This is a genomic window from Shinella fusca (assembly GCF_014203155.1).
Lineage (GTDB): Bacteria > Pseudomonadota > Alphaproteobacteria > Rhizobiales > Rhizobiaceae > Shinella > Shinella fusca.
Window position 1 is genome coordinate 282,532 of sequence record NZ_JACHIK010000002.1, and the last position, 57,671, is coordinate 340,202.

The 57,671-nt window shown below is 65.9% G+C and carries 49 protein-coding genes (2 of these 49 only partly in view); 25 read left to right on the forward strand and 24 right to left on the reverse strand.

What is annotated here, in order from left to right:
• Positions 1-465 carry the 5' end (the start) of a helix-turn-helix domain-containing protein gene (locus HNQ66_RS03615; protein ID WP_184140934.1) on the reverse strand. Its footprint begins 585 nt before the window's first position, so 465 of the gene's 1,050 nt are visible here — the first part of the coding sequence; it begins with the start codon at positions 463-465; its stop codon lies beyond the left edge, outside the window.
• Between the two features lie 255 nt (positions 466-720).
• Here HNQ66_RS03615 and HNQ66_RS03620 point away from each other — a divergent pair, with 255 nt between their 5' ends.
• Positions 721-1,596: a hypothetical protein gene (locus HNQ66_RS03620; protein ID WP_184140936.1), complete on the forward strand. Its 876-nt coding sequence runs from the start codon at positions 721-723 to the stop codon at positions 1,594-1,596.
• Positions 1,597-1,754: 158 nt separating this feature from the next.
• Here HNQ66_RS03620 and HNQ66_RS03625 read toward each other — a convergent pair whose 3' ends face one another.
• On the reverse strand, positions 1,755-2,996 hold the full coding sequence (locus HNQ66_RS03625) for an AGE family epimerase/isomerase (RefSeq protein ID WP_184140938.1): 1,242 nt from the start codon (positions 2,994-2,996) through the stop codon (positions 1,755-1,757).
• Between the two features lie 377 nt (positions 2,997-3,373).
• On the opposite strand from HNQ66_RS03625, the gene HNQ66_RS03630 reads away from it, so the two are divergent.
• Complete coding sequence (locus HNQ66_RS03630) at positions 3,374-3,535, forward strand: hypothetical protein (RefSeq protein WP_184140940.1); 162 nt, start codon at positions 3,374-3,376, stop codon at positions 3,533-3,535.
• Positions 3,536-3,685: 150 nt separating this feature from the next.
• Here HNQ66_RS03630 and HNQ66_RS03635 read toward each other — a convergent pair whose 3' ends face one another.
• From HNQ66_RS03635 to HNQ66_RS03690, 12 genes are all read right to left on the reverse strand, one after another.
• Complete coding sequence (locus HNQ66_RS03635) at positions 3,686-4,489, reverse strand: hypothetical protein (protein ID WP_184140942.1); 804 nt, start codon at positions 4,487-4,489, stop codon at positions 3,686-3,688.
• Between the two features lie 203 nt (positions 4,490-4,692).
• Complete coding sequence (locus tag HNQ66_RS03640; protein ID WP_184140944.1) at positions 4,693-5,859, reverse strand: PP2C family protein-serine/threonine phosphatase; 1,167 nt, start codon at positions 5,857-5,859, stop codon at positions 4,693-4,695.
• An 85-nt stretch (positions 5,860-5,944) separates the two neighbouring features.
• Entirely contained in the window at positions 5,945-6,424 is a 480-nt protein-coding gene (gene tssE, locus HNQ66_RS03645) for a type VI secretion system baseplate subunit TssE (protein WP_184140946.1), read from the reverse strand.
• 9 nt (positions 6,425-6,433) lie between these two features.
• Entirely contained in the window at positions 6,434-7,963 is a 1,530-nt protein-coding gene (tssC, locus tag HNQ66_RS03650; RefSeq protein WP_184140954.1) for a type VI secretion system contractile sheath large subunit, read from the reverse strand.
• Positions 7,964-7,970: 7 nt separating this feature from the next.
• Entirely contained in the window at positions 7,971-9,464 is a 1,494-nt protein-coding gene (gene tssC, locus HNQ66_RS03655; protein ID WP_184140964.1) for a type VI secretion system contractile sheath large subunit, read from the reverse strand.
• Between the two features lie 4 nt (positions 9,465-9,468).
• Positions 9,469-9,972, reverse strand: coding sequence for a type VI secretion system contractile sheath small subunit (gene tssB, locus HNQ66_RS03660; protein ID WP_184140975.1), 504 nt, complete (start codon positions 9,970-9,972; stop codon positions 9,469-9,471).
• A gap of 42 nt (positions 9,973-10,014) precedes the next feature.
• The gene (tssA, locus tag HNQ66_RS03665; RefSeq protein ID WP_184140984.1) at positions 10,015-11,145 is read right to left on the reverse strand and encodes a type VI secretion system protein TssA; all 1,131 of its coding nucleotides are present in this window, start codon (positions 11,143-11,145) and stop codon (positions 10,015-10,017) included.
• Positions 11,146-11,317: 172 nt separating this feature from the next.
• Positions 11,318-11,935, reverse strand: a complete 618-nt coding sequence (locus tag HNQ66_RS03670) for a DUF6931 family protein (RefSeq protein ID WP_184140986.1) — start codon at positions 11,933-11,935, stop codon at positions 11,318-11,320.
• 49 nt (positions 11,936-11,984) lie between these two features.
• On the reverse strand, positions 11,985-14,021 hold the full coding sequence (locus HNQ66_RS03675; protein ID WP_184140988.1) for a type VI secretion system Vgr family protein: 2,037 nt from the start codon (positions 14,019-14,021) through the stop codon (positions 11,985-11,987).
• A gap of 120 nt (positions 14,022-14,141) precedes the next feature.
• On the reverse strand, positions 14,142-14,618 hold the full coding sequence (locus HNQ66_RS03680; RefSeq protein WP_184140990.1) for an Hcp family type VI secretion system effector: 477 nt from the start codon (positions 14,616-14,618) through the stop codon (positions 14,142-14,144).
• Positions 14,619-14,690: 72 nt separating this feature from the next.
• A complete protein-coding gene (gene tssH, locus HNQ66_RS03685; protein ID WP_343059433.1) occupies positions 14,691-17,396 on the reverse strand; it encodes a type VI secretion system ATPase TssH in 2,706 nt (901 codons plus the stop codon).
• Positions 17,397-17,542: 146 nt separating this feature from the next.
• Positions 17,543-17,905, reverse strand: a complete 363-nt coding sequence (locus HNQ66_RS03690) for an anti-sigma factor antagonist (RefSeq protein ID WP_184140994.1) — start codon at positions 17,903-17,905, stop codon at positions 17,543-17,545.
• 96 nt (positions 17,906-18,001) lie between these two features.
• Here HNQ66_RS03690 and HNQ66_RS23745 point away from each other — a divergent pair, with 96 nt between their 5' ends.
• The 13 genes from HNQ66_RS23745 to HNQ66_RS23500 all read left to right on the forward strand — a co-directional run bounded on the left by HNQ66_RS23745 (position 18,002) and on the right by HNQ66_RS23500 (position 35,336).
• Complete coding sequence (locus HNQ66_RS23745; RefSeq protein ID WP_184140996.1) at positions 18,002-19,018, forward strand: ATP-binding protein; 1,017 nt, start codon at positions 18,002-18,004, stop codon at positions 19,016-19,018.
• On the forward strand, positions 19,015-19,395 hold the full coding sequence (locus tag HNQ66_RS03700) for a PAAR domain-containing protein (protein ID WP_184140997.1): 381 nt from the start codon (positions 19,015-19,017) through the stop codon (positions 19,393-19,395). The genes HNQ66_RS23745 and HNQ66_RS03700 overlap by 4 nt, the downstream gene beginning before the upstream one ends.
• Before the next feature lies 1 nt (position 19,396).
• On the forward strand, positions 19,397-20,473 hold the full coding sequence (locus tag HNQ66_RS03705; protein WP_184141000.1) for a methyltransferase domain-containing protein: 1,077 nt from the start codon (positions 19,397-19,399) through the stop codon (positions 20,471-20,473).
• Between the two features lie 72 nt (positions 20,474-20,545).
• Positions 20,546-21,298, forward strand: a complete 753-nt coding sequence (locus HNQ66_RS03710) for an FHA domain-containing protein (RefSeq protein ID WP_184141002.1) — start codon at positions 20,546-20,548, stop codon at positions 21,296-21,298.
• An 8-nt stretch (positions 21,299-21,306) separates the two neighbouring features.
• Entirely contained in the window at positions 21,307-21,855 is a 549-nt protein-coding gene (tssJ, locus tag HNQ66_RS03715) for a type VI secretion system lipoprotein TssJ (RefSeq protein ID WP_281396970.1), read from the forward strand.
• Between the two features lie 71 nt (positions 21,856-21,926).
• Positions 21,927-23,258, forward strand: coding sequence for a type VI secretion system baseplate subunit TssK (gene tssK / locus HNQ66_RS03720; protein WP_184141013.1), 1,332 nt, complete (start codon positions 21,927-21,929; stop codon positions 23,256-23,258).
• 10 nt (positions 23,259-23,268) lie between these two features.
• Positions 23,269-24,738, forward strand: coding sequence for a type IVB secretion system protein IcmH/DotU (gene icmH, locus HNQ66_RS03725; protein ID WP_184141015.1), 1,470 nt, complete (start codon positions 23,269-23,271; stop codon positions 24,736-24,738).
• Entirely contained in the window at positions 24,735-26,525 is a 1,791-nt protein-coding gene (locus tag HNQ66_RS03730) for a type VI secretion protein IcmF/TssM N-terminal domain-containing protein (protein ID WP_184141017.1), read from the forward strand. The genes icmH and HNQ66_RS03730 overlap by 4 nt, the downstream gene beginning before the upstream one ends.
• Before the next feature lie 32 nt (positions 26,526-26,557).
• Entirely contained in the window at positions 26,558-30,037 is a 3,480-nt protein-coding gene (tssM, locus tag HNQ66_RS03735) for a type VI secretion system membrane subunit TssM (protein ID WP_184141019.1), read from the forward strand.
• Positions 30,038-30,139: 102 nt separating this feature from the next.
• The gene (gene tssF, locus HNQ66_RS03740) at positions 30,140-31,975 is read left to right on the forward strand and encodes a type VI secretion system baseplate subunit TssF (protein ID WP_184141022.1); all 1,836 of its coding nucleotides are present in this window, start codon (positions 30,140-30,142) and stop codon (positions 31,973-31,975) included.
• Positions 31,939-33,030 carry a type VI secretion system baseplate subunit TssG gene (gene tssG / locus HNQ66_RS03745; RefSeq protein ID WP_184141024.1) on the forward strand — a complete coding sequence of 364 codons (1,092 nt, stop codon included), beginning with the start codon at positions 31,939-31,941 and terminating at the stop codon, positions 33,028-33,030. The genes tssF and tssG overlap by 37 nt, the downstream gene beginning before the upstream one ends.
• 9 nt (positions 33,031-33,039) lie before the next feature.
• Complete coding sequence (locus HNQ66_RS03750; protein WP_184141026.1) at positions 33,040-34,578, forward strand: class I SAM-dependent methyltransferase; 1,539 nt, start codon at positions 33,040-33,042, stop codon at positions 34,576-34,578.
• A 2-nt stretch (positions 34,579-34,580) separates the two neighbouring features.
• A complete protein-coding gene (locus HNQ66_RS23500; RefSeq protein ID WP_184141028.1) occupies positions 34,581-35,336 on the forward strand; it encodes a protein kinase domain-containing protein in 756 nt (251 codons plus the stop codon).
• Between the two features lie 58 nt (positions 35,337-35,394).
• Here the strand turns inward: HNQ66_RS23500 and HNQ66_RS03760 are convergent, their stop codons facing one another.
• From HNQ66_RS03760 to HNQ66_RS03780, 5 genes are read right to left on the reverse strand one after another with little or no spacing between them, the layout of a single operon-like run.
• A complete protein-coding gene (locus HNQ66_RS03760; RefSeq protein WP_184141030.1) occupies positions 35,395-35,733 on the reverse strand; it encodes a slr1659 superfamily regulator in 339 nt (112 codons plus the stop codon).
• A 31-nt stretch (positions 35,734-35,764) separates the two neighbouring features.
• Positions 35,765-36,313 (reverse strand): slr1658 superfamily regulator, encoded by a 549-nt coding sequence (locus HNQ66_RS03765; protein ID WP_184141031.1) that lies wholly within the window; start codon positions 36,311-36,313, stop codon positions 35,765-35,767.
• 4 nt (positions 36,314-36,317) lie between these two features.
• Complete coding sequence (locus HNQ66_RS03770; protein WP_184141033.1) at positions 36,318-38,678, reverse strand: SpoIIE family protein phosphatase; 2,361 nt, start codon at positions 38,676-38,678, stop codon at positions 36,318-36,320.
• A complete protein-coding gene (locus tag HNQ66_RS03775) occupies positions 38,675-39,853 on the reverse strand; it encodes a class I SAM-dependent methyltransferase (protein WP_184141035.1) in 1,179 nt (392 codons plus the stop codon). Before HNQ66_RS03775 ends, HNQ66_RS03770 begins: the two co-directional genes overlap by 4 nt.
• Positions 39,850-40,368, reverse strand: a complete 519-nt coding sequence (locus tag HNQ66_RS03780; RefSeq protein ID WP_184141037.1) for a ubiquinone biosynthesis methyltransferase UbiE — start codon at positions 40,366-40,368, stop codon at positions 39,850-39,852. The genes HNQ66_RS03775 and HNQ66_RS03780 overlap by 4 nt, the downstream gene beginning before the upstream one ends.
• A gap of 186 nt (positions 40,369-40,554) precedes the next feature.
• Here HNQ66_RS03780 and HNQ66_RS03785 point away from each other — a divergent pair, with 186 nt between their 5' ends.
• The 5 genes from HNQ66_RS03785 (at position 40,555) to HNQ66_RS03805 (ending at position 45,759) form a co-directional block, all read left to right on the forward strand.
• Positions 40,555-41,481 (forward strand): PP2C family protein-serine/threonine phosphatase, encoded by a 927-nt coding sequence (locus HNQ66_RS03785; protein ID WP_184141039.1) that lies wholly within the window; start codon positions 40,555-40,557, stop codon positions 41,479-41,481.
• Positions 41,482-41,653: 172 nt separating this feature from the next.
• Positions 41,654-42,397, forward strand: a complete 744-nt coding sequence (locus HNQ66_RS03790; RefSeq protein WP_343059420.1) for a c-type heme family protein — start codon at positions 41,654-41,656, stop codon at positions 42,395-42,397.
• A gap of 11 nt (positions 42,398-42,408) precedes the next feature.
• Complete coding sequence (locus HNQ66_RS03795) at positions 42,409-45,111, forward strand: ATP-binding response regulator (protein WP_246434163.1); 2,703 nt, start codon at positions 42,409-42,411, stop codon at positions 45,109-45,111.
• Positions 45,112-45,115: 4 nt separating this feature from the next.
• Entirely contained in the window at positions 45,116-45,487 is a 372-nt protein-coding gene (locus HNQ66_RS03800; protein ID WP_184141043.1) for a response regulator, read from the forward strand.
• Positions 45,488-45,573: 86 nt separating this feature from the next.
• Complete coding sequence (locus tag HNQ66_RS03805) at positions 45,574-45,759, forward strand: hypothetical protein (RefSeq protein WP_184141045.1); 186 nt, start codon at positions 45,574-45,576, stop codon at positions 45,757-45,759.
• Between the two features lie 69 nt (positions 45,760-45,828).
• Here HNQ66_RS03805 and katG read toward each other — a convergent pair whose 3' ends face one another.
• Complete coding sequence (gene katG, locus HNQ66_RS03810) at positions 45,829-48,000, reverse strand: catalase/peroxidase HPI (RefSeq protein WP_184141047.1); 2,172 nt, start codon at positions 47,998-48,000, stop codon at positions 45,829-45,831.
• A gap of 167 nt (positions 48,001-48,167) precedes the next feature.
• Here katG and HNQ66_RS03815 point away from each other — a divergent pair, with 167 nt between their 5' ends.
• Positions 48,168-49,082, forward strand: coding sequence for a hydrogen peroxide-inducible genes activator (locus HNQ66_RS03815; protein WP_184141049.1), 915 nt, complete (start codon positions 48,168-48,170; stop codon positions 49,080-49,082).
• Between the two features lie 20 nt (positions 49,083-49,102).
• On the opposite strand, the gene HNQ66_RS03820 is transcribed toward HNQ66_RS03815, so the two are convergent.
• The 4 genes from HNQ66_RS03820 to HNQ66_RS03835 form a co-directional block, all read right to left on the reverse strand.
• Positions 49,103-49,795 carry a DUF899 domain-containing protein gene (locus tag HNQ66_RS03820; protein WP_184141051.1) on the reverse strand — a complete coding sequence of 231 codons (693 nt, stop codon included), beginning with the start codon at positions 49,793-49,795 and terminating at the stop codon, positions 49,103-49,105.
• Positions 49,796-49,797: 2 nt separating this feature from the next.
• Positions 49,798-50,049, reverse strand: coding sequence for a hypothetical protein (locus HNQ66_RS03825; RefSeq protein WP_184141053.1), 252 nt, complete (start codon positions 50,047-50,049; stop codon positions 49,798-49,800).
• Between the two features lie 143 nt (positions 50,050-50,192).
• The gene (locus tag HNQ66_RS03830) at positions 50,193-50,669 is read right to left on the reverse strand and encodes a hypothetical protein (protein ID WP_184141055.1); all 477 of its coding nucleotides are present in this window, start codon (positions 50,667-50,669) and stop codon (positions 50,193-50,195) included.
• Positions 50,670-50,944: 275 nt separating this feature from the next.
• Positions 50,945-51,907 (reverse strand): omptin family outer membrane protease, encoded by a 963-nt coding sequence (locus HNQ66_RS03835; protein WP_184141057.1) that lies wholly within the window; start codon positions 51,905-51,907, stop codon positions 50,945-50,947.
• A 323-nt stretch (positions 51,908-52,230) separates the two neighbouring features.
• On the opposite strand from HNQ66_RS03835, the gene HNQ66_RS03840 reads away from it, so the two are divergent.
• The 4 genes from HNQ66_RS03840 to HNQ66_RS03855 form a co-directional block, all read left to right on the forward strand.
• Positions 52,231-53,415, forward strand: coding sequence for a glycosyltransferase family 4 protein (locus tag HNQ66_RS03840; protein WP_184141059.1), 1,185 nt, complete (start codon positions 52,231-52,233; stop codon positions 53,413-53,415).
• A gap of 287 nt (positions 53,416-53,702) precedes the next feature.
• On the forward strand, positions 53,703-55,415 hold the full coding sequence (locus HNQ66_RS03845; RefSeq protein WP_184141061.1) for an alpha/beta fold hydrolase: 1,713 nt from the start codon (positions 53,703-53,705) through the stop codon (positions 55,413-55,415).
• A gap of 107 nt (positions 55,416-55,522) precedes the next feature.
• Entirely contained in the window at positions 55,523-56,677 is a 1,155-nt protein-coding gene (locus HNQ66_RS03850) for a glycosyltransferase (RefSeq protein ID WP_184141063.1), read from the forward strand.
• A protein-coding gene (locus HNQ66_RS03855; protein ID WP_184141065.1) for a GumC family protein crosses the window boundary here: on the forward strand, positions 56,595-57,671 show its 5' portion. 1,173 nt of this gene lie beyond the right edge of the window; 1,077 of the gene's 2,250 nt are visible here — the first part of the coding sequence; its start codon is at positions 56,595-56,597; its stop codon lies beyond the right edge, outside the window. The genes HNQ66_RS03850 and HNQ66_RS03855 overlap by 83 nt, the downstream gene beginning before the upstream one ends.

Consider the following 57,671-nt stretch of genomic DNA (forward strand, 5'->3'; position numbering starts at 1 on the left):
GCCATGCAGGGCATCGTTCTGCGCCTCCCTGCTGAAAAGCAGGTGGCGGGGCAGGACGAGCGTGAGGTTGCGGCAATGCGGCGTTTCCGCATGGAGCGGGCGCGAGAGATCGAAGAAGGAGACGTCGCCCGCCTCCACCAGCACCGTCTCGTTGCCGATGGTGCGCAGGTCGCTGCCTTCAAGCGTCACCTGCACGAAGATGAGGTCGAGCCCGCTGCGCGCGATGCGGCCGGGATCCCGCGAGAACGTATAGGTCGTGCCCACCATGTCGGCGGCGAAGAACAGCGCGGGACCCATGAAATAGGAGGAAAGGCGGGTGCGGAAGTCGGCGAGCCGCTCCGGCGTCTGCACCGTCGCGCGGAAGATCGGGTCGAGCGTTTCGGCAAAAAGCTGGCTCCGGCGCCTGCATTCGGGGCCGGCTTCCACGACGATGGCGTTCGAGGGCAACTTGTCTTCGGTGCTCATGGCGCTCGCGATGTTCGAAAGAGACACATGACCGATTCAAGGGGTGAAAAGGCCAGAAGTTCCCGGGCATCTGCCCGGCTGCCGGGCAGGTATGTCTTTGCACTCTGTATCATTCTTTTGACGCCTCGTCTCATATTGAGGCATCGGGCGCGCCTTGCGATTGACAGGCGAAGCCGGCTGCAACCCCATGGAAAATAATGGGTCCATTCGGATCCGCGGCGCGGCGGAAAGGCGCCGGATAGGGGCATGGCAGGCATGGATCAGGTTGCATTCGACGGCGGTTCGGTGGGGTTCCGGGTGTCGCCGGACGAATTTCTTCGCGCGCCGCAATTTGCGGCCGCGCGGGACGAGGTGATCGAAGGAAAGCTGTCGCTCTATGAAGGCAGCCACCTGTTCAACCGGCTGATCCTGGAAGAGGGCCGCCTGCTGTGTCATCTCGCAGCCCTGTCGCTCCATGCCGCGCAGGACATGGCAAAGCCCGCGACCTGGCTGACGCTGGGCCGCCTGCAGCGCGAGGTGACGGAGCTGGGGGTTGCAAGCCGCAACCGGGTGGAGGCGCAGGTCTCCTGTCTTCGCAGATACGGTTTCCTCACGCAGCAACCCCACGCCTCGGATCGCCGCGTCCGTCTCCTCGTGCCCAACGAGGCGCTGCTTGCACGCGATGCCGGTGTCCTGGGCGTGCTTTTGAACGGGCTTGCGCTTTTCGGCCTGTCGCCGCCCGCCGGGCAGCCGGGCGCGCCGGATGCGGCGCTGCACAGGGCGCTGCGGCGCGCGACGCTGCCGCGTCTTCCCGCCCTCAGCCGGCTGATCCGCCGCCATCTGCCGCTTGCGCCCTTCTTTGCCCATGACTGCGGCTACATGATCCTGCTGCTCCTCCTGCGCGGCGCCCGGCAGAACGGTGATGGTGGGATCGCGACGGGATACCAGTGGCTCGCCATGCAGACAGGCGTGTCGCGCACCCATGTCCGCCGCCTCCTGGAGGCCGCGAGGAGCGCGGGCCTGCTGACGATGGAAACGCGCGGCGGCCATGACATAAGGCTGGCGCCGGCGATGTGGCAGGCGGCGGACCGCTGGTTTGCCGACCAGTTCGCCTTCATGGACCTCCTGCTGCGCGAGGCGCTTGCCGCCTAGCCGGCGGCCGATCCTTGCCTGCCGCCAGCCGGTCCGTCTGGAACAGGAAGTCCGCCGGGAAATGCTTGAGGAGGAACGCCGCCGAGGCGGCGGCGATCCGGAAGGTCGGGATCTGGTCCGGTATGTCGATCATCCGCGCCGTGCCGCCCGGCCGGGCATCAGCGGACGCCGGACTCGACGATGCCCTTGGTCAGGCTTCCCGTCGCCGGATAGAGCGGGATCAGGCAGGCCTGAAGCGCATGGTAAAGGTCGCCCTTGCCGGCGAACAGGGTGTAGCTCGGGACAAGGTCTTCCGTCAGCTCTTCATGCCAGCCGCCGCGATCCTGATCGAGGAAATGGCGGGCGATGCCGTCCCAGATCCTGCGATACCACGTCTCATGGAAATCGTCCGGCAGGTGTTCGCACAGGAATGCGGCAGCGCCCGCGCCTTCGGCCATGGGCCACCAGAGCTTGTTGCGCTTGGCCGGTTCGTCGTTCCAGTCGAGCGTATAGAAGAAGCCGCCCTTCTCCTTGTCCCAGCCAAGTGCGATCGACTGTGCGAAGAGCGCCTTCGCCGCCTCCGGCATCCATGCGTGCCTGCCGCCGCCGAGCGCGTGGAGCTGAAGGATGAGGCGGGCCCATTCCAGCCAGTGGCCGGGCGTGGTGCCGGACGGGCGGAACATTTCGTTGCCCTGGTAGCCCTTGTCGAGCACCCAGTTCTCATCGAAATGCTCCGGCACGCGGAAGCCGTTTTCGCCGGCGCGACGGCGGATGATGAGATCGGCGATGCTGACGGCCTTGTCGAGATAGCCCTTCTCGCCGGTCGCCTCGTAGGCGGCCATCAGCGCCTCGGTGAGGTGCATGTTGGAGTTCTGCCCGCGGTAGCCCGGAACGGGCGTCCAGTCGGCTTCGAATTCCTCGGCGATGGCACCGTGCCTGTCGTCCCAGAAACGGGTTTCCAGCACGTCGGTGACGTCGGCGATCATGCGGTCGGCGTCCGGATGGCCCGCGACCTTGGCGCTGGAGGCGGCGAGCAGCACGAAGGCGTGGCCGTAGCCCTGCTTGCTGGCGTCGAGCAGGCCAGCATTGTCGAGCGACCAGTGGTAGCCGCCGCGCTCATGGTCGCGGTGCTTCTCCCAGAGATATTTCATGCCGTGGTCGACGATGTCGTCGGAGCCGGGGCGGCCGAGCAGGCTGCCGATGGAAAAGCAATGCACCATGCGCGCCGTGGAATGAATCCCGCGCACCGGATTGCCCGGATTGATCGGCCGGCCTTCGGCGTCCAGTTCATGGAAGCCGCCGAGCGGATTGAAGGTCCGGTTCTGGAAGAAATCGAAGAGGCGGTTTGCCTCCCGCCAGAGCCATTGGCGGTGATAGTCGCGCTTGCGCCAGGCCGTGCCGAGATGTCCCGTTGCGCCCATGTTGGGGGTCTCCTTTTGTAAGCGGTCCGCATTGCCTGCCCGATGGGGACCGGCCGGAGCGTGGGAAACGATGCCGTGGCGCGGGGATGCGCACGGCCCGCAACGCTCGCAATGACGGCTGGCCTCGGACGGGCGGGGAGGGGATTTATGGCCCAGAACGATCGGCCCCGCAACCCGCCGCACCCTGCGCGGCGGCATCCGCGTGCGGCGGGGGCCTTCATGGCGGGAAGTGTGAAAGGCCAATTCATCATTGTGGCGAAAATGAGAAAAAATATCCTACCAATCTTATAGGGAAAATGTATAAATGATCGAAAGAACGGCGGAATGACACTCCGCCCGCAGAGCCGGAGACCGGCCTGCCAGCAAGGGATGATGGCATGAGCAATGCGAAACTCGGCGGCCACTCCAGCCACGGTTGCCTCGGTCCTGCCGGCAACCGCAGGATCCGCCGCGCCGAACGGCAGGTTCTCGTCAACAACATCGCCGTCGTCGGCGCCTTCCTCTTCGTCAGCGCCGTCGTCCTCGGCTTCATCGGCTGACGCATCAAACCGTAAACAGCAAGGAAATCGCGTGCTTCGCAGGCTTTTCGGCCACGAAGCCCCCGGAGCCGGGGCGTTTCGCCGGCCAGTCTGAACGCCTGCCCACCATATAGACCTCGCGAGGCGATCCTATGACGGGCAGGCCGCAGGTTACATCAGCATCAACTTGTCGTTCAGCGCCATCCAGCCGCCCGGCTCCCGGATCAGGGCAGCAGTGTCGTGCTTGCCGAAGATGCGGGTGAAGCTGCGCTTGGTGAATATCTCGTAGAACATCGCCGAGGCGGGGCCGACCGGGCCGGCGCGGCTGCTCAGCACGCTGGAGATCACCGTTTCCTGGTAGGCGCGCCAGTGGACTTCCATCGCCGTGCGGGCGACGAGCTTGCTCAGCGTCACCTTGATGCCGAGCTTGGCCACCGTCGTGGCGACGCTGGTGGCAAGGCCGACAGCGGGGATCGGGATGGCGGCGCCTGCAAGGCCCACGCCGCGCACGCCGATCTTGGCGACCTTCGCCTTCAGCATCGCGTCGACCCAGCGTGTGACCGTCTCGCTCTTCTTGAAGCCCTTGCCGGCCGCCTTGATGCCGACGAGGTGAGCCGCGGTGGTGCCGACGGCGCTGCCTTCCTTCAGGATGCTGCCGACGTCGACCGCCGTCACGCCCGAAGCAAGGCCGCCCGCGAGGCTGACGGCGCTGCCGCCGAGGCCCTTGAAGGTGCGGCCGGTGAAGTATTTGCGCGTTCTCGGCGACATGCCGTCATGGCCGTTGGCCAGGAAGGCGGGATTCGGAATGATCTTCTCGTCGGCGTCCGTCGCGCCATAGGCCTCGCGCAGAAAATGCACGACGGCAACGATGCTGGCGGCGGTATCGTCCATGTCCGCGATGGATTCGACGACACACCAGCACACGTCCTCGGCGTCATCCTTGTCCAGAGCGCCAAAATTGAAACTGCTCGGCACGATCTTCTCCCCCCTGTTTGCGAGAAGCCCCAAGCGGCAACGCTCCGGTCATGCCGACCGGCGGCCGCTTTACCTCGTTGTTTTCGCTGGATTTGCGCAGCGTCGCGTGATTCCCCTGCAACGGCCCAAGGCCCGCATGGAGGCTACTTCAAAGTCCGTGGAATTGACAGAGGCAAGTCGCGTTACGGCTGCATTTTTCGCAGCTAGAGCAACCGCCGGACCACCAGCACCGTGATGTCGTCGAATTGCGCCGCGCCGTTGGCAAAGTCCTGCGCCTTGGCAAGCACGGCGCGGGCGAGCTCACCGGCCGGAAGGCCGCGGTTTGCGGCGATTTCTGCAAGGATGTTCTCCGTGCCGAACTGGGCCTGATCGGCGTCCTGCATGTCGGAAAGGCCGTCGGACGTCAGGAAAAGGCAGTCCCCGACGGCAAGGACAAGCTCGTGGTCGCGGAAATCCAGTCCCTCGATGACGCCGAGCGCCGGATCGGGCTGTGTCGCCAGTTCCGCGACGGAGGCCGCGTTGCTGAGGATCGGATAGACGTGGCCGGCATTGCAATAGGACAGGCGGCCGGTCGAAAGCTCGTAGAAGGCGAGGAAGAGCGTGACGAAGCGGGATTGCGGGTTGTTCTTGTTGAGCTCGTCATTGACGAGGGCGACGATCTCGGAGGGGCGCGGCACGCGGCCGGAAACGGCGTGGAACTGCAGCGTGCCGGCGCGCAGGAGGCTGCGCGTGCGGGCCATGAACAGCGCGGCCGAGGCACCCTTGCCGGCGACGTCGCCGATCGCCAGGGCGATGAGGCCGGGTGCCACCTCGAAGACGTCGTAGAGATCGCCGCCCACCTCGAGCGCCGGATCGACGCTGGCGAAGATGTCGAGCTGTCCGGGATCGACCGGAAAGTCGCTCGGCAGCATGGATTGCTGGCAGAGCCAGGCTTCGGCGAGCTCCTGCTCGAGCCGTTCGAGCTGGCGCCGGTTCATGTCGCGCAGGAGCTTTCGCTCCAGCACCGCACCGACACGGGCGGCCAGCAGCGCCGGGTTGAACGGCTTGGGCAGGTAGTCTTCGGCGCCGAGCTCGATGCAGCGCACCACGGTCTCGATTTCCGATGCGGCGGAAATCATCACGACCGAGGAGGTCCGCAGCCAGCCTTCCTCCTTCAGGGCCTGCAACGCATCGATGCCGTTCATGCGCGGCATCATCACGTCGAGCAGGATGAGGTCGAAGGGCTCGGCGCGGACCTTGTCGAGTGCTTCGAGGCCGTCGCTTGCCTCCTGGACGTGGACGAGCCCCTGCCGCCGCAGGCGGCGCGCAAGCACATCGCGGTTGTCCTCGACATCGTCGACGATGAGGATTTTCGCCTGTGAGAAATCCAAGGAGGGCCTCGTGATTGCTATGCGGAAGCGGTGCTCCGCCCCGCACGTTACGCCAAACGCGCTTTGTTGCAAGACGCCGGAGCGTCTAGCGTCCGTTGATCGACAGCATGCCGGTGACGGGATCGATCGCGGTGTTGAAGACCACCGCCTCGCTGGAGGACTCCGTTTCGAGCAGCGCGTTGATCTGGAAGCGCAGCACGCGCTCGACCTGGTTCTCCGGAACGATCAGCGCGACGGAGAGCTCGCGGAAGCGCGGCTCGAAGCGGCGGATGACTTCTTCGAGGTGCTTGCGGAACTGCTCCTGCTGCGTTGGGGAGGCGAGGTGCTGGCTCTGCACCTCCTGCAGGCCGTAGGAGAGGATCGACTGCTGAAGCTCCGCCAGCCGGGTATCGCCGGGCAGGCGGCCGGGGCGGGTGTTGAAGAGGATTTCGAGGTCGCGGCGCACGGATTCGTGCAATTCCTGCATGGCGCGGTCGACGCTGCGATCCGTCTCGATGCTGTCGCCCTGCAGCAGCCGGTCGAAAAGCGGCAGGCGGGGCGGGACCTTGTTGGGGGTGCGGGCCATGGCTCTTCCCTACCGCGTCCGCAACGTCTGCACTTCCGTGCGCATGCGAAAGCCCGAGACGACCTGGTCGAACTGGAAATGCGGCTGGAGATGGAGCACGCAGTTCATGACGCCGTGGCGGCCGCTGACCTCGTTCATCTCGATGCGCGCGCCGGCAAGCGGATAGCGGGCCTTCAACTCGTCGCCGGCATCGGTGTTGCCGATCGTGTAGCCGCGCAGCCAGTCTTCGAGATAGCGTTCCAGCTCGTGCGGCGCCGTATAGGCGCCGACCCGGTCGCGGGCCATGATCTTCACGTAATGAGCGAAGCGGCTCATGCACATGACATAGTGCAGCATGGCCGAGAGCCGTCCGTTGACCTGCGCGGGCAGGTCGTTGTCGGCGGGTGCCGCATAGAGCGACTGGGCGCCGAGAAAGACGACGGAGCGATCGAAATTGCACGGGGTCAATGCGATGAAGCCGAGCGCTTCGAGGATCTTCTGCTTCTTGTCGGTCAGCTCCACTTCGAGCGGACGGCGATAGGCGACGGCCTCGCCGGTGGAGAAATTCGCCACGGGAAGCTGGGAGACCACGCCGCCGGAATCGCGCTGGACGCCGCGCGTGCCGCACATGTCGGCGAACCAGCCGCGCTCGCGGAAGGCGCGGATGGCGATGACGCCGAAGGCGAAGGCGGCATTGCCCCAGAGCCAGGAATCGACGCCCGTGCCGCCCTCGCTGTAGCGGAAACCGTCGAGCCGCGCGGCGCTGTCGCGGTAGCGGTCGCGCAGGAGGACGCGCGGCATGGCGATGCCGAGGAAGCGGCTGTCCTCGAGATCGCGCAACTGCCGCCAGCGATGGTATTCGCCGAGCTGGAAACCGGAATCCAGCCGCTGCGCATAGGAAAGGTCCGCGAAGGTGGTGACGCCGAAGAGCTCCGGCGCCGCACCGAGGATGCAGGGCGAGAACGCGGCGGCCGCGACCTGCGCCAGGCCCGTCAGCGTGCCGACGTCGTCCTGCGCGCCGCTGCCCGGCGCCGGGCGGTGCCGCACGGCATGGTCGCAGAGGAGAAGACCGTAGGGCACGCCACCGGGCATGCCGTATTCCTCGTTATACACCTTGGCGAAAAGCGTGCTCTGGTCGAATTCGATGGCGCGGTCGAAGTCGCGCGACAATTCCGTCCAGGTGGCGTTGAAGAGCTTGACGCGGACCTTGTCGTCATTGCCGGTCTCGGAGAGCAGGAGGTCGACGCCGCGCCAGGAGGCTTCGAGGCGCTTGAATTCCGGCCGGTGGATGATGGCGTCGATCTGGTCGCCGAGAAGGACGTCGATGGCTGCGATGTCGCGCGTCAGCACCGCACGGCGCGTGGCGCGCGGGCCGAACCAGAGGCGAAGGCACTCTTCCGGGTCGTCGCTTGCAAGGAAGTGGTCGAGCGCGGCAGCCTCCTCGTCCGTGCCGCGGCCGAGCGCGGCGGCGACGATGCGAAGCCGGAGCCCGGCTTCGCTTTGTCTTGCACCATCGCCGCCGGAAGCGGCGTCCACGGCGATGGCGGCGTCTTCGTTCATCCGGGCGTCAGCCCATCTGCGGAATGCGTGCGACGAGGCGCATGGAAGCGGTCAGCTCTTCCATCTGCAGCCACGGGCGCAGGTAGGCGACGGCATTGTAGGCGCCCGGCGAACCCGGGATCTCCTTCACCGTGACCTGGGCTTCGGCCAGCGGATACTGCGCTTTCATCTCGGCGCTCGCATCCGGATTGCCGTTGACGAAGTTGCGGATCCAGTTGTTGAGCCAGGTCTCGCAATCGCTGACCTCGAGGAAGGAGCCGATCTTGTCGCGGCCCATGACCTTGAGGTAGTGCGAGAAGCGCGAGGTCGCCATGATGTAGGGCAGGCGGGCGGAGATCGCCGCGTTGGCCGTCGCATCCGGCTTGTCGTACTTCTTGGGACGCTGCGTCGTCTGGGCGCCGAAGAACACCGCATAGTCCGTGCTCTTGTAGTGGCAGAGCGGCAGGAAGCCGAGCTTGGAGAGTTCGGCTTCGCGGCGGTCGGTAATGCCGATTTCCGTCGGGCACTGCTGGTCGGCATCGCCGTCGTCGCTGGTGAAGGTGAAGGTCGGCAGGTTCTCCACCTTGCCGCCGCCTTCGGCGCCGCGGATGGCGACGCACCAGCCGTACTTGGCGAAGGCCGAGGTCAGGCGCTCGCCAAGCGCATAGGACGCGTTCATCCAGGAGAACTCGTCCGACTTCATCTTCGAGACGACGCCGTTGGCGTCGATCGGCGCTTCCTCGAACTTGAACTCCTCGATCTGCTTGCCCTGCGAGCCGTAGGGAACGCGGGCGAGAACGCGCGGCATGGTGAGCGTGACGAAGCGGCTGTCCTCGCTGTCACGGAAACCGCGCCACTTGATGTATTCCGAGCTGTCGAAGATCTTTTCGAGATCGCGCGGCTTGGACAGTTCCGTGAAATTTTCCAGACCGAACATCTTCGGGCTCGCGGCCGAGATGAAGGGCGCGAAGGAGGCGGCGGCGACGTTCGACATGCCCTGCAGCACTTCGAGGTCTTCCGTGCCGTTGCCGAACTCGAAATCGCCGATCAGCGCGCCGTAGGGCTCGCCGCCGGGCGTGCCGAATTCGTTCTCGTAGAGCTTCTTGAAGATCTGGCTCTGGTCGAATTCGACGGCCTTGGTCAGGTCCTTGTGCAGTTCCTTCTTCGTCATGTTGAGAACGCGGATCTTCAGCGTGGAGCTGGTCTCCGAGTTCTTGACGAGATAATTGAGGCCGCGCCAGGAGCCTTCCAGTTTCTGGAATTCCTCGTTGTGCATGATCGCGGTGAGCTGCTTGGAAAGCTTCTCGTCGATCGCGGCGATGGCCTTGTTGAAGGTCTGCGTCAGGTTCTTGCTGAAGGTGACGGTGCCCGAAAGGGCTTCCGACGTCAGTGTGCGCAGGAGGTCCTGGATCTCGTCCGGCTCGGCCGTCTTGGTGACCTGGATGGCCTGGTCGAGAAGGCTCAGGGAGCCGGTTTCTTCGGCGACAGCGGCGCTGCCGGCTGCTTGGGTCTCGGCGCTCATTCCCTTACTCCTTTTCTGCGCCAAGCTCGCCGGCCAGAGCCGTCAGCTTGTCGGTGTTCTGCAGCACTTCCTCGAGCAGGCTTTCCAGCTCTTCGGAACGGTCGACCTTGGACATCAGGTCGCGCAGCTTGTTGCGCACGGCCAGCAGCTTGCGCAGCGGCTCGACCTGGTCGACGATCGCGCCGGGCTCGAAGTCGTCGATCGACTTGAACTTCAGCGAGACCGGCAGCAACGATTCGTCGCCCGCCAGCGTGTTCTCGACCTTGAACTCCGCGCCGGGCGTCATGCGCTGCATGACGTCGTCGAAATTGTCGCGGTCGACCTGGATGAACTTGCGGTCGCGCAGCGGCTTCTGCGGCTCGTAGGGCTTGCCGGAAAAGTCACCGATCACGCCGACGACGAAGGGTAGCTCCTTGCGGACCTGTGCGCCTTCCGTCTCCACGTCGTAGGTGATGTGGACGCGCGGTGCGCGCACTCTCTTCAGTTTCTGTTGAACGCTTTCTGCCATGGCGGCCCCCTCTTCAAGCGGTGGATTTTCTGCAACTCGTCATCAGTAACTCTGTTCGGCCGGCTCCGGCGGCTTGATGCCGGCCGCCAGCAGGATCCGCTGCAGGTGGGACGGATCCTCGACCAGTTCCAGCAGCAGTTCGGGCAGGCTCATGCGCGCTCGCCGGACGGCGTCGTCGAGCGTATAGGACATGGGCGAATGGGGCTCCGTCTTGCGGAAGTATGCGGCGATGCGGGACAGTTCCGCCAACGCCTCCTCACGCGACTGGTAGCCCTCGATCCTGCGCACGACGACGGTGGTTTCCCCCGCCGCCGTCGTTCCGGCTTCGCCCTCTTCCGCCGGGCCGGTCTCCTCGCTATCGGCAGAATAGTTCGCGACCGCGAGCTTGTCAGCGGCGAAATGGGTGATGGAGCGGGAGATTTCCTCCAGAAGCTCGCGCAGCGCCGAGACGGGCGGGGCATCCATGCCGGCGACCGCATCGAAGGCCGTGGACATGTCGGCAAGCGCGGCGAGCGCCTCGACGATGGCCGACTGGGTTTCGGCGAAGAAGCTGGCCGGCGTATCGGCCACGCTCTCCATGAACTGCTCCATCGTCACGGCGCCGTTGTCGATGCGCTCCTGCCGGCGGGTGCTGTCGGTGACCTTGGAGAGGTCGGTCGCCTGCTCGTAATTCCACAGCGAGAAGCTGCCCTGCGAGCCGTTTGTGATCGGCACGAGGCGGATCGGCTGGATGAGAGTGCCGACGGCGCCCGAGCCGTTGAGGCCGGCGACCGCGGAAACCTTGCCTTCGACACCGTCCTCGTCGAGCTCGGGGAAGCAGGTTTCCCAGAAGCCGGTGACGATGCCCGTCATGACCTTCAGGCCGTCGCGCAGGCCCGCAAAGCCCTCCTGGCGCAGCAGCGCCTCGATCAGCCAGGCGGCGATTTCGAGGTCCTTGCCGTGCGCGCCGAGAATCTCCGTCGCCGTCTCGGCCACCGTATCCCATTCCTCCGGCGGCGCGCCGCCGATTTCCACGGTGGCGCGCTCGGCCGAGCGGGCGGCGTTGCGGGCATCCTTGGTGCGGTAGTAGAGCGAGGTGGGAGAGCTATCCGAACGCGGATCCTTTCCGGAAGGCGCATCTTCCGAAATCGGCTGGAGCAGAGCATCGATATCGATAACCTGCGGCAGAGCCATGGGTAGAGATCCCTTCTTCCCTCGCGGGACGGTCACGGAGGCATCGGCCGCAAGCCGCTTCCACCGCACGTAAAAACAGAATTCTAACTCGGATACCGCTACTCATGCGGGCTGGCGAATGATGCTTAGCCCCAAATACTTAATCGACCTTGAAGCGAACCTTGCGATTCCTTCAGGATCCGTTCGCGCCCGTCGGGCGCTCGCCGGGCAGCCAGCCGTTGCCGCCGTTGGCGACGTTCACGGCCCGCACGACCGCCGTCTCGAAACGGTCGGCCAGCGTCGTCGCATCGCCCGCCGTGATCGACAGCAGCACCGACGCCCCGACGCCGATCGGCCCGAGGCGCGGATCGGCTTCCGCGTCCGGCATGCCCTCCGGCGCCAGGCTTCCGCCCGACCAGAAGACGGCGAGCGCGGCATAAGCCGCCGCTCCGGTGAAATTGGCCGATTCGGCGCATTCCATGCAAGAGCGGCGACGGGCTTCGTCCGGCGCGTAGACCCAGGCGGCCGCCCGTTCGAGGCACAGGAGTTCCAGTTCCGTCGGAGCGTGGAGACTGGTCTTCGCCACCACATAGGCCCACCAGACCGCCTCGCGGATCGGCAGGGCGAAGGCGAGGAAGCGGATGGAATCCCCGATGTTCTCCGCATCGACGAGCAGCGACAGGAAGCCCTGCGGCGACAGGTCGGGCAGGAGGAAGGGCCGCGCCTCGGCAGACAGGTCCGCCCGGCCGCAGATCTCCTGCGCCGTTTCGGCCGTCACCTTGCGGAAGGCTTCCGTCTGGATCTTCACCATCTGCCCTTCGTTCCAGCAATTCCGGTTGCGCCCTCGCGCGGGAATTGTCTCAGTTGATCTTCACCATGCCGCCCTTGAGGATGGCCATGCCGTCGCCGGCGACATTGACGATCGGGCCCTTCACGTCGGTCTTGGCGGAGCCCTCGATCGAAAGGGTGACGCCCTTCATGGTGATCCCGCCCGGGGTGAGCTCCACCGTGCTGCCGCCGCATTTGAGGGTGATGCCCTGCATCGCCTCCAGCGTGATCTTGCCGGTGCTCGCCTTCGTCGTCTGGTTGCCCTGGTTGAGCGTCAGGCTGTCATTGCCCATCGTCAGCGTCACCGATCGGTCGCCCTGTTTCAGCGTCAGCGTGTCGTTGCCGGCCGAAAGCGTCTCGGTGCGATCGCCCTTGTCGATGTCGAGCGTGTCGTTGCCCGTCTCGATCTTTTGCGTCCGGTTGCCCTTCTTGATCGTCAGGCCGTCATTGCCCTCGGTGATCGTCGTGGTGCGGTCGTTCTTGATCGTGCGCTTCTGGTCGTGGCCGACATCCAGCGTGTCGTCGTTCTCCACCTCGCGCAGGAAATCCTTCTCGGCGTGGAAGGTGATCTTCTCCTCGCCCTTCTTGTCCTCGAAGGAAAGCTCGTTGGCGTTCGCCGTCTGGCCGGATTTGGTGCTGCGGGTCAGCAGCCCGCTCTTCGTCATGTTGCCGGGCAGGGCCCAGGGCGGCATGTTGTCGGCATTGTAGACGGCGCCCGTCACCAGCGGCCGGTCCGGGTCGCCGTCGAGGAACTGCACCACCACCTCCATGCCTATGCGCGGCACGAAGACCGAGCCCCAGTTGCTTCCGGCGAGCGATTGCGCCACACGCACGAAGCAGGAGCTTTTCTCGTTCTTCTTGCCGTAGCGGTCCCAGTGGAACTGGACGCGGATGCGGCCGTACTTGTCCGTGTGGATCTCCTCGCCCGACGGGCCGACGACGACGGCGGTCTGCGGCCCCTGCACGACGGGCTTCAGCATCGGCAGCGGATTGCGGGCGATGCGCGAGGCGGGCATGCAGGTGAAGCTGCTGCGGTAATAGGGCTTCACCTCGGCGCCGGGGCGCGTGGTGAAATGGGCGCGGTCGACCGCCTCGTGATGCACCTCGGTGAGGACGAGGCGGCGGTTTTCCGCGGCGACCGGATGGCCTTTCAACGTGAAGGCGTGGCCGCTGGTGAAGCTCGCGCAGGTGCCGGCGCCCGTCGCCGTCTCGAAACCCGCCTCGGCGGCATCGATGGCGACGGCGGCGAACTGCTTGAGGCTGTCCGCCTTCACGGAGGCGCCGGGGAAGCGGTAGTGCTCCCATTTCTTGCCCGAGGCCGGCTGCTGGTTCGTCTTGCGCTCGCCCTCGATATTGTTGGCGGGCTTTTCGAAATCGTAGTCCTCGATGTGCCAGACGGCATCGGTGAGGCTCGCGCCGGTATCGAAGACGTGCACGCTGTCGACGGCGTCTTCCTGCGCCTGGCGGTACTCCACCGTCGCCTGCGCGCAATCGGCATAGGCCGAGGTATTGTCGGCCAGCACCAGCTTGTGCTCGCCGTTCTTGTGCTTGAAGAAATAGAAGATGCCCTCTTCGGCGAGGATGCGCTGGAGGAAGGCGAAATCCGTTTCGCCGAACTGCACGCGGTATTCCGATGTCTCGTAGGTGCCGTTGAGCTTCTTTTCGAAGGACACGTCGTTATCGCCGAGCACCTGTTCGGCGATGGCCACGACCGTCTTTTCCTGGAAGACCTTGTAGTCGGAGGTGCGCTGCAGCACCCACAGGCTCGGCGAGATCACGAGCGTATAGAGCCGGTAGTCGTTGCGCGTGAAGGCGCCGGCCGAAAAGGAGGTGACGATCCCGTTGACGAAGCGGCGCTTGCCGCCGGGCCGGGCAAGCGAGAGCGTCACGCTCTTGCCGAGCAGGTCCTTCGGATCGATCGACTTGCGGGGGGAAAGGGCGCTGACCGTGAAGGAGAACAGGGTGGAAATGCCTTCGGTGCCGCGCGCTTCCGTCGCGACGAAGGCGTTCTCCCCGAGAGGTGTCTCGAGGGTGATCCAGCGGTCCTCTTGAACTAGGGTCGTCGCCATGGGGTATTACTGCCCGATGGATGCGCGTCGGGCGCGCATCGCCGCACGAAATGCCGTCGAGATCGGGGCACGGCCGCGGCGCCGGGCGGCGGCCGTGCCCCGAAGGGTCTTGAAAGGATATCAGCCGCTCTTCGTCGAGGTGAGGTCGTAGTTGACCGTGACCGGCGTGCCGCCCTTGTTCTTGTCGTCGTAGGGAATGAACTTGAACTCGATCTTGGTGAAGTTGATCGAGATCGATTCCGACGGACGGTCGCCGCCGGACGAGATGCTGTAGCCCGAGATGAGGCCGTTGGTCAGCACGTATTCGACATAGGTGTTGCCCGGGTTGCCGGTGCTGACGAGGTGGATTTCCACCTTCTTGCCGGCGGTGCCCGTCACCGATTCGGTGAACAGCTTCGGCGAGGCGCCGTCGAGCTGCTTGGTGACGACGACTTCACTGATGTTCGGCTCGCTCGCTTCGCGGTTGGCGGTCGAGCCGGCCGGGGTGGAAATGCCGCGGCCGGTGCCGAACGTCAGCGACGTGATGTCGATCCATTTCTTGTGGGTATCGTGCGTCGCTTCCCCGTCGATGCCTTCGTATTTCAGGTAGATTGCCATGGTGCGCTCCCTTCGTATTCGGATTGAGTTCGATCGATGTGCCGCGGCGGCGCAAGGGCCGCCCGGTATGCCTTACTTCGCTGCCGCCAGTTCCGCCGGCTGTTCCGGTTGCGCCACCGAACCATCCGAGGGTTGCGCGTGGAACTCGAACTGGCCGTTCTCGTCGAGCACGGCCTTCAGCCCGCCGACCTGTCCGCCCTCCGCCATGACGGCGAGCACATGGGACGAAAGGCGCGGCAGGAGCCCACGCGAAAGAATGTATTCGATGTTGCGCGCGCCGCTCTCCACTTCCGTGCAGCGGCTCGCGATCGCCTCGACGAGCGTATCGTCCCAGGAAAGCGTCGCATTGTAGTTCTCCGCAAAGCGCTTGCGGATGCGGCCGAGCTGGAGCGAGACGATCTGGCGGATGACGTCGTCGGCGAGCGGGAAATAGGGCACGACCGAGCACCGGCCGAGGAAGGCCGGCTTGAAGCTCTTCAGGAGCTCCGGCCGGATCGCCTCCGTCAGTTCGGCAAGGTCCGGGCGCCGGTCGGGATCGGCATAGAGCTTGTGGATGAGATCGGTGCCGGCATTCGAGGTCATGATGATGACCGTGTTCTTGAAGTCGATGTCGCGGCCTTCGCCGTCGCGCAGCATCCCCTTGTCGAACACCTGGTAGAACACGTCCTGCACGCCGGGATGGGCCTTTTCCATCTCGTCGAAGAGGATCACCGAATAGGGACGGCGGCGCACGGCCTCCGTCAGCACGCCGCCTTCGCCATAGCCGACATAGCCGGGGGGCGAGCCGACAAGCATGGAGACCTTATGCTCTTCCTTGAACTCCGACATGTTGATGACGGTGAGGTTCTGCTCGCCGCCATAGAGGAGGTCGGCGAGCGCCAGGGCCGTCTCGGTCTTGCCGACGCCGGAGGTGCCGACCATCAGGAAGACGCCGATGGGCTTGCGCGGATCGAGCAGCTTGGCGCGGGACGTGCGGATGGTTTCGGCGATCGCCTCCAGCGCATGCGATTGGCCGATGACACGCTCGCGCAGCTTGTCGTTAAGACCGAGGATCGTCTTGATCTCGTTGGAGACCATGCGGCCGACGGGAATGCCGGTCCAGTTGCCGACGACTTCGGCGATGGCCTGGCTGTCGACCGTCACGCGCATCAGCGGCGTCTCGCCCTGCAGCGCCTCGAGCTCGGCGGTGAGGGCGGAAAGCTCCGTCTTCATCTCGTCCGGACTCTTTTCCGCCGGCGCGTCGTCCGGCGCGGTCAGCGCGTCGTGCAGCCCGCGGATGCGGGAAACGAGGTCCTGCTCGCGCTTCCACTGATCCTCGAGCTTTTCGAGCTCCTCGGCAACGCGTACGCGTTCCTCGTTGAGGTCCGCGATGCGGGCCGCATGGTCGGCGCCGATCTTCGTTTCGCGGGCGAGCACGCCGAGGTCGACGTCGATCATGTCGAGCCGGCGGCGGCGGTCCTCCACCGCGGCGGGAATGGCGTTGGCGGCAATGGCGACGCGCCCGCAGGCCGTATCCAGCAGGCTCACCGCCTTGTCGGGAAGCTGGCGGCTCGGAATGTAGCGGCGGGAAAGACGCACGGCGTCCTCCACGGCCTCGGCGAGGACGCGCACGCCGTGATGGCGCTCCAGCGTCGGGATGAGGCCGCGCATCATGGCGATGGCCGCCTCGTCGCCGGGCTCCTCGACCTTGACCACCTGGAAGCGGCGGGTCAGCGCCGGGTCGCGCTCGAAGTATTTCTTGTATTCCGCCCAGGTCGTCGCCGCGATGGTGCGCATCTCGCCGCGGGCGAGGGCCGGCTTCAGGAGGTTGGCGGCATCGTTCTGGCCGGCAGCACCGCCGGCGCCGATCAAGGTATGCGCCTCGTCGATGAACATGATGATGGGCTTTGCAGAGGCCTTGACCTCCTCGATCACGTTCTTCAGGCGGTTCTCGAATTCGCCCTTCATGCCGGCGCCCGCCTGCAGGAGGCCGAGGTCGAGCGAGAGCAGCTCCACGTCCTTGAGGGCATCCGGCACTTCGCCGGCGGCGATCTTCAGCGCGAAGCCCTCCACCACGGCCGTCTTGCCGACGCCGGCCTCGCCGGTGAGGATCGGATTGTTCTGCCGGCGGCGGGTGAGGATGTCGACGATCTGGCGCGTTTCGGAATCGCGGCCGAGGACGGGGTCGATCTTGCCGTCGCGTGCGCGCGCCGTGAGGTTGATCGTGTACTGGTCGAGCGCCGAGCCGCCGACCGCGCCGGCGGGGGAGGCCGCGGGTGCGCCACCGGCAGAGGCGGCGCTCTTGCCGCTGCCCGCCGCCGACTGGCCGGCCTCGCTGCTGCCCGAGACGATCTTGAGGAGGCCGCTCTTCAGCGTCTCGGCATTGATCCGGGCGAACTGCGGGGAGGCATCGCGCGCAAGCGCCGAAAGGGAATCGTCGCCGAGCAGGCTCACGAGGAGATAGCCGCTGCGGATGGAGGTGTCGCCGTACTGCAGCGAGCCGAAGATCCAGGCTTCCCGCGCCCATTTCACCACATTGGGGGTGAGGGCCGGCGAACGGCTGTTGCCGGTCTTCATCCGGTCGAGCACCTTCGTGAGGTCTGCCGCCAGCCGGCCGGTGTCGATCTCGAAATGGCGCAGGATCGCCGCGACGTCGTTGTCGCTCGCCTCGATCAGCTTGCTGAGCCAGTGCTCGACTTCGACATTGTAATGGGTGCGCGAGAGCGTCAGGCCCACGGCGCCTTCGAGCGATGAACGGCAATGGGCGTTCAGTCGCCCCACCAGCGATTGCAGATCCACGTTCAGCAAGAAAGCCCCCCAGCTTTTGCCGCACCGACCAGACGACCACAGATCAGCGCAATTGACGAATCACATCAAATCACATGTGAGCGGAATTGTTACCCACTTAATTCCGAGTTCCCGCAAAAGTCCACGCCCGAGCCGCTTCAACCGGCGAGTGCGGCCTCGACATTGGCATAAATCGGAAACAACCTTAAGAAACCGCTCATCTCGAACACCAGCCGGATACGGCTGTTGAGGCCTGCCAGGACCATGCTGCCGCCGGCCGCGCGGACCTTCTTGGCGGCCGAAAGGAAGGCGGAAAGCCCGGTGCTGCTGATATAGTCGAGGCCTGTCAGATCGATGACGAGGTGAACATCCCCCCGTTCGACGACCGCCGTCAGGTGCCGGTCGAAAACGGGCGAGGTCTGGCTGTCGATCCGCCCCGTGGGGGTGACGACGAGCTTGCTGCCTTGCCGGGCCTCGGTGATGTTCATGATGATATTGACCTTACGCTTTTCGTTGATCACTCTGGCATTTCGCCGGACGGCGTCGAATGCAGGCGATGATTCCAGAAAGTCGTATCACTTGCCACAACGTTTTTTGAAACCTAGCGGTGTGCCGGCGTGACGGCGGGCGACCCTCTGTCGGAGGACGGCCTGGTCGCGCAGCTTCGCGCGCTGCTTGCACCGCAGCGCTTTCCCGTACGGCGCGAGGTCGAACTCGAGGGCGGTGCGCACGACGCAGGCGGCGCGATCTCCTTTCATGATCACTTCTGGCCGGCGCGCTCGGTTCTGGCCGTCAGCGCCGTGCGGGTGGCAGGCGGCGACGTTGCCGCGGCCTTGCGCGCGGCCGGCGTCAAGCAGTTGATTCGGGCCGTTCTCGCCACGGCGCGCACGGCGGATGAAGCCCTGGACGTCCTTGCCGCACGAACCGACGCAACCGGCCTCGACATCGCGCTGGTCGTGCTCGACGTGGTCGCCGGCACGGCCTCCGGCGCTTTCCGCGGAAAGGCGGCGGTGACGCTGGCGGGCGAGGGGCGTCTTGCGGCCGGCGACATGCTGTGGCTGACGGCCGGCGGCATGGACATTCCGCAGGAGGCGACGGCCGCGCCGGTGGAGGGCATGGCCGCCCTTGTCCGCGCCCGCATCGGCCATGGCGCGTCCGGCGCCGTCTGCGCCGTGCTTTTCAAGGCGCGCGGGCGGCTCGCCGAGGAGACCGTCTTTTCGATCGGCAATACGCATGGCGATATTCAGGCCGCGGGTGAGAAGGCACGCCGCTTCCTGGAGATGCACGGCGCCTGCGAGGCGGATCTGACCGGCATCGACGTCGCGCTCGACGAGGTGCTGACCAATGCCGTCAACTATGGCTTCGAGGACGGCAATGCGCATGAGATCCTGCTGGCGCTCTCGATCGCGAGAGGATCCCTGACCATCGAGGTACAGGACGACGGCCGGCCGTTCGACCCGCTCGGCATTCCCGCGCCCGATCTCGATGCGGACCTCGAAAGCCGGCAGATCGGCGGGCTCGGCATGCATTTCGTCCGCACGCTGCTTGACAGGGTTTCCTATGAGCGCCGTAATGGCTGGAACGTGTTGAAACTGGAAAAGCAGCTCGCCGGCCTGGCTGAGAGGGCATCATGAACGCCGCACGCATGGGAGACCTGGTCAAGCAGGACGCGCCGCATTGCCATGCGCCGATCCATCCGGCCGCGCTCGTGCCGACGCCCGTTCCCCATCCCGCTTTGCCGCTCGCCATCATCGGCGGCCTGCCGACGGTGATGATCGGCAACATGCCGGCTGCCCGCGTCACGGACATGACCATTCTCTGCTCGCTGCCGAGCTGCGTTCCCGGCGGGCCGGGCATGATCTCGAAGGGCTCCTCCACGGTCCTCATCGGCAACCTGCCGGCCGCAAGGGTCAACGACCTGACGCTGCATGCGGCCTGCGTCGCGCCGATCCCCAGTCCCGTGGGCAAGATCCTGCCGCCCGGCTGCCCGACCGTGATGATCGGCGGCTGACGTGCGCCTTTCCCATTTCGAGAAACTGCGGCCGGTCTGCCCGGTCTGCCGGCTGAGCGGACAGGACAATGGACTGGCGCTCACCACTGTCGAAGCCGAGGCGGCCGGCGACGTCCGGATGGGCATTCTCGCCTGCCAAGGCTGCGGCTCGGAATTCCCCATTGTCGACGGCATGCCGATCATCGTGCCGGAGGTGCGCCGCTTCGTACAGGAGAACCTGTTCTACCTCCTGGCGCGCAACGACCTGACGCCTGCCGTGGAAAGCCTGCTCGGCGATGCGGCGGGTCCGGGCAGCGGTCTTGAATCGATCCGCCAGCATGTCTCCTCCTATGCCTGGGACCATTGGGGCGACCAGGATCCGTCGCCCTTTGCGCCGGTGCCGGGTGGCGGTGCGCCCGGCGCGGTGGCGCGCAATCTCGGTGAAGCCCTCGACAGGCTCGGCGACCTGCCGGAGGGGCCGGTGCTCGACATCGGCTGCGCGGCGGGCCGTACCGTGACGGAAGCTGCCGAGCGGCTCGGCCGGGATGTCGTCGGCATCGATCTTTCCGTGCCGCTGGCGCGCATTGGCCGGCAGGCCGTGGTCGGCGGCCGCATCGACTATGGCCTTCGGCGCGTCGGCCTCGTCTACGACCGGCGGTCCTATGCGCTCCGCCACGGGGCAGGCGCGCGCGGCGACGTCTGGCTCTGCGATGCGCTGGCGCTGCCCTTTTCCGCCGGCACCTTCGCGCTCGCCATCGGCATGAACGTCGTCGACTGCATGCGCGATCCGCGCGCCGGGCTCGTCGAGGTCAGCCGCGTCCTGGCGGACGAGGGACGGGCGGTATTCTCCATTCCCTTCGACTGGGCAGGGCAGGTGACGCCGGTGGAAGCCTGGCTCGGAGGCCACTCGCAACGCTCCGGCCATGCCGGCAGTCCCGAGGCGATCCTCGATCTTCTGCTTTCCGAGGGACCGCTTGCCGCCGGAAGCCTTCGCCGCATCGGAGCGGTCGGGGAAGTGCCCTGGCACGTCCGGCTGCACGACCGCTCCTGCATGTATTATTCCGCCTATCTGGTAGTCGCCCGCAAGGCGGTGGGGTAACATCCGCTGACCAGCGATTCTGCGTGTCCGTTCCGGCGGGAAGGCGGATCGTCAGAGGGGGTGGATATGCGATTGCGACTCGTACTCAAGGGGCCCGAGCGCCTGACGTCCGGTTTGCGGGAGAAAACCGTCGAGACGGGGTCCATCGTCATCGGCCGGTCGCAAGAGGCCGACTGGGTTCTCGCAGACCCCGAGCGCATCGTTTCCAAGCGCCATTGCCGCGTCGAACGCCAGGCAGGCGGTTTCCTGCTCACCGACATGTCCACCAACGGCGTCCTGGTCAACGGCATCCCGCTCGGTCGAGAGGCCTCCCGCCTGCTGGTCGACCGGGACGTGCTGACGCTCGGCGACGCGATCATCGCCGTCTTCCTCGAAACGGATGCGCCGGCGCAGGATGTCAAGGCCCCGCAGCCCGTCGTTGCGGACGATCCCTTCCCCGAGGGGCCGTTCGGTTTCGATACCGTGGCCGCGGAGGCTGCAACGGCGGTCGTTCTGCCGGAAACGGCGGCGGAGAATGCCAGGGGCAAGGTTGCGGTCTTACAGGACTGGTGGATTCCCGATGCGACGGACCGGCATGGCGAGCCGAAATCTGTGGATATCCCCGGGGGCATGGGGAATGCCTCGAATGCACATACCATTGCGCTGGGGGAGGCGGTAGCCTCGCCGCTCAATGGGGAATCGAATCTCGTCGCGCAGGCGGAAGGGCTGGACGTGGCGGTGTTCGCCAGGGCTGTTGAAGCGGCGATGTCGGTCTTGTCGGTAGACGAAAAGCGTAGGCTTGAGGGGCGGTTGCGTGACCTCCTTCGCAAGGAGAAGGCGGGTTGACGACTGGAATGTCTCCAGTGGTGTGGTGGCCGACAAGGGCGTGCGCGGCCGTTTCGCGCCCTTTGGCGCTTCTCCTGTGCGCGTGCCTGCTTGCCTTGCCTCTTTCCGGTTGCGGCCTGATACCGAAGAAGCCGCCGCCGAAGGAGATCGAGATCAAGCCGGCGCCGGCCGCGGCGAGCCTCGACGTCATCGCCGTCGCCTCGCCGCTCGTCAATCCGGGGCCTGACGGCCTGCCGCAGCCCGTGGTCATGCGGCTCTACCAGCTTAACGGCGAGACGGCATTCGCCAATGCCAGCTTTCGCCAGCTCTGGGAGGCCGATGCCGAGACGCTCGGGCCGACGATGCTGGGCAAGACGGAGCTCTATTTCGCACCGGGCGAGGTGCAAAGGGTGAAGGCGAACCTGATCGAGGGCACGACGATCGTTGCCGTCGTGGTCGGGTTCCGCAATTTCGAGGAGGCCAAGTGGCGCGCGATGGTCGGGCTTCAGGGGGACAAGCGCTTCAAGCTCAAGGCCGAGCTGAAGACGCTGTCCATCGAACTGGGGCCGCAGGACTGAGGCACGCCGAGGCGAGGGGCAAGGCGGCGCGCTGGGCAAGGCCCGCGCCGCCGACGTGAGGAAGGGTACGGATGTCGTTCGATGACAAGGTGATCTGGTCGGAGGGGATGTTTATCCGTGCCCAGCACTTCCAGCAGGAGGCGCGCCACTTCGAGCGCCAGCTTCGCGCCCGCACCAAGGGGCTCGTGCCCTATGGCTGGGGCCTGACGGAACTGCGCCTCAACCGCGAACTCCTCTCCATCGGCCAGTTCGCCGTCGAGCGCGCCTCCGGCATCTTTGCCGACGGCACGCCCTTCTCCCTTCCCGACGACAGCCTGCGGCTGCCCCCGCTGATGCTGAACGAGAACGTCCGCAATGCCGTCATCTATCTCACGCTGCCGCTGACGGAACCGGGCGGACGCGAGGTGGCCGAAGCCGAGGCCGAGCTGACGACGCGCTATACGCTCGCCGAGATCGACGTCGCCGACGCCAACAGTTCCGATCTTTCCGCCGCGCCCATCAATGTCGGCAAGCTGCGCCTGCGCTATGGCCTGGAGACGAGCGATCGCAGCGGCCTCGTCGGCATCGGGCTCGCGCGCATCGTGGAGGTGCGCAGCGACAATTCCGTGGTGCTCGACGAGAGCTACGTGCCTCCGGCCATGGATTGCGCCGTCTCGCCGATCCTCTCCGGCCTGCTCACCGAGATCGTCGGCCTGCTCAACCATCGCGGCGAGGCGATCGCCGGGCGGCTGGCCGGCACCAATGTCGGCACGGCGGCGGAAATCACCGACCTGATGATGCTCCAGACCATCAACCGCTGGCAGCCCGTCTTCACACACATGGCCTCCGCCGCCTTCGTGCATCCCGAGCGATTGTTCGTGGCGATGATCGGCCTTGCCGGCGAGCTTGCCACCTTCACGGCGGCCGGTCACCGCCCGCGGCCGTTCCCGGTCTACGATCACGAGCGCCTGCAGCTTTCCTTCGCGCCGGTCGCCGCTGCCGTGCGCCAGGCGCTCAGCGCGGTGCTGGAACGCAGCGCCATCACAATCCCGCTTGTCGAGCACCGTTACGGCATCCGCGTCGCCGACGTGCCGGATCGCTCGATCTACTCGAAATATTCCTTCATCCTCGCGGCCAAGGCCGACATGCCAGCCGATGCGCTGGTGCGCCGGCTCGTCGGCCAGATCAAGATCGGCGCCGCCGAGCAGATCACGGAACTGGTCAATGCGGCGCTGCCGGGCATCATGCTGCGTGCACTGCCGGTCGCTCCGCGCCAGATCCCCTATCATACCGGAAAGGCGTATTTCGAACTCGACCGCTCCAGCCCGATCTGGAAGCAGGTCGCCGCCGGCAACGGGCTTGCCATCCACGTCGCCGGCGATTTCCCGGCGCTCGAACTCGACCTTTGGGCCGTGAAGGATTGAGGAGGCGGATGTGAACGATCCCTTCGCCGACTTCCCCGGCGCCGACGATACGATCCGCAGGCCGCTCGGCGGCACGCAGCCGCGCCAGACGACGGGCTTCGGGCAGGAAGGCACCGGGGGCAACGCCTTTGCTGCCGGCCTTGCGGGCGGGGCGCTTGCCGACGACGGCGGCTTCTTCGCCACCCGCCCGGCGGCCGCGCAGCGGCAGGACCTCGATTTCGGCCTCGACGCGCTGCCCGTCGAGCGTGCGCGCCATCGCGGCGACCCGGCCATCGAGAAAGCCTTCGACCTTGCCGCCGTCAACCCGCTGGTCGGCGCCGCTTCGCCGCTCCTGTGGCTTGCCGGGCGGCTCAACGAAAGTGCGGCCCCCGACGACATCGCCGAGTTCCGCCGCCGCGTGCTGGAGGAGATCCGCAATTTCGAGACGGCCGCCATGGCACGCGACACGCCGGACCGGCTGGTGCGCGTATCGCGCTATGCGCTCTGCGCCGTCATCGACGACATCATCCTCAATACGCGCTGGGGCGCCACGACCGGCTGGGCGAGCCAGAGCCTCGTTTCCATCCTCTACAACGAGACCTGGGGCGGCGAGCGCTTCTACGACCTTCTCCAGCAGCTTCTCCAGCAGCCCGAGCAGAATATCGATGTCCTGGAACTGATGGCGATCTGCCTCGCCATCGGCTTCAGCGGCAAATACCGCGTCATGGACGGCGGGCAGGGGCAGTTGTCGCGCCTGCGGCAGGATCTCTACCGCGTCATCCGCCGCGTCCGTGGACCCTACGAGCGCAATCTCTCGCAGGTCTGGCAAAGCGCGGCCGCGCCGCACCGCGCCCCGCGCAGCATGGCCGCCCCCTGGGCGGCGGCGCTCGCGCTGCTGGCGCTGCTCGCCGTTGTCTGGGCCTTTTCCTCCATCAGCCTGCGCTCCAGCATGGAGGAGACCGCCACCGAGATCGCCGCGCTCGTGCCGGGCATCCCGCTGCTCGTCGAACGTGCCGGCATTCCGGCCATTCCCGATCCCGTGCCGCCGGTGCGCAAGACGCAGATCGAGCGGCTGTCGGAAGCGCTCGCCGCCGAGATTACGGACGGGCGCGTGGAAGTTGCGGGCATCGGCGACAAGGTCGCCATCCGCATGCTGAAGGCGTCGTTCCCCTCCGGCGGAACGGACCTTGCGCTTGCCGAGGAGCCGCTGATCACCCGCATCGGCGATGCGCTCGACGCCGAGAGCGGCGCCATCGTCGTCGTCGGCCATACGGACAACATCCCCGTCGGCGCGGGAAGCCCGCTTGGCGACAACATGGCGATCTCGCTTGCCCGCGCGCGATCGGCTGCGCAGATGTTGCAACGCCATATCGACGATCCCGCCCGCGTCACCTTCGAGGGGCGCGGCGCCAACGATCCGATCCTGCCGAACACAAGCGCGGAGAACCGGGCGCGCAACAGGCGCGTCGAGTTCCAGATACCGGCGGAAAAGACGCAATGAGGCCATGGCTGCTGCTTTTCTGGCTTCTCGGACTTGCGGCCGCCCTGGCCGCGAGCTGGTTTCTGGCGCAGCAGCCTCCCGTCGACGATCCGACCCTGCGCACGTTCCTGCCGCTTGTGCCCGTCGTGCTCTGGGCGCTCGTGCCGGTGCTCTTCTCACGCTTCTTCCTCAAGCGTGCCGGACCTTCCGAAACGCCGGCGCTGCGCGAACTGCGCCGTCAGGTCGATGCCTTCCTTGCCGACCGCGGCCTCAAGGGCGCGCGCGGGCGCTATTCCGTGCCCTTCTTCCTCGTCGTCGGTCCGGCGGGCGGCGGCAAGACCTCGCTGCTCGAAGGATCGGAAATGCGGCTCGGCATGCCGAAGACCATCGGGCCGGCGAGCTGGTGGGTCGGGCCGGACGCCGTCTTCGTCGAGGCGCAGGTCTCCGAAGGGGCGGGCGAGCTCTTCCGCCTGCTGCGCGCCGTCCGGCCGAAGCTGCCGGTCAACGGCGTCCTCGTCGTCGTCAGCCCTGCCGATCTCGTGCTGGCCGACCAGCTCGAGCAGCGCATGACCGCCGAGACCATCGCCGCCTGGTTCCGCCAGGCCGACGAGATGCTCGACCAGGCGCTTCCCGCCTATGTGCTGCTCTCGCGCACCGACCTCGTGCCCGGTTTCCAGGAGATCTTCGAGCGCATCGAGCCGGCCGACCGGGCACAGCCCTGGGGCTTCGCGCTGTCGCACGACGCCCGGCAGGCAAAGACCGTCGAGGCGCTGCATGCGGAAATCGACGCGGGCTTCGGCGATATCGTCGAAACGATGCGGCGCCGGCATATCGAGCTGCTTTCCCGCGAAGCCGACGCGATCCGCTGCGGGCATATCCACGGCTTCACCGCACAAATCGCCGCCATCCAGCGCATCGTCATGCCGGCCATCGACGCGATGCTGCCGGCGGGCAACGGCGTGTGGCGGGGTGTCCTGCTGCGCGGCATCTTCATGACGAGCGCCCGGCAGGAAATGCTCTCCATCGATGCGCTCCTGCCGGAACTCTCGCGCCGCTTCGCCATGCCGCGCAGCGGCATGCTGCCGCCCGATCTCGGCGTCGACGACGAATTGAATCACGGCTATTTCATCAGCGGCGCGGTCAAGAAGGCGATCCTGCCGGAAGCCGGCCTCGTGCTGAAGGAGCGGCAGGGGGCCTCGCACCCCGTGCTGCGCTGGCTGCCGCTTGCGGCTGCGCTTCTCGTCTGCGCGGCGGGCGGCTATGTCCTGTTCACCACCTTCGACCACGAAATCGGCCTGCGCCGGCAGGTGCAGGAGGCAGTCGGCAATGCCGCGCCGCTCACCAGCCCCGCCCGGCGCGGCGACGTGCCGGACATGCTCGCCGCCCTCGAACGGCTCGCCGCCGTCGACGCGATGCTGGCCGCCGAGAAGCCGGTGCCGGCCTATGCCTTCTGGCTCGACAAGCGCGACATGCTGCGAAACGGCATTGCCGGCGCCAAACAGGCGGTCCGGGTCAATGCCCTCGTTCCCGAAGTCATTGCCTGGCTTGAGGCGGACCTCGTCGACGACGGCAACGATACGGCAGCTCTCAACGACCTGATCACCCTTGCCGAGAAGGCCGGCGATCCCGCCTCGCCGCAATTGAAGGCCTGGCTTGAAAAACGCGCTCCGGCCATCGCCGGCAAAGGGCATGCGCGCTTCGTCGAAGAGGCACTTGCCGCGGTTACCGAGGCGGGCGGCCTTGCCGTCGATCCGGCCTATGTCGAGGCGGCGCGCCGGCGCATCGCCTATCGGGAAAGCCTGACGTGAGCGTGCGGGCACGGATAAGGAAAGGGTTTCGGGTGCTGCGGCGGCCGGGCGTCATCCTGACGCTCGCCGTCCTGGTGCTGGCGCTTCTCATCTGGTTCGTCGGCCCGCTGATCGCTTTCGGCGAGGTGCGTCCGCTCGGTTCGGCCGCTTCGCGTCTTGCCCTTCTGCTGGTGCTTGCCCTTGTCTGGGGCGGCCTCGGCTTCTTCATGCGCACCCGGCGCAGCAGCGAGGAGGCCGCGCTGCTCGCCGCCCTGCGCAAGCAGGAAGAAGAGGCGGCCGCCCGTACCGACAAGGAGAAGGCGGCGACGGAGGTGGAGATTTCCGCCTTTCGCGAGGCCGCCGGCCGGGCGATGGCGCTCCTGCGCCGCGGCCGTGGCGACCTCTTCGTCAGCGCGCGCTATGCGCTGCCCTGGTACATGCTGCTCGGCACGGACGGGGCGGGAAAAACCGCGCTGGTGCGCGCAAGCGGCCTCACGCTGCCTTTCGAGGGCGACGGTGCGGTGGAGGCGCCTTCCGCCCGCTTCCATATCAGCGACCAGGCCCTCCTGATCGAATTCGCCGGCCGGCTGACCGCGAGCGAGGAGCCGCAGGCCCGCCAGCTCTGGCTCGAGGCGCTCCAGCATATCCGCGGGCTTCGCTCCCGCCAGCCGGTCAACGGCATCGTCGTCGCGGTCAGCGTCGATGAACTCCTCGCCATGCTGCCGGAGCAGGCGGCGGCCTACGCCACCGCCCTTCGCCAGCGGCTCGACGAGGCCGTGCAGCGCCTGCGTGCCAATGCGCCGGTCTATATCGTCGTCACCAAGCTCGACCGGGTCGTCGGCTTCGAGGAACTGTTCGAGGACCTGACAAGCGAGGAGCGCGCCGCCGCCTTCGGCCTGCCGATCGCGCCCGATATCGGCGGCGATGCCCGCGGGCCATCGGAAGCGCTCGAGCGGGGCTTTGCGGGACTCACCGAACGCATCACGCAGCGCCAGTTCGTCTGCCTGCAGGAGGAGCCGGACGAACTGCGCCGCCGCCGTGCCTTCGAGTTCCCCGCGCAGTTCGCGCTCCTGCGCGAACGTATCCAGCCTTTCGTGCAGCAACTCGCCACGCTGCATCGTTTCGGCACCGCGACCAACCTGCGCGGTGTCTTCTTCGTTTCCTGCCGGCAGACGGGCGACAATGTCGATGCACTGGGCGGCTCGCTCGCGCCGCTCTTCGGCCGCAGCCCCGCCACGCTCTCGCTGACGCCCGATCCCGGCATGCGGCGGGTGCGCCCCTTTTTCCTCTACGGTCTCTTCCGCAAGGTCATCCTGCCCGAAGCGGATCTCGGCGGCCTGACGCGGCCGGCGCTGGTCGCCGCACGGATGAAGGACCTTGCGATCAACGTGGCGCTCGGTGTCGCCGCCTTCGCCCTCCTCGTCTTCTGGTGGTTCGGCTTCAGCGACGGGCGGGCCTATGTCGCCGGCCTCAAGGAGCAGACGGCAACGGCGCGCGGCGAGATTGCCGAGGCCGTGCCCGGCGGCACGCTCTCCATGCGCTTCGAGCCGGTGCTGGCCGTGCTCGACCGGCTGGCGGCCATCGCCAAGGCTGAACCGCGCGGCGCCACCTACGGCCTCTACAGCCCCGCGTCGGCGCAAGGAGAGGCGCGGAAAGCCTACGACAAGGCGCTCGCCAACCTGTTCTTCCCCTTCGTCTGGCAATATCTGCGGCAGGGCCTCGCCAATCCGGCGACGCCCGCCGCGCTACGCTTCAACCAGTTGAAGTTCTACCTGATGCTGACCGGCGAGCGCCCGCCGAGGCGCGAGACCGCCGCGCTGCTCGGCCCGGATTTCGCGGCGAACTGGATGCTTTACGATCGCAGCGCAGCCGTCGACCGCCGTCTTGCCGCGCATTTCTCCGAGCTCGCATCGATTTCGTTCCAGACGCCGGCGGCCGATCCCGTACTGGTGGAAAAGGCGCGCGCGGACATCACGAACTACAGCCTCGCGCGGCTCGCCTACGACCTCGCGCTGACCCTGCCCGAGGTGAAGGCGATGGCGCCGTGGCGCCCGGTCGACCATATGGGGCTTTCCGGTCCCGAGGCGCTGGCGCGGGTCAGCGGCGCGAGCTTCTTCGACGGCATCGAGGGTATCTATACCAAGGCCGGCGTCGGCGTGATGATGCGTGCCTCCGGAAAGGCCGCCGATACGCTCGCCGACGATCTCTGGGTGATGGGCCGGCCGGATACGGTGCTCGACCGCGAACGCGAGGTGGGGCGTCTGCGCGATGGCCTCGCCGATCTCTACCGCGTCGCCTATATGGGCCGCTGGGACAGCCTTCTCGCCGATCTCGGCATTGCCGGCGAGACGGACGCCCGGCGCCTTGCCGATGCCGTGGCGATCGTCGCCGGCAATCCATCGCCCGCCAGGGAACTGCTCGTTGCCATCGCGGCGGAAGTGGACCTCCAGGACCTTTCGACGAGTGCGGCGGACGCCATCGAGACGCTTGCCGCCGAGCGGCTGTCGCAGGTCACGAAGACCGTTCGTGCACCGCGCCGCGTCGTCAACGTGCCGCAGTCCGTCACCAGTCATTTCAAGGCCTTCCACGACGCCGTCGTGCCGGCGGCCGAAGGCCAGCAGGCTCTGCTCGACGACATGCTGGCGGCGCTCGAACCGCTCTATCGCCAGCTCAACCATGTGGCGGCCGGCGGCGACGTCCTGGAACTCGGCGCAGAGCCGCAGACGCTGCTCGGCCAGTTGACCGACCGCAACGGTAAGCTGCCGGCGAGCCTCCAGCCCTTCTTCGCCCGTATCCTCGCCCAGGCCGGCGCGATCACCGGGGGAAGCTCGCGTGCGCGGCTCGTGGAGATCTGGAATTCGACGGTCCTGCCGCTGTGCACCGCCACGACGGTCGGCCGCTATCCCTTCGATCCCGGCAGCATCAACGACACCTCGCTCGACGACTTCTCGCGCCTGCTCGGTCCGCAGGGCGCCATCGCCGCCTTCCGCGACACCTACCTGAAGCCTTATATCGATCGCACCACCAAGCCGTGGCGCTGGAAGAGCGGCCAGCAGTTCGGCCTCGATTTTCCCGATACGGTGCTGGCGGCTTTCGAGAAGGCGGACGACATAACGACGGTCTTCTTCGCAGGCCAGGAAAAGCCGAATGTCGATTTCACCGTCGAGGTGGGCAAGCTCGACCCGACGGCGCGCGCTTTCCTCCTCGACATCGGCGGCAAGGTCGCGAGCTATACGCACGGACCGCCCGCCGGCACGCAATACCTCTGGCCGCCGGAAAACCTCGTCGCGGGCGCCGCCATGTCGATGACGCCGGAGATCGAGGGCCAGCGCAATATCCTGACGGAGCAGGGCGCCTGGGCGCTCTTCCGGCTTTTCGACCAGGGCAGGAAGATCGAGAAGGATCCGACGGACATCGTTACCTACCAGTTCCGCCTCGGCAAGCGCGCGGTCCTGATGCGGCTGACCGCGCCGGCCACGCGCAATCCCTTCGCCCACGACGTGCTCTCCTCCTTCGTGTGCCCGGCCTTATGACGGGGCCTCGTTTCCTTGACAGGACGCGGATGTCCGTGGAACCGTCGCGGCGTGACCGTATCGAATCGGCAAGGCGGCTTTTGAGGGGGGACCGGCCAGCTCATGTCGGATGATCTGCTCGTCCATTACAACCGCGAACTCCTGAGCATCCGCCAGGCCGCGGCGGCATTCGCTGCCGAGAACCCGCGCATCGCGGGCCGGCTGCGGCTGTCGGAGGACGCGATCGAGGATCCGCATGTCGGCCGCCTGATCGAGGCCTTCGCCTATCTCACCGCCCGCGTGCGGCAGAAGATGGACGACGATTTCCCCGAGCTGACCAATGCCATGCTCGGCATCCTCTATCCGCATTTCGACCGGCCGATCCCGTCCATGTCGATCCTCCAGATGGATGCGAAGACCGAGCTTGCCGAACCCTATCCGGTGCCGTCGGGCACGCTCGTCGACACCGAGCCGGTCGATGGCGAGCGCTGCCGCTTCTCCACCGCCTTCGACGTCACGTTGCACCCCGTCGCCGTGCGCGCGGCGACGCTGACCGGCCGGCCCATCACGGCGCCCGAGACGCCGCAGGCGCACAATGCGGCCGGGTGCCTGCGCCTGACGCTGGAAATGACCGGCGAGGACCTGACGTTCTCGAGCTACAATCCCGGGCGCCTGCGCTTCTTCCTGCGCGGCCAGCCGCAGCTCGTCTATCCGCTCTACGAGCTCCTGCTCAACGACGTGGTGGCCGTCGCCTTTGCCGAGGGCGCGAACGATCGCAGCCCGGCGGTGTGCGATGCCTCCGTGCTGTCGCCCGGCGGCTTCGGGCCGGAGGAGAACCTGCTGCCCTATCCGCAGGCCTCGCATCCCGCCTACCGGCTGCTGACGGAATATTTCGCCTTTCCGGAAAAATTCCTCTTCGTCGATCTCGCCTTCCCCGAGGCTGCGAAACTTGCCGGCAAGGGACGCACGATCGATGTCTTCCTCTATCTCAACCGCGCCGCGCCGACGCTGGAGCGCTCGCTGACGGCGTCGGCCTTCGCGCTCGGCTGCACGCCGATCGTCAACCTCTTTCCCCAGACGGCCGAGCCGATCAAGCTCGACCAGACCGTCACGGAATACCGCGTGGTCCCGGACAGCCGGCGGCTGCATGCGCTGGAGGTCTACGGCATCGAATCCGTCTCCACCGTGACGGCGGACGGCGACGAACGGGCGCTGTCGCCTTTCTACGGCATCGGCCATGGCGTCGATGCGGACGAGGCGCGGGGCGAGGAGAAATCGGCCGTCTGGTGGCTTTCCCATCGCCGGCCGGCCGAGGACGAGAATCCCGGCAGCGAGGTGTTCCTCTCGCTCTCGGACCCCGGGTTCAACCCGAAGGGGCTTGCCGACGACGTGCTCTCCGTCGAAACGCTCTGCCTCAACCGCAACCGCCCGGAGCGCCTGCCTTTCGGCGGCGGCCAGCCGCAGTTGCGCATGGTCGAGCCGGTGCCGATGATGAAGGCGATGCGGCTCCTCACCGTTCCGACGGCAACGATCCGCCCGCACTACGGCCAGGGCGGACGCTGGCAGTTGATCTCGCATCTCGCGCTCAACCACCTTTCCCTCGTCTCTGACGGCGGCGTCGAGGCGCTGAAGGAAATCCTGCTGCTCTACGATTTCCGCAATTCGGCCGAAACGCGCGCGCTGATCGACGGCATCACGTCGCTCTCCTCCGAGAGCGGTACGGCGCGGGTGCGCAGCTTCGGCCAGAGTGCCTTCTGCCGCGGCGTCGACGTCACCATGACCTTCGAGGAGGGCAATTTCTCCGGCAACGGCGTGTTTCTCATGGCGAGCATAATCGAGCGTTTCCTCGGCCTTTATGCGAGCGTCAATTCATTCTCGCGGCTCACCGCCCTCGTCAGGGGGCGAAGCGGAAAGCTGAAGACATGGCCGGCACGGGCAGGCGATCGCATTCTTCTCTGATCGCGCGGGCCTTCGATGCCCCGCAGGATTTCGAGCTGTTCCAGATGGTCCGCCTTCTGGAGGCGCTGGGGGCCGGGGAGGGCCGCGACCTCGCGCATCCGCCGGTCGATCCGGTCGGGCAGGGCGTCGATCCACGGCGCGCGGCGCTGAAGATCCGTTCGTCCGTGCCGCTCGGCTTCGCTTCGGCGGAGGTGCTTTCCGTGCGCCGGCCGCGCGGCGGCGGGCCGGTGGAGATGACGCAGACGCTGGTCGGGCTCACCGGCCCATCGGGCGTGCTGCCCCACGCGCTGAGCGAGCTCGTGCAGATGAGCGTGCGCGAACGCAATTTTGCACTGCGTGAATTCTTCGACGTCTTCAACAATCGGCTCTCCGGTCTCCTGTTCAACGCCTGGGCCAAGTACCGGCCGGTCATCGAGCGCGAGCGTGCCGTACAGCTCGGAACGCCGGCGACCATCGACCATGCGCTGAAGTCCATCGTCGGCCTCGGCACGCCGGCGATGGCGAACCGCGCGGAAGTGGGCGACCACACCTTCGTCTTCTTCGGCGGGCTTCTCGGTCGGCAGGGGCGTTCGGCGGTCGCCATCGAGCGGGCGCTTTCCGGTGCGCTCGGTCACCGGCTGCGCGTGGAGCAGTTTACCGGCGAGTGGTATCCGATCGCCCCGTCCGACCGCACGCGGCTGCCCGATCGCGCGCAGCCGCGCGGCAGCTTCGCCCGGCTCGGCGACGATGCGGTGATCGGCGTGAAGACCTTCGACATCCAGTCCGCCGTCACGCTGCGCGTCGAGGCGCTCGATTATCCCGCCTTCCGCTCGCTGCTGCCGGACGGCAGCCGCTCGCGGCTCCTCACGGACCTCGCCGCAAGTGCGCTCGGTGCCGACAAGATGTTCAATATCCGCCTGGAGCTGAAGCCGGAGCAGGTGCCGGGCCTCAGGCTCGGCGGCAATCGCGAGGAGCCCAAAGCGAGCCGGCTCGGCTGGAACACCTGGCTCCAGCCGGCCCGTCCGCGTGCGCAGCCCGCCGCCGTCGCCTTCCGCCCGCCGCCGCATCTTTACTGAGGATCGCCCATGACCGACTGGACCCAAGGCTACGTCTCCGACATCGAATACCTGCCCGGCTTCTATGTCGAGCAGACGCCGGCCCATCTCGATGCCGCCTGCCTGCTGCGGGGCGTGGAGCCGCCGGTCGATCCGGGCGAGCCGTTCGCCTATTGCGAGCTCGGCTGCGGCGTCGGCGAAACGGCGCTGACCATCGCTGCGGCCAATCCGCAGGCCGAGGTATGGGGTTTCGATTTCAATCCGGCGCATATCGCCCGCGGCCGGGCGCTGGCGAAGGCCGGCGGGGTCGACAATATCCGGCTGCAGGAAGCCTCCTTCGAGATGCTCGCGGGCGGCGCAATCGGCGATCTGCCTGTCTTCGACTACATCACCGCCCACGGCGTCTGGAGCTGGGTAAGCCCGGAGAACCGCCGGCATATGGTCGATTTCGCCGCGAAATACCTGAAACCCGGCGGCCTCTTCTACGTCACCTACAATGCCCTGCCGCGCTGGACCTCCTCCATGCCGATGCAGCGGCTCGTGCGTCTTGCCGCCTCGCTCGACAACGACCGCAGCGACAGGCGCGTCATGAAGGCGCTCGATATCGCGCGCGCCTTCAGCGAGGCCGGCGCCGACATGATCCCGGCGGAGATGCTCGACAGGCTCGACCAGGAGCGCGGCCAGGGCACCGCCTATCTCAGCCACGAATATCTCAACGCCCATTGGGCGCCCTGCTATCAGGTGGACGTGGCAGAGGATCTCGCCGATGCCAAGCTCTCCTTCGTGGCGACGGCCAATCTCTTCGAGAACTATCCGGACCTCTCGATGACCGACGAGCAGCGCCGTCTGGTCGAGACCTTCCCGGCCGCCTATGCGGAAACGGCGCGGGACTATTTCCTTGCCCGCAGTTTCCGCCGGGACATTTACATGCGCGGGCCGCGGCCCATACCGGCGCGGCGACTGGACGAGCGGCTTGCGGCGCGAAAGCTTTCCCTCGTCGTTCCGCCGTCCGCGGTGAAACTTTCGGTAAAGGTGCCGGTCGGCGAAGCAACGCTCAACGAAGGCTTTTACGGCCCGGCGCTTGCCGCACTCGCCGAAAGGCCGATGACGATCGGCGAGCTGCGCAGCCTGCCCGAGGCGGACGGCTCGACGGCCACGGAGCGCGAGGTGCTCGGCATGCTGATCGGCTCCCGCCAGGCGATGGCGCTGCCGAACGTCGCGGACGACGAGGCCGTCACGGCAGTGCGTCGCTACAACCGCGCGCATCTTGCCATCTGCGCCGAGGAGGGACGCGCGGTCTGTGCGCTCGCGGCGGCCGGGCTCGGTTCCGGCATCACGGTCCGGCTCTTCGAGATGCTGGCTTATGAGGTCCTGACCGAGGGCGTCGAGCCGGAGGCGGAAGCGGTCACGAGCGCCATCCGCGCACTTCTGGAGGCGCGCGGCGACAAGCTGCGCAACGAGGGCGTTCCCGTCGAGGACGAGGCGGAGGTACTCGCCATCATCCGCGAGAACGTCGATCTCATCCTCTCGCTTGCCCTGCCGATGTGGCGGCGGGTCGGCGCGATCTGACCGTGGCCGGCGCGCCTCTGGCCGGCGAAGTCCTGCGGGACACCGGGCCCGTGCTGGTCTACCGCGCGGTGATCGCCGGTGAGCCCGCCGTCGTCAAGCGCCTCACCGGGACGGAAGACGCCATCGCCCGTCGGCGCTTCGAGCGGGAGCGCCGTTTTGCGCATCTCCTGCCGCATCCCTCGCTGCCGCGCCTTCTCGGCGAAGGGGAGGACTGGATCGCCTTCGAGGCGCTGGACGACCGGATTTCCAAGACCCGCCGTGCAGGTCCGGCAGGGGCGCGGCCGCTGCTGGCGGGATTGGCCGACGCGCTCGCCTTCATCCACGCCCGCGGCATCGTTCATCGCGACATCAAGCCGGCGCATGTGCTGTTTCGCGGCGAAAGGCCCGTTCTCGTCGATTTCGGCATTGCCGGCACGCCCGAGGACGATCTCCAGCAGGCGGAACTGTCCGGCACGCCTGCCTGGATGGCGCCGGAGCAGCTTTCCGGCGGCCCGGCTTTGCCTTCGGCCGATATCTGGTCCTTTTCGGCGCTCGGCCTGTTCCTGCTGACAGGGGAAAAGCCCTATGCGGGCGACGCGGAGACGGTGCTTCGGCTGCGAAGGGCAGGGGCGGCGCCAGCCTTCAGGATGCCCGCGATGATCGAACAGGGCGATCCGGCTCTCGCCGGCCTGCTCAAGGCGGGGTTGGGCCCTGCGACGGATCGCCCGGCCGCTTCGGATTTCGTGCGCGTATTGGGACGCGGCTGGTCCGCCCCTTGAGCCTGGCTTCTCCCCGTATGCGGGGAGAAGGTGGCCGACAGGCCGGACAAAGGACCGATCAGGCGATCACCAGATTGACGGCCGGGTGCAGCTTCTTCAGGTTCGGCAGCGACTTCGACTGCCACGGGATCTGCGTGCTGCCCTTGACCGTGAGGCCGATGCCCGGCTGCTTGCGTACGTCGATGGTGAACTTGGCGAGAAGGTTGATGCCCGAGCTGTTCAGGAACTCCAGCCCCGAAAGGTCGAGCGTGATGCTCTCCGGCTTGTCGTTCAGCACCTGCTGCATGAGGTCGAGGATCGGCGCATAGGCTTCCGTGCCGGAAAGGCGCATCGTGCCTTCGTAGTGGATCGTCGCTCCCTCGCTCCAGACCCGGTATTCGTTCGTCTTGATTTCCATTTTTCTGCAATAAGCTCCCGGTGATGTCCGCTCAGACGATGTCGAGCGCGGCGTAGGTGTCGAGGCGCAGGACGTCCGTACCCGCCGCCGGCTGGAAACGCCAGCCGAGACGGGCGCCATAGTCGCTCATTAAGGTGAGCAGGCCAAGTCCCGAACCGCTCGATTCCATGTTCTCTGCGTTCTGTTCGATCCGCTCGATCAGAAGCTCGCCCGGATCGCGCGTCGTCAGCTCGGCCAGCAACGCCTGGAAGCGGCCTGCCGTCTCGCCGGTGATGACATTGCTGATGCGGATCTCGAAGGTGGTGCCCTCCAGCGAGGCTTCCAGCGTGATGTCCGCGCCGCGGCGGAATTTCACCGCGTTCTCCAGCAGCTCGTTGGTGAGATAGCCGATGCTGTGGCGCGCCTCGTTGTAGTCGCCGCCCTCGGCGGCGCGCCGCAGGGCGAAGAAGTCGCCGAGAAACTCCGACGTCACGCCGCAATGCTGCCAGGCGAGATCGAGCGGACCCTCGGCAAGACGGATGCGGTTCTTCAGCGCGCCGGCGCCGTTGGTGAGGTCCACCTGTCCGAATGTGGCTTCCATCGCGTTACCTGTGCTTCATGACGACGAGCGTGATGTCGTCGTGGATCTTCTGGGTGCCGATATGGGCCATGAGATCGGCGATGATGCCGTCCTTGATCGCGTCGGCGTCCTTCTGGCGGTGGCGCTGGGCGCTCTCGCACAGCCGGTCGAAGCCGAAGAGCTCGCCGTTCGGGCTTTCCGCCTCGGTGACGCCGTCCGTGTGCAGCACGATGACGTCGCCGGTATCGAACGAGAATTCGTGGGTGCCGACGAACGGGCCGATGTCGCTTTCGAGGCCGATGGGAAAGCCGAGGTCGATCGTGTCGATGCGCTCGACCTCGTCGTTGTCGCGCAGGACAAGCACTTCCTCGTGCTGGCCGGACAGCGTGATCTTGCGATCCTCGTAATCGAGGAAGGCCAGGGAGAGATGCTTGTCCGTCTTGGTGCGCTGGATGTTCTTGAAGACGGCGCGGTTGAGCACTTCGAGGAATTCGCGCGGGTCTTCGTCGCCCTGCTCCTGCAGCGCCCGGGCCACCGATTGCACCATCAGCATGAGCACGCCGCTCTCCAGGCCATGGCCGGTCACGTCGCCGATGCCGACCTTCATGCGCCGCTCGTCGTGCAGCACGTCGAAGTAGTCGCCGCCCACCTCGTCGGCCGGCTCCATGTAGCCGGAAACGTCGATGCCCTTGATCTCGTCCAGCTCGTCGCGCCTCGGCAGCACCATCATCTGGATGTGCCGCGCGACGTCGAGCTCGGCGCCGAGGCGCAGGTTCTCGCTCTTCAGCTTGCTGTTCAGCGCGCTGATCTCCTCGTTGGCGGTCTCGAGCGCGCGGGTGCGCTCGGCCACGAGATTCTCGAGGTTCTCGGTGTGGTAGCTGATTTCCTCCGCCATGCGGTTGAAGGCGACGCCCACGGCAGCCACCTCGTCGCGCGCGGGAATGGCGACGCGCACCGAATAGTCCTTGTTCTGCAAGCGGTGCGCTGCATCCGCCAGCGCCCTCAGCCCCGCCGTGATGCGGCCGGAAATGGCGAAGACGGCGGAAAGGACGACCAGCAACGAGAGCATGACGGTGCCGACCTGCCAGGTCACGACCTGCCGCGTCTCGTCGGAAATCCCCTCCTTGGCGGCGATCAACGAGGCATAGATCTCCCGCTCGGGCACCATGAAGCCGAGCGACATGACCTCGCGCGTCACCGGCACCTTGCCGGTATAAAGGTTTTCGGCGTTCAATTGCTTGAGCAGCACCACGTAGGGCACGTCCTCGCCGTTCTCCTTCAGCGTCAGCGTGGTGAGGACGGTTTCCTTGTCTGAAGGCATGGCGAGGGAGGCGAGCGCCGGCTGGGTGCTGTGCGCCAGCTTCCGGTCGAAGCCGCTGGCATTGTCGATCTTGACGCCCAGCGTCTTCTCGCCGTCTTCCGTCACGGCCAGTACGTTGCCGTCGGACATGGTGAGGAAGGCAAAACCCGTACCGGCGATCTTCACGCTCTTGACGATGTCGGCGAGCTGATCGAGCGTCAGGTCAACGCCGACGATGCCGTTGAGGTCCTTGCGGTCCGGCGTCGTCAATGGCTGGAAAAAGCTGACGATGATCTTGCCCGTGATGCCGTCGAGATAGGGCGAGAGCATGGTGATGGGGCTGTCGACCGGCCGCTCCTCGGGTCTGGCGAGCCAGGATTGCCACGTCTCGTAGAGACCGGGGAAATAGAAGTCCCACCAGTTCGTCTGGTTGTGACCGGGATAGACCTTGTCGAAGACGGAACCCTGGTCGTTATAGGGCGTCGAGCGCAGGATCGGCGCCTGGCGCGGGCCGATATAGTACATCTGCAGCTTCGGCGGGCCGGCCGCAAGGAAGCTCGGGCCGAAAAGGTCGAACACGGCGCTCTCGCGCACGGTCTTCAGCGCCTCGGGTGTCGGCTGCCGGTTCTCGTCGAGGAGGTAGCCCCAGACTGTCACGGCGGATGCCTCGCCCGGCTGGTTCTGCCACCAGTTTCCGGCCTGGTTGTAGGCAAGCGGTGTGGTTAGCTTGCCGTCGTCCTGCAATTGCTCGCCGAGCTTGTCGTAGAGCGTGGGGTTGTCCATGACGGTCTGCATGGATCCGGCAAGGCCGCTCACTTCCGAATGGTAGCGGTCGAGCAGGAGATCGGTGCGCTCGACCGTCGTCTCGATATAGTTCTGCAGATATTCGATATTCGCCTTTTCGAGGCCGCGCCCGACTTCCTCCATCGCATTGGTGGAAAGCCGGTTGACGTTCCACAGCGCGATCCCGCCGGCGACCAGGAGGTCGACCAGCACGGCGCCGCCGACAACCAGCACGAACTTCGCGCGGAACGAGGTCAGCGAGAATCCGAAGCGCGGAGGGTTGCCTTCTGCAACAGTGCTCATTGAGGCTTGCGTCCCGACGCCACCCAGACCGGCCATCCGGCATAACCGCCCGGATGCAGCGCGGCGGCGATATGATCCTCGAAGCCGCGGCGGAACTTCTCCACGAAGGCGGCATCGTCGCCGCGCTTTTCGCACATGCCGCCGGCGAACATTTCCTCCCAGGCCATGACCATGTCGGCAAAGGCCTGCGCATCGCCATCGCGATTGGTGACCATGAAGCTCTCGATGCGGATATCCTCGAGCCCGGCCTTTTGCAGCGCCTGGTAGCTCTTCGGGCCGAACTCGAGGTCCATGTCGAAGTCCGCAAAGAGCTTGGAGAGCTGCTCATAGGTCCACTGGATGGACGGACCGCGCGGCTCGCCGAGGCACTGGGAGATCTTCTCGTTGGTGACGTAGACCCGGCCGCCCGGCTTGCAGATGCGCACGAGCTCGTCGACGATCATCTCCGGCTTGTTGAATATCTGCAGGGCATGGCGGCAGGAGACGAAGTCGAACTGGCCGTCCTCCAGCAGCATTTCGGCCGCGTCGCCGTAGATGTATTCGATGCCGCCGATGTCGAACTCGCTGGCGACCTGGCGGGCATAGGCAAGACTCGACTTCGAATGGTCGAGCGCGACGATGCGCGAGGGCGCGAATTCCTTGGCGACCAGCACGGCGAAATCGCCGATGCCGCAGCAGATGTCGGCCATGGTCGCGCCCGGCGTAAGGCCATGGCGCGGCAGGATGGAGCGCTCGTGCTTCCAGGTGAGCTTGGTCTGCGTGCGCAGCACGGGCACGAAGCCGCCTTCCTCGAGGAAGGATTGGCCGGGATAGAATTCGCTGTCGTATTCCTCGACGGCGATGCGCGGGTTCTTGGCCGAAAGCGTGCCGAACTTCTTCGTCGACCAGCCGATGACGCTCGACGTGACGATCGAGATCCGGACGTCCGGGCGCTCGTCGGCCGCCTTCAAAAGCGCGCCGGCAAGGGCGTGGAAGGCCACGTTGTTGAGCCGCACCAGGCGCTTCACATTGATGTAGAAGGTGCCGCGGATCGAGGCGATCGACCGTTCGAGGAGCTGGATGCAGGCCTCCATCTCGGCGCCGTGTTCCGGGCGCATCGAGCCGGAGAGCGCGAGCTCCTGGTTGTTCTCATCGAAGGAAACCTTGTAGGTCTGGACAAGCGTGTCGGCGATCATGCTTCGGTTTCCTCCAGCTTGAGGTCTGCGATGAGGCGGATGGCATTTCCGTCGGCGGGCTCGATGGAAAAGCGCGCCGCATAATCGACGGCAAGTTCCAGAAGGCCGATATTGGGCTGCAGCGGGCCGTCGGTGAAGAGCGCGGTGTGATAGCGCGAGGCGAGGTCGCCGTCGTTGAGCACGGAAACGGCGCTCCGGTAAAAGTCCGCCGTTTGCGCATCGACCGGGACGGTGAGGGTGATGCGCTCGCTCGCGCCCCTGCGCGCGACGGAGCACACGAACCGGCCCGACGGGGCATGCAGCCGATAGACGGTTTCCAGAAGTTCGTTGAGCGCGGAGGAGAACAGGTTGGAATAGAGCAGCGAATCGCTGCGATTGTGGCTGATCATGCGTGCGAAATAGGTGGACAGCCGGTCGCAATAGGCCCAGTTGGAGGCAAAGCCGTCCATGTCCATGTCGAATTCCAGAAGCTCGGCGTGCTCGCCGGCGTCCTTCGGTGCTGCCCCCAGATTCATTGACCCCTGCCTTGTGACACCGCGAGCGGGCGTGCGGCCGCGTGCTCTATCTTTCGGGAATAGACTATGTAATGTCCGAAGTGCGGGTACAAGCGCAGACATGACCAGCAGGAAGTGGCATCGGCGATATGATATCGCTGGTTGCGCCGTCCCCTTCGAACTCCAGCGGAAGCTTTCCATACAATCATGAAAGATTCGTCAAACCCACTCCCGGATTCTCCGGCTTCCAGCGAAAGCGGCGACGCCGCCGAGCTTGCGCGGGTGCGTCTCGAGCTTGCGCAACTGCAGGCCGAATACGACGATCTGAAGCTGCTCTACGAGGCGATGATCGAGCATGGCGAGGCGGTGGAGGACCAGCTTGCCGAGCAGAATCTTCTGCTCGAGAGCACGCAGGCCCGGCTGGACGCGGAGCTGAACGACGCCGGCCGCTATGTCTTCTCCATCCTTCCGGACAAGCGCGCGGCAAGGCCGGCGACCGACTGGCTGCTCGTTCCCTCCACGGAGCTCGGCGGGGATTCCTTCGGCTATCACTGGATCGACGACGACCATTTCGCCATCTACCTGCTCGATGTCTGCGGGCACGGGGTCGGCGCGGCGCTGCTGTCCGTCACGGTGATCAACGTGCTGAGGGCCTCGGCGCTTGCGAATGCCGATTTCCGCGATCCCTCGACGGTCCTGAAGGCGCTCAACGACACGTTCCCGATGGAAAAGCAGAACAACATGTTCTTCACCATCTGGTACGGCGTCTACAAGGCGAGCACGGGAGAGCTGCGCTTTGCCACCGGCGGCCATCCGCCCTCCATCCTGCTGCGCGGCGACGGCGCGGCGCGGGAAATGCTCATTACCGTCGGCGGCGTTGCAATCGGCGCCTTGCCGGAGATGGACTACGAAAGCAGCCTCACCCGCGTCATGCCCGGCGACCGCCTGCTCGTCATCAGCGACGGCACCTTCGAGGTCAACGGTCCCGGCGATGCGATGCTGAGCGTCGAGGCGCTTGCCGACCACGCGGCGGAGCGCGGAAGCCGCCCGCAGGACATCCACGAGTGGGTGCGATCCTTCAACGCGGAAGGCCCGTTGCCGGACGACTTCTCGTTGCTGGAAATCCGGTTCTGACACGGCCCGGATGCTGCCGTTCACGCGATTGTGTTTATCCATCCGCGGGCTTGCCGACACGCGGACCGCGCCTTTCGATTTGTCGATTGCCGGGCGCCGGAATCGCGCTATGGTTTTTCCACTCTAACGCCGGTTCGCGGTCTGTTGAGGGGAGGCGGCCATTATCCCGTTCGTGAAAAGCGCCATTGCCGCGCTCGTGGTCTTCCCGCTGCTTGCGGGCAGCGTTTCGGCCGAGGAGGCAGGTCCCGCCGACCTTGCCATTGCCCGCAGCCTTGCGACCATGCTGCAATCGGCGCGTGCGGTCATCTCCGTCAACCAGGATCGGATCAACGATCCGGACATCGGCGACAAGGGCCTCACGGGTGCCGTCGTGCTGGAGGCGGCCATCGCCAACTATGAGAAGGCGACCGGACGCGATCCGCGCGCGGTCGATCCGTCTTCCTATGAGGGGCTGCTTCTCAAGGCCCAGATGGATGCCGTCGTCGAGGTCGTCGAGGCGCAGCAGGCGACGATCAACGCCAAGGGCACAGGCTTCAAGGGGCTGATCCCCGCCACCTTCGGACGCCTCGTCAACGAGGCCTTCGCCGCGCGCGTCGGCACGGAGGCGAGCATGAAGGTGACGGCCCCGCCGGAGCTGGTGCGCAACCGCAAGGCCCGGGCCGACGCCTTCGAGGCGGCCGCGATCCGCGATTACCTTCAGGCCGCCGACTGGCCGAAGGGGCAGATCTATTCGGCCATCGTCACCGAGGACGGCAAGCCGCGGGCGCGCGTCATGGTCCCGGAATATTACGTGCCGTCATGCCTGACCTGTCATGGCGGGCCCGCCGGCGAGCTCGACGTCACGGGCTATCCCAAGGAGGGAGCGCATGAGGGCGATCTCGGCGGCGTGATCAGCATCGGGCTCATCCCGCAATGAGGGAGGCATCCATGTCCTTTCTCTCGCTGCGCCGTCTGCCCATCCGCGTTCGTCTCATCCTGCTTGCGGCCGTGCTGCTGCTGGCGATCATCGGCAGCAGCCTCTTCACGCGCAGCGAGCTCTCCGAAGCGCTGCGTTCCGAGGATGAGGCGAACCGTATCGCCGAGATCATCAATATCGCGCACGAGGTGCGCGCCGATTTCAACAGCCTGCGCTACTGGCAGGCCGATCTGTCCGTCAGCCTGCTGACGCTTGCCGAGACGCGTGCCGGACAGGCGCGCACGCGCCTTGGCGAACGGCTCGACAAGCTCGCCCTGCACCGTCCGGTGGAGGCAGCGGCGATACGCCAGGAGATCGAGCAGTTCGATACGCTCGCCAGCCAGGCTGTCGAAGCCTATACCGACGACCAGCGCGTCATCGGCAATACCCATTTCGCCGAGGCGCGCCGGCACGGCATCAGCGTGGAAGAAAAGCTCGCCGCGCTGCAGGCCGATCTCGGCACGCAGGCCGCGGCGGCGCGGGCGAACATCCTCCTGCAATTCGAGCGGGCGGCCAATTTCGCCTCGCTGCTGTCGATCGTCGCCGTCATCGTCGGCACGGCACTGACGATCGTCATCCTCGGCTCGATCCTCAAGCCTCTCGGCGAGATCGTCACAGCCGTGCGGGGATTGACGGCGGGCGATGCGGACGTGGTCGTGCCGCCGGCGGGCGCCGACGAGCTCGGCCGCGTGAGCGAGGCCCTGCAGCTCCTGAAGGAGGGGCAGCAGGAGCGCGAGCGCCTGACGCGCGAGGCCGAGCATCAGCGAAAGACCCTCGTCGATGCCATCGAAAGCATCGCGGAGGGCTTCACGCTCTACGGCCCCGACGAGCGGCTCATCATCACCAACCAGCGTTTCCGCGACATGCATCCGGCCCATGGCGGGCTCGTGGCGGGAAAGTCGACCTTCCGCGACGTCATCGAGGCGGGCGGGCGCCATGTCGTCGCCTTCGACGAGCCGTTCGAGGCGTGGATCGCCGCCCGGCTGACCTCGCACGATCATAGCGCCACCCGCGTCACGCCCTTCAGGGACGGCCGCTGGATGCAGATCAGCGAACGGCGCACCCATGAGGGCGGCTTCACCGTCGTCTATGTCGACATCACGGAGCTGCGCCGCCGGCAGGAGGAACTGGAGCTTGCCCGCGACGAGGCGCAGCGCGCGACGCAGGTGAAGTCCGAATTCCTCGCCAACATGAGCCACGAGCTCCGCACGCCGCTCAACGCCATCATCGGCTACGCCCAGATCCTCCAGGAAGATGCCGAGGACACCGGCCAGAACGATTTCCTGCCCGACCTCAGAAAGATAGAGAGCGCCGGCAACCATCTGCTCGGCCTCATCAACGGCATTCTCGACCTGTCGAAGATCGAGGCCGGCCGCATGGAGGTCTACAAGGAACGCTTCGACGTGCCCGCCCTCGTCGGCGATGTCGCCGCGCTGATCCGGCCGCTCGCCGCCAAGAACGGCAATGCCTTCGTGGTGGAATGCCCCGACGACATCGGCTCGATCGAGACCGACGTCACGAAGGTCAAGCAGGCGCTCCTCAATCTTCTGAGCAATGCCTGCAAGTTCACCGAGAAGGGGACGGTGACGCTCGCGGTCACACGGCAGGGAACGCATGCCGGGCGGCAACTGGCGCTGACGGTCACCGATACCGGCATCGGCATGAACGAGGAGCAGCTCGGCCGGCTCTTCCAGGCCTTCTCGCAAGCCGACAGTTCCACCTCGCGCAAGTTCGGCGGCACCGGCCTCGGCCTTGCCATCAGCCGCAGCTTCGCGCAGATGCTCGGCGGCGACCTCACGGTGGAAAGCCGCCCGGGGGCGGGATCGCGCTTCACCCTTACCCTGCCCGATCCGGAAGAGGCTGCGGCATCCACTGACGCTGCGGAAGAGGGGGGCGCCTCCGCAAAGCCGGATCCGTCCGACCGTCCCGCCGTGCTCGTTGTCGACGACGACGAGGCCTCGATGAACATCATCGGCTCGCATCTGAAGCGCGACGGTTACCGCGTGCTCTATGCGAGCGGCGGCGAGCAGGCGCTGGAAATGGCGCGCAAGCACCGTCCCGCCGCCATCACGCTCGATATCCTGATGCCGCAGATGGACGGATGGTCCGTGCTCGTCGCGCTGAAATCCGACCCGGACCTTGCCGAAACCCCGGTCGTCATCGTCAGCATCAGCAATGAGAGGGCGCTCGGCTTCACGCTCGGCGCGGCGGCGATGCTCACCAAGCCGGTCGACCGGGGCGAGCTCAGCGATTTCATCGCGAGGCTCACCGGCGGCCGGGAGGAGGGCACGGTGCTGGTCGTCGAGGACGATGCGGCGACGCGGCTCCTGATGCAGCGTACCGTGGAACGGCTCGGCCGCAGCGTGGCGCTGACGGAGAACGGCCGGCAGGGCATGGACTGGCTTGCCGCCAATCCTCCGCCAATCGCCATCCTCCTCGACCTGCAGATGCCCGAGATGAACGGCTTCGAATTCCTCTCGGCGCTTCGCGAGCAGGAGAAATGGAACAGGGTGCCGGTTCTCGTGGTGACGGCAAAGCACCTTTCCAATGCAGAGCGCGAACTGCTGGGCGCCCGCGCGACGCAGATCATCGGCAAGGGCGGTGCGCATGTCGAACTGACGCAGGCGCTGCGCGACGTCCTTTTCGCGCGGTCGCCGAAAGCGGCCGGGACGTGATGCCATGACACGAATTCTGCTCGTCGAGGACAACGAGATGAACCGCGACATGCTTTCGCGCCGGCTGGAGCGCAAGGGCTACGAGGTGCTTCTTGCCGTCGACGGCGAGGAAGCCGTCGCCCGCGCGATCTCGGAAGCGCCCGACCTCGTGCTCATGGATATCGGCCTGCCGGGCATCGATGGCTGCGAGGCGACCCGCCGCATCCGGCAGACGCCTTCCGGCGCCACCCTCCCCATCATCGCGCTCACCGCCCATGCCATGAGCGTCGATGAGGCCCGCGCCCGGGACGCCGGCTGCAACGACTTCGATACGAAGCCGGTCGATCTCCCGCGGCTCCTCGGCAAGATGGAGACGCTGCTTTCCGCGGTCCGCTGACCTGCGGGTTTCCAGAACCACGCCGCCATGGAACCAGGTGCGGGCGGCGCCGTTAAGGTTGCGTCTTGCAATGGAGAACGGCAGTCATGGAAAAAGAGGCGGGAGCCCGTACGTCGAAGAACGGCAATCGTCCGGAGAGTTCCAAGCCCGGGACGATCGTCGCCGGGCCGGATGCGCATGCGCGCGAGGGCGCCGGAAAAACGCCGCCGGGGCGGGGCGTCAAGCCCGCGGATGCGCAGGCGAAGGCGCCGACCGACGGAAAAGCGGACTAGGCATTTCAGGGATACAGGAAAAACTCCCCCCGGCCTGGCCGGGGGAAGGATCGGTCGTGATCGCGGCGATCAGGCCAGATCGAAGCGGTCGGCGTTCATCACCTTGGTCCAGGCCGAGACGAAGTCGTTGACGAACTTCTCGCGGTTGTCGTCCTGGGCATAGACTTCCGCATAGGCGCGCAGGATCGAGTTGGAGCCGAAGACGAGGTCGACGCGGGTGGCCGTGTAACGGGCCGCGCCGGTCTTGCGGTCGCGGATCTCGTAGAGGTTGCTGCCGGTCGGAACCCACGAATAGGCCATGTCGGTCAACGTGACGAAGAAGTCCGTCGTCAGCGCGCCCACGCGGTCGGTGAAGACGCCGTGCGCCGTGCCGGCATGGTTCGTGCCGATGACGCGCAAGCCGCCGATCAGCGCCGTCATCTCCGGCGCCGTCAGGCCCATGAGCTGGGCGCGGTCGAGCAGCAGCTCTTCCGGGCTCACCACATAGTCCTTCTTCAGCCAGTTGCGGAAACCGTCCGCCAGCGGCTCGAGCGGCGCGAAGCTGTCCGCGTCGGTCTGCTCGGCGGCGGCATCGCCCCGGCCCGGTGCGAAGGGCATGTTGACGTCGAAGCCGGCGGCCTTCGCAGCCTGCTTGACGCCGTAGTTGCCGGCAAGGACGATCACGTCGGCAAGGCTTGCGCCCGTGGCGGCGGCGATCGGCTCGAGAACGGCAAGCACGCGGGCAAGCCGCTCCGGCTCGTTGCCTTCCCAGTCCTTCTGCGGTGCAAGGCGGATGCGGGCACCGTTGGCGCCGCCCCGGTGGTCGGAGCCGCGATAGGTGCGGGCGCTGTCCCAGGCGGTGGTGACGAGGTCCGAAACGGAAAGGCCGGAAGCGGCGACCATCGCCTCGACGGCGGCGACGTCATAGTCCTTGCGGCCTGCCGGGATCGGATCCTGCCAGATGAGGTCTTCTGCCGGCACGTCCGGGCCGATGTACCGGCTCTTCGGGCCCATGTCGCGGTGCGTCAGCTTGAACCAGCCGCGTGCGAAGGCCTCGGAGAAGGCGTTGAAGTCGTTCCTGAAGCGCAGCGAGATCTCGCGGTAGATCGGGTCCACCTTCAGCGCCATGTCGGCATCGGTCATCATCGGCAGGACGCGGATCGAGGGGTCCTCGACATCGACGGGCTTGTCTTCCTCGGCGATGGTGATCGGCACCCACTGCGAGGCGCCGGCCGGGCTGTGGGCCAAAGTCCATTCATGCTTGAACAGCATCTCGAAGAAGCCGTTGTCCCACTTGGTCGGCTCGGAGGTCCAGGCGCCTTCCAGGCCCGAGACGACCGTGTCGCGGCCGATGCCGCGGCCCTTGGTGTTCATCCAGCCGAGGCCCTGGAGTTCCGGGCCCGCCGCTTCCGGCTCGGGGCTGAGGTCGCGCGGATTGCCGTTGCCGTGGCACTTGCCGACGGTGTGGCCGCCGGCCGTCAGGGCGACGGTTTCCTCGTCGTCCATGCCCATGCGGGCGAAGGTCTCGCGCATCTGCGCGGCCGTCGCCATCGGGTCGGACTTGCCGTTGACGCCTTCCGGGTTCACATAGATGAGGCCCATCTGCACGGCGGCGAGCGGGTTTTCCAGCGTGTCGGGCTTGGCGACATCGCCGTAGCGGCCGTCGCTCGGCGCGAGCCATTCCTTTTCCGCACCCCAGTAGGTGTCTTTTTCCGGATGCCAGATGTCCTCGCGGCCGAAGGCGAAGCCGAAGGTCTTGAGGCCCGCGACCTCATAGGCGACGGTGCCGGCGAGCGCGATCAGGTCGGCCCAGGAGAGCTTGTTGCCGTATTTCTTCTTGATCGGCCACAGCAGGCGGCGGCCCTTGTCGGTGTTGACGTTGTCCGGCCAGGAGTTGAGCGGCGCGAAGCGCTGGTTGCCCGTGCCGGTGCCGCCGCGGCCGTCCGTGACGCGGTAGGAGCCGGCGGCATGCCAGCTCACGCGCGCCATCATGCCGACATAGCTGCCCCAGTCGGCCGGCCACCACTCCTGGCTGTCCGTCATGAGCGCGCGCAGGTCCGCCTTTAGGGCTTCCACGTCGAGCTTGCGGACTTCTTCGCGGTAGTTGAAGTCCTTTCCGAGCGGATTGGTCTTGGTATCGTGCTGGTGCAGGATGTCGAGGTTCAGCGCGTTGGGCCACCATTCCATGACGGACTTGCCGAGCGCCGTGTTGCCACCATGCATGACCGGACACTTGCCGGTCGTGGGGATCTTCGTATCCATTTGGTCCCTCCAACGGATTTTTTGACTTTAAAGGACACCGGAAGCGCTTTTGCCGGCACGCGAACGGGGTCGCCGCCTTGCAGGCCGTCTTCCAAGTGATCCAGAGGTAGCAAACCCTTGTCATAAATTCCAATTGTAAAAACTAAAAGCTGCGATAGGTTATTCTTATGAGTAATCTATCCATGAAGCACTTGCGATATTTCGATGCCCTGGCCCGCCTCGGCCATTTCGGCCGGGCGGCGGAAAGTTGCGCCATTTCGCAGCCTGCGCTTTCCGTACAGATACGGGAGCTGGAGGACCTTGTCGGCGCGCCGCTCGTGGAAAGGGGAGGGCGCCGCATCCGCCTGACCGGGCTCGGCGAGGAATTCGCAGGGCGCGTGCGGTCGATCCTGCGCGCCGTCGACGAGCTGGAGGACCTCGGCCGAGCGGCGCACGGGCCCTTCGCGGGGCGCCTTCGCCTCGGCGTCATTCCCACGGTGGCGCCCTATCTGCTGCCGGACATCATCAAGGCGCTGGCGCGGCTCTATCCCGGGCTCGATCCGCGCCCGCGCGAGGCGATCACGCAAAGGCTGATCGAGGATCTGGCGGAGGCGAAGCTCGATGTTGCCATCGTGGCCCTTCCCGTCTCCGAGCCCGCGCTGGAGGAAATGCCGCTCTTCGACGAGGAATTCGTGCTTGTGCGGCCGCTGGAGGATGCCGGAAAGCCGGTTCCGGCATCCGAAAGGCTGCATGAGATGCGCCTGCTTCTCCTCGAGGAAGGCCATTGCTTCCGCGACCAGGCGCTTTCCGTCTGCAATATCGCGCCGGCCGCGACGCGGGCCCTGATGGAAGGCAGCTCGCTGTCGACGCTCGTCCAGATGGTCGGCGCCGGCATCGGCGTGACGCTCATTCCGCAAATGGCCGTCGAGACCGAGATGCGCTCGTCCTCCGTCTGCATCGCGCACCTTGCCGAGCCGCGCCCCACAAGGACCATCGGCATGGTCTGGCGGAAGACCAACCCGCTCTCGACGCAGTTCGCCCGCATCGCCGACATCGTAAGGGAAGCCGGGCTCAGCCGGCTGGCGCAGGCGGAAAACGCCTAGCGATCGCCGGCCGCTCCGTTTCAATATTCGTCGTGCAGCCTCACCCAGCTCATGGTGCCGCTCTCGTTGCGCCCCTTCGGGACGAGGTCGAGCCAGTTGAGCGCGCCCATCAGCAGTTCCGTGCCGCGATGATAGGTCGAGTAGGTGTGGTAGATGACGCCCTGCTCGTCCTTTGCGAAGACGCTGAGGCCGAACATGTCGGAGGCGTTGCGGATCTGCGTCAGGCCGTAGTTGTAGCGTGCATGTCCGGCTTCGCGGTCTTCCGCGGTGAACGATACGCCGAAATCGTAGTTGAAGTCGCGGTCGCCCGAGGAAACCCAGGGAAAGGTCCAGTGCATCCGCCGCTTGACGTCCTCGATCCGCCGGACCGGCGCGCGCGAGACCGCGGCGAAGGCGAGGTCCGCATGCTCGAAGTGGCGGCGTGCCGCATCGGCGTGGTCCATCGTGAAGGAGCATCCGGGACAGAGGTGATCCGAGCCGGGCGTCAGCATGAAGTGATAGATGGCAAGCTGGCTGCGGTCCCCGAACAGGTCCCCCAGCGTCACGTCCCCATCGGGGCCGTCGAAGACATAGGATTTCTCGACCCTGACCCACGGGAGTTGCCGGCGCTCGGCGCGCAGGGCGTCGAGCTGGTGTGTCATGGCGCGCTCCTTCTCGAAAAGGGCCTTGCGGGCGGCAAGCCAGTCTTCTTGCGAAACGATCGTGTGCTGCATGGTCAATCTCCTTCGGTCCGGTTGGTGAGGGGAGCCGCCGTGCCCCGGCGGGAAACGAGCGCCAGCCATGGCGGCAGGTGGAAAAGGCTCATCAGCAGGTACATCGAGACCATGCCGCCTGACGGCAGCAGGCTTGGCCCGGACGTGCAGACGGCCATCGGATCGCCGGAGCTGATCCAGGCCATGACCGCGAAGGTCGGCGCTGCGGCAAGGCAGAGCCAATCCGGCGCTGCGAATGCTATCCGTGTCGTCATTTTCGGCTTCCCGCTTAATTCCCGGCCGTCGCCGGCTGTTGCAAAGCGAGACTAGGCCGGGATGAGCGATGGCCGGGAGTGACAAGTCTGTCGCGATTTAACGGGCATGGCCGCCGATGCGCCGAATGCCGCGGAAGCCGGATTTAAACCTTTATGGCAATCCAGACCGAAAGGGCGACGGCAAGGCCGAGAAGGAGGGCGACCGCCAATTTCAGGCGATTTTCTTTGCGCGCCCTCTCGCCGGTCCAGTCATAGGCCCGCGCCGGGGCTGCGGGCCCGGTGCGGTCTTCGACATCCTGCCATGCCGGAAGGGAATGGTGAGGACCCGGGAGCGCCTCGTATCGCTCGACCGGGTCCCTGCGCGACCGATGCGGCTTGGGCAACGCATCGGGCCGCACAGCTTGTTGGGAAGGCATTTCCGGTATCCGCTTCTCCACGCGCTCGCGGCAGCGGGCATGTGCTTCCTTGAGAATCCGGCGCGCGCGGTAGGCGCTGAGCTGGGCCGGCTCGCGGGCAAGCCGGGTTTGCTCGATCTGCCTGTCGATGTCGCGGATTGCGCGGGCGAGGCGATCGGCGGGCGCGTGGTCCCGCAAGAGGCGACGGAGGCGCTGGTGGGGCATGCTCATTCCTCGAATCAGGCTCCATCATGGAGCGGCGCCGAAGATATCGCCTCACCGGGCCGATCCCAGCTACCTGCGATTGCGAACAAGCTCTTGCTTTCCAATGAGTTAACGTCGATATCGATGTGTACCGAAATCGCCCCGCCGGGCTGCGCCCGGCCCTCTTTGGGTATCAAAAGGCACATGGCTTCACGCCAGGGAGCCTCGCCCATACGGACGAGGATGCGGCAGCCAGGTGCATGTCGGGCGGTTGCGATGCCTTCGAACGCCGCGGCCTAGAAAGCGACCTTCAGGTTGGCGGAAACCGTGATCGACTGAAAGTCCATCCCCGCTCCATCCTCGAACGGCCCGCCTATCTGCGCGCCGCTGGAGATGTCGTATTCCTTCGTGCTCCCTTTCTTGCGGAAGAAGCGTTCGAAATCGACGCCGAGCGTGAATTGAGAGTTGTCGTTCACCTGATAGGCGGCTTCCAGCCCCAGGTCGACGAACGGAATAGCGCCGTATTTTTCCTCGAAGCGCTGGTCATTCAGCCAATGGTGGTCCGTGTCGCTCGCCCCGATGGTCGCGCCTGCCCGGGCAAGCCCGGTGATGGTCCAGGCTCCGCTGGTCGTCTTCACCTCTCCGCCTATGAACAGGCCCGGATATCTCTGCTCGAAGGTGATAACCTTCTCTCCGTCCGCAAAGGTGCCAGTGGTATTGCGAAAGCCCCCGCTGCTGTAGACATACGATCCGCCATAGCCGGTCCACTTCACGTTCGTGTACTTGAAGCCTCCATGCAGGTTGAATGTCGAGGCCTCGGACAGGGCGAAATTTTTTCCGAGCGCGATGTCGAGATCGATGTAGCGGTCGAGATCCGTATCCGGATGGACGGATCGATCCGTCCAATCGTCGAAGTCGTAGCTGCCGCCGAGCCAGTCGTAGTCTTCCATGTGGCTGTTGCCGCCGAAGCCGAACCGTACGTCGCCCGATACGGTCCAATCGCCATCGAAAACACCCTTGGCGCCGAGATTGATGACGGGTGCATCACTCTCCCAGATCAAGCGACTGATGCGGTTTCCGCCGTTATAGACAAGCTCGTTCCCCTTGAGCCAAGTGTATCCGATTCCCCCGACGAAAACGAAATCGTCGGCACCGATGATCGTAGTCTGATGCTGCTGGTCGTCAGCGAATGCGGGAGTGGCGAAAGAGGCCAGAACCGCTCCGGAGAGAGTGAGAGCGCGCAAAAAGCTCATGCTCATGGTCGAATCATCACTCCATCGGAAATTGCAGTCTATGGTTGCGTAACATCTTCCTTCCCAAGAATCTGTGCTTTCCCGGCAACTTCCGCGAATTTGCAGCGGCCGGGCGCCTTCCGGTGTCCCGGTCTTTCCCCTATCGGAACACGCTGGCCGCCGTCGCTCCCCTTTCGAAAAATGCTTAATGTTCAAAATGATACGAATTAACCGTAATAAGGGATGGGGCTTGGCCGCTTTTTAAGACAGTAGGTATATACCCGCACGAGCCGCATGATGCGGCCGGCATAAGGTCAAGGGCGCGGCATTCGGCCCAGGAAGGTAATCCGATGTTTCCGGAGATTCTCCAGGTTATCCAGGAGTTCGGTGCTATCGGAGGTGCGGACAGGGTCGCCTGGGAGCTGGCCCAGGCTTTCAATCGGGTGGGCCTGATAAACGGCGTCGTCACGTCCGCCGCGTTGGACGCCAGCGGCACCGCAACGGATGTGATCCTTGTCAGTCCCTGGGTGAAATGGTTTTCCACGCGCGGAGGCATGCGGCATCTGGCGCGGCTCCTTGTGTTCCCGGCCTTCACGCTTGCCGCGACGCGGGTCGTCAGGCGCAGGCGGAAAGCCCTTGTCATCAGCCACGGGGACTGCCTTGCCGGCGACGTGGTGGTCGTGCACGCCGTGAATGCGGAAAACCTGAAGATCAAGAAGGCCGCGGGGCAATGGCGCTGGCTCCTCAATCCGATTCATGCCTGGGTTGCCCTGCGCGACTACTGGATGATCGGACATCTGCGCTACAAGCGCTACATTGCGGTTTCGCGCCGCGTCTCGCAGGAACTGGTGAAACACTACCGCGTTCCGGAGAGCCGCATACGGGTCATCTCGAACGGCGTCGATGTCGACCGCTTCAAGCCGGACGCGTCGGCAAGGCGCCGGATCCGGGAGGATTTCGGCATTCCGCAGGACGCGCCGCTGCTGCTCTTTGTCGGGCACGAGTTCAACCGCAAGGGTCTTGCCTATCTCATCGACGCGATGGAGCGGCTCGGGCCCGAATTCCATCTTCTCGTGGTCGGCTCGGACAATCAGGCGCCCTACCGCGCGATGGCAAAGGCTTCGGCCGGCCGGATCGTCTATGCGGGAGAGCAAAAGAACGTCGAACGGTTCTTCGCGGCCGCGGATGCCTTCGTCTTCCCGACCTCGTACGAGACGTTCTCTCTGGTGTGCATGGAGGCCATGGCGAGCGGCCTGACCGTATTCGCCACCTCTGTCGGCGGTATCGAGGAATATCTGAAGGACGGCCAGAACGGCATGATGATCGTGCAGGACGGTGCCGATATCGCCCGAAAGATCGAGGCGGTATTCCGGGATGCGGCGCTCGCAGAGCAGATGCGGGCCGCCGCCCGGCTCACGGCGGAAAACTATAGTTGGGACAATATCGCACGGCAATATGTGGACCTGCTTGCCGAAATACTGGAGGAGCGGAAAGCCGAACACCCGCTGGCTCCCGCGCGTCTGCCGGCACACTGAAGGTATCCGCCGTCCGACGGCGCCTTAAAGTTAATGGTTTGGTTACCGTCGTTCCACTTCGGGAATGACAGCGGTCCGGAAATTTCGAATATTCCTGCCAGGGCGTCGTTTGACGAAGTCTCGCGCGATCCGGACTTGCCTTTTCGGGATAGGAACGCTCCACGCGGCTGGCCAGGCGAATGCCGATCGCGCCTTGCGGTCGGCCGCGCCCGGCTTCGGTTCATTTCACACGCCGGCGGGAACCAGTTGACCATGTGTGTTGCAAAACGAATCTACGAGACACGGTCGTGAGGCGCGCCTTCGGCGTGCCGGCCACCTTCGACGCATGCGCCGGCTTTGTCCATGACGGCGGCGGCAAGGTCGGTGTCCTGATGGTGCCGGCCTGGGGGCTGGAGGAATTCACCATCCGCCGGGGCTGGGCTGCTTTCGCCGATCGTCTGGCCGACGCCGGCTATTGTTGCCTGCGCTTCGATTGGCCGGGCGCCGGCGACAGCCTCGGGGATGCGGGCTCGATCGAATCCCTGGAGACGTGGAGGGACGCGCTCCGCGCGGCTGCGACCTTCCTGAGGGTCAATCGTGGTATTGAGAAACTCGTTCTCGTCGGCCACGGGCTTGGCGCTCTCATGGCGGCGCATTCGACCGAAAACCTGCTTGCGGATGCGCTGGTCCTGATGGCGCCGCAAAACGAGGGAAGGGCGGGCCTGCGCGAGCTGGACGTCTGGAGCAAGATGATCGGCTCCTTCCTGCGCCTGCCGCTCGAAACCTCGGAAAACAGCATCAACGTTGCCGGACATTTCCTTTCGAAAAGCCTTGCCGCGGAAATCTCCGCGTTGCGCCTCGGCCACGCGCCTCGGCCGCTCCCGGTTCTGGCAATGCTGCCGCCGGGCACGCGTGCCGCCAACGAATGGCCGGCGCGGCTCGCAACGGCCGGCTTTGCCGTGACTGCCGTCGACTACGCGGCCCACGAGGACTTCGTCACCTATAGCCGTGCTTCCACTCCGCCTGCCGGCGACTTCGACGAGGTGCTGGGCTGGCTTGCCGACACCGTCCCGCCGGGCGCGAAAGCCGGCGCAAGGGAGCCGGTGGCCGCAGCCGCCTTGAAAGGCACCGGATTTGCCGAAACACCCCTGCTGTTCGGCAAGGGCGGCAGCCTGTTCGGCATCCTGTGCCGACCCACGACCCGCGCGAGCAGGGCGGTGGTCGTTTTCGTCAATTCCGGCGACAACTACCATATCGGCTGGGCCCGCATGCATGTGGAGTTCGCCCGTTCTCTCGCGCAGCAGGGTATTGCCAGCCTCCGCATCGATACCGGAGGGATCGGCGACAGCCATGGCGTCGACCGGCCCCTCTTCTACGACGAGGGCCAGATCGGCGACGTGCTGGAGGCGGTCACGGCGGTAGAGAGGATGGGCCTCGGGCCGGTCCTGGTTTCCGGCCGCTGCAGCGGCGGCTATGCCGCCGTTCAGGCCACGGTGCGCGACCCCCGTATCAGGGGCGTGGTGGCCGTCAATCCACCCCGTCTCGCGCTCGGCCCGGACGAGACATTCGAACAGGTGATCAGCGGAGGCACATCGTCCCTGGCCGACTACCGCCGCCGCGCGCTCTCCATGAAAACGGTGAAAGAGGTTCTGGCCGGCATTCCGCTGAGCACTCTCCTCAGGGAGGCGAACAAGATCGTCAAAGCGCTCCTTGCCCAACGCCTGCGCCGTTTCGCCGGCCCATGCCGGCTCACCCGGACCGTGCGCGAGCAGGCCGATGCGCTTCACGCCCGCGGGGTGGTCTCGTTCCTGATCCTTGCGGAGAACGATGCGGGGCGCGACGAACTGGTGCGCCATTTCGGCGACCGCCCCGCCGCGGACTATGAGAATGCCGTCGTCCGGATCGTGCCGGACGCAGAGCACAATATGACGGCCCGCCACGCCCGCAAGGCTATTTTGAACGGCGTCGTCGACGCCGTCGCCGCAATCGAACGGCAATCCGTCCGATTGTCGGCTGCGTGAGGAGGATGGGCGCCGAAAGCGGGAAACCGGAACACTCGGAAGCAATAAATTAACCAAATTTTATGCCGTGCCGCTGTACCAGACTAGAGGTATAGCGGGGTTTCCTAATGCGTGTGGCAATTGTACATGACTGGCTTTACACGGTCGGCGGCGCCGAACGCGTGCTTCAGGAGATGCTTCGCTGCTATCCCGACGCCGATGTCTTTTGCCTTTTCGACTTCCTGAAGCCGGAAGACCGCGCGAAAATCGGGCTGAAATCCACCCGGACGACGTTTATCCAGAAGTTGCCTTTCGTGCGGCGGGCCCACCGGGCGTTCCTGCCGCTCTTTCCGATTGCCATCGAGCAACTGGACCTTTCGCCCTACGACCTCATCATTTCGAGCAGCTATGCGGCGGCCAAGGGCGTGCTGACGGGGCCCGACCAGTTGCACGTATCCTATGTTCACTCACCGATCCGCTACGCGTGGGATCTGCAGCACACCTATCTTGCGCGCAACAAGAGCTCGATCACGACCTTCCTGGCCCGCCCGCTCCTGCATTGGCTGAGAATCTGGGATGCGCGTACCGCGCATGGCCCCGACATGATGATCGCGAATTCGCATTTCGTCGCCCGGCGCATCCGCAAGGTCTATGGCCGCAAGGCGCGGGTTCTCTATCCGCCGGTCCAGCTTTCCTCCCGCACCGATGCACCGGCGGAACGACGCCACTTCCTGGCCGCCAGCCGCCTGGTGCCCTACAAGAACATCGAGGCGATCGTCCGGGCGTTCTCCGAACTGCCGGACCAGCAGCTCATCGTGGCGGGTGACGGCCCCGAGGCCGGCCACCTGCGCAAGATCGCCGGCCCCAATGTCACGTTTGCCGGATTCGTCAGCGACGCGGCGATGCGCGAGCTCATGGCAAGCGCGCGCGCCTTCGTCTTTGCGGCGGAAGAGGATTTCGGCATCATCTCTGTCGAAGCGCAGTCCGAGGGAACGCCGGTGCTCGCGCTTGGCCGCGGCGGTTCCTGCGAATCCGTCCTCGACGGCAAGACGGGCCTGTTCTTCGATGCGCCGGAGCCTGCCGCGATTGCCGCATGCGTGCGCCGCTTCATCGAGCGGGAAGGGGACTTCCTGCCGGAAAACTGCCGCGCGCAGGCGGCCGGCTTCTCGGCCGAGCGGTTCCGCGAGGGGCTGCGCGCCTATGTTAACCAAAGCATTGCAGACTACAGATCTTCGGCGGTCGGCTATGTGCCCGCCAGCAAATTCTCGACAGAAGGCGGATGACGTTATGGCCGAGACGCGGAACACGATGGAACGCCATCTGTTCAATGCAGCTCCCTTTCTGATGCGGACAGGGGTGGTGGGCAGCCTTTGGCGCCACCGCCTGATGTTTGTCGTCATTTTCCTGGCTATCGTGCTGCTGTCGCTCGTCACCGCGATCGTCCTGCCGGCGCGCTATCTCGCGACCGGCATGGTCATCGTCGCGGAAGGAGATCCGGCCACCCGCACCTCGGATGTCTGGGCGCAGAAGCAGGGCGACCCCGCCGACCTCGAAAGCCAGATCATGATCCTGCGCTCCTCGCGCCTGATGAAGCTCGCGCTTTCCCAGCCCGGCGCTCTCGATGCCGCGATGGAGGTGTGCAGCAGTTCCTCGGCCGGGTGCGAAAGCCTGCGGAACGATACCGCACAGCTTGCCGACAAGGTCGCTGACAGGTATTCGGTCGGTGCCGTCGGTCGTTCGCGTGTGCTTTCGATCTCCTACACGTCGGCCTCGCCGGACAATGCCATGACCATGGCGAACGCGCTGGTGACGGCCTATCTGAACGACCAGCGCGGCACCGAATCCAATAGCCGTGAAGTCGCAGCGAAATGGCTCTGGCAGGAAGTCACCGATCTCGACAAGGAAATCCGCGACCAGGTCGCCAAGATCGAGAGCTTCCGCCGTCAGAACGGCCTTGTGCAAGGCGCGACGGCCTCGATCAGTTCCGAAAGCCTGACGAGCGCCAGCCAGCAACTGGCCGCTGCCGAGCAGGCGAAGGCCCAGGCCCAGGCGCGCCTCGATGCGATTCGCGACATGAAGAACGGGCGCGACGCCTCGGCCTCGCAGATGGCGCTCGACAGCCGCACCGTCGCAGACCTCAAGCAGCAGATCGCCACGGTCGGAAACCAGCTTGCAGCCAGCAGCGCCGTTCTCGGCACGCTTCATCCCCAGCGCCGCATGCTGGAAGCCTCGCTTTCCCTCTTGAAACAGCAATTGGCGAACGAGATCGAGCGCATC

Excerpts from the sequence above, each read along its gene's own strand:
- HNQ66_RS03620 (WP_184140936.1), top strand. The coding sequence starts at position 721 with ATGGATCAGGTTGCATTCGACGGCGGTTCGGTGGGGTTCCGGGTGTCG.
- HNQ66_RS03625 (WP_184140938.1), bottom strand. The coding sequence starts at position 2,996 with ATGGGCGCAACGGGACATCTCGGCACGGCCTGGCGCAAGCGCGACTAT.
- HNQ66_RS03630 (WP_184140940.1), top strand. The coding sequence starts at position 3,374 with ATGAGCAATGCGAAACTCGGCGGCCACTCCAGCCACGGTTGCCTCGGT.
- tssE (WP_184140946.1), bottom strand. The coding sequence starts at position 6,424 with ATGGCCCGCACCCCCAACAAGGTCCCGCCCCGCCTGCCGCTTTTCGAC.
- tssC (WP_184140954.1), bottom strand. The coding sequence starts at position 7,963 with ATGAACGAAGACGCCGCCATCGCCGTGGACGCCGCTTCCGGCGGCGAT.
- tssC (WP_184140964.1), bottom strand. The coding sequence starts at position 9,464 with ATGAGCGCCGAGACCCAAGCAGCCGGCAGCGCCGCTGTCGCCGAAGAA.
- tssB (WP_184140975.1), bottom strand. The coding sequence starts at position 9,972 with ATGGCAGAAAGCGTTCAACAGAAACTGAAGAGAGTGCGCGCACCGCGC.
- tssA (WP_184140984.1), bottom strand. The coding sequence starts at position 11,145 with ATGGCTCTGCCGCAGGTTATCGATATCGATGCTCTGCTCCAGCCGATT.
- HNQ66_RS03670 (WP_184140986.1), bottom strand. The coding sequence starts at position 11,935 with ATGGTGAAGATCCAGACGGAAGCCTTCCGCAAGGTGACGGCCGAAACG.
- HNQ66_RS03675 (WP_184140988.1), bottom strand. The coding sequence starts at position 14,021 with ATGGCGACGACCCTAGTTCAAGAGGACCGCTGGATCACCCTCGAGACA.
- HNQ66_RS03680 (WP_184140990.1), bottom strand. The coding sequence starts at position 14,618 with ATGGCAATCTACCTGAAATACGAAGGCATCGACGGGGAAGCGACGCAC.
- HNQ66_RS03700 (WP_184140997.1), top strand. The coding sequence starts at position 19,015 with ATGAACGCCGCACGCATGGGAGACCTGGTCAAGCAGGACGCGCCGCAT.
- tssJ (WP_281396970.1), top strand. The coding sequence starts at position 21,307 with ATGTCTCCAGTGGTGTGGTGGCCGACAAGGGCGTGCGCGGCCGTTTCG.
- tssK (WP_184141013.1), top strand. The coding sequence starts at position 21,927 with ATGTCGTTCGATGACAAGGTGATCTGGTCGGAGGGGATGTTTATCCGT.
- HNQ66_RS03730 (WP_184141017.1), top strand. The coding sequence starts at position 24,735 with ATGAGGCCATGGCTGCTGCTTTTCTGGCTTCTCGGACTTGCGGCCGCC.
- tssF (WP_184141022.1), top strand. The coding sequence starts at position 30,140 with ATGTCGGATGATCTGCTCGTCCATTACAACCGCGAACTCCTGAGCATC.
- tssG (WP_184141024.1), top strand. The coding sequence starts at position 31,939 with ATGGCCGGCACGGGCAGGCGATCGCATTCTTCTCTGATCGCGCGGGCC.
- HNQ66_RS03750 (WP_184141026.1), top strand. The coding sequence starts at position 33,040 with ATGACCGACTGGACCCAAGGCTACGTCTCCGACATCGAATACCTGCCC.
- HNQ66_RS03760 (WP_184141030.1), bottom strand. The coding sequence starts at position 35,733 with ATGGAAATCAAGACGAACGAATACCGGGTCTGGAGCGAGGGAGCGACG.
- HNQ66_RS03765 (WP_184141031.1), bottom strand. The coding sequence starts at position 36,313 with ATGGAAGCCACATTCGGACAGGTGGACCTCACCAACGGCGCCGGCGCG.
- HNQ66_RS03770 (WP_184141033.1), bottom strand. The coding sequence starts at position 38,678 with ATGAGCACTGTTGCAGAAGGCAACCCTCCGCGCTTCGGATTCTCGCTG.
- HNQ66_RS03775 (WP_184141035.1), bottom strand. The coding sequence starts at position 39,853 with ATGATCGCCGACACGCTTGTCCAGACCTACAAGGTTTCCTTCGATGAG.
- HNQ66_RS03780 (WP_184141037.1), bottom strand. The coding sequence starts at position 40,368 with ATGAATCTGGGGGCAGCACCGAAGGACGCCGGCGAGCACGCCGAGCTT.
- HNQ66_RS03785 (WP_184141039.1), top strand. The coding sequence starts at position 40,555 with ATGAAAGATTCGTCAAACCCACTCCCGGATTCTCCGGCTTCCAGCGAA.
- HNQ66_RS03795 (WP_246434163.1), top strand. The coding sequence starts at position 42,409 with ATGTCCTTTCTCTCGCTGCGCCGTCTGCCCATCCGCGTTCGTCTCATC.
- HNQ66_RS03800 (WP_184141043.1), top strand. The coding sequence starts at position 45,116 with ATGACACGAATTCTGCTCGTCGAGGACAACGAGATGAACCGCGACATG.
- HNQ66_RS03805 (WP_184141045.1), top strand. The coding sequence starts at position 45,574 with ATGGAAAAAGAGGCGGGAGCCCGTACGTCGAAGAACGGCAATCGTCCG.
- katG (WP_184141047.1), bottom strand. The coding sequence starts at position 48,000 with ATGGATACGAAGATCCCCACGACCGGCAAGTGTCCGGTCATGCATGGT.
- HNQ66_RS03815 (WP_184141049.1), top strand. The coding sequence starts at position 48,168 with ATGAGTAATCTATCCATGAAGCACTTGCGATATTTCGATGCCCTGGCC.
- HNQ66_RS03820 (WP_184141051.1), bottom strand. The coding sequence starts at position 49,795 with ATGCAGCACACGATCGTTTCGCAAGAAGACTGGCTTGCCGCCCGCAAG.
- HNQ66_RS03825 (WP_184141053.1), bottom strand. The coding sequence starts at position 50,049 with ATGACGACACGGATAGCATTCGCAGCGCCGGATTGGCTCTGCCTTGCC.
- HNQ66_RS03830 (WP_184141055.1), bottom strand. The coding sequence starts at position 50,669 with ATGCCCCACCAGCGCCTCCGTCGCCTCTTGCGGGACCACGCGCCCGCC.
- HNQ66_RS03835 (WP_184141057.1), bottom strand. The coding sequence starts at position 51,907 with ATGAGCATGAGCTTTTTGCGCGCTCTCACTCTCTCCGGAGCGGTTCTG.
- HNQ66_RS03840 (WP_184141059.1), top strand. The coding sequence starts at position 52,231 with ATGTTTCCGGAGATTCTCCAGGTTATCCAGGAGTTCGGTGCTATCGGA.
- HNQ66_RS03850 (WP_184141063.1), top strand. The coding sequence starts at position 55,523 with ATGCGTGTGGCAATTGTACATGACTGGCTTTACACGGTCGGCGGCGCC.